This is a genomic window from Azospirillum lipoferum 4B, from assembly GCF_000283655.1.
GTDB classification, from domain to species: Bacteria; Pseudomonadota; Alphaproteobacteria; order Azospirillales; family Azospirillaceae; genus Azospirillum; species Azospirillum lipoferum_C.
In genome coordinates this window covers 1-54,736 of sequence record NC_016624.1, presented here as the reverse complement: position 1 = coordinate 54,736, position 54,736 = coordinate 1, and the positions used below count along the sequence as shown (strand labels likewise).

Genomic DNA, 54,736 nt, shown 5'->3' with positions numbered 1-54,736 from the left:
CGACGCCGCAGCCGAACTTGGTGCCGGTCATGTTCAACTCGTCCCGCAGGACCCACAGGAGGGGCATGTCCTCGGGCACGTCGACCTGACGGTTCTCGCCGTTGACGTTGATGCGAATCATGGCTCTTGCCTCTTTCTCCCTGAACGGAACTGCCGCCTTGTGGTGACGACGGCAGGTCCGCTGCCCGGTTGCGGGCCTTGGCTGCGAATGGCGGCTACGGATCAGGATTTTTGATTGTTTGGCTGCTGGAGCAGCTCTGTCTCGACAGAATACACCGTCTAGTGCACAATGAACTAGGAGGCTTTGGTTCATATCGTCATGAAAGCTATTCATAACCCTGCGCTCGATCTGAACCTGATCAAGGTGTTCGACGCGCTGCTCGAAACCCGCAACGTCTCCCGCGCGGCCGAGGCGCTGGGTGTCAGCCAGTCGGCGGTCAGCCATGCCCTGGCCCGGCTGCGCACGCTGGTCGGCGATCCCCTGTTCGTGCGCACCGGCAACCGGATGGAGCCGACGCCGCGCGCCCAGCGGCTGGCGGAACCTCTGCGCGACCTGCTGGTGGGTGCCGCCCGCGCCCTGTCGGCGGCGGAGGATTTCGACCCGCAGCGGGAGGAGCGGAGCTTCAGCATCTCCACCTCCGATTCCATGCAGGCGGTCCTGCTGACCGGCATCCTGCGCGACGCGGCGGAGGGCGACCTGCGCGTGTCTGTGGCTCTGCGCAGCCTCGATCCCGACGCCATGTTGGACGCGCTGGATGACGGCACGCTCGATCTGGCCATCGGCTATCTGCCGGAACTGCGGCGCTGGCACGACCGCCAGGTGCTGTACCGGGAGACCCATGTCTGTCTGTACAACCCGGCTCTCGTGCCGGTCACCCCGCCCATCGGGCTGGAGGATTACACCCGCTACCCGCACCTGATGCCGTCGCTGCGCGGCGGCATGACCAGCTTCATCGACGACGAACTGGCGGCGCTGGGCACCCGGCGGCGGGTCGCAGCCTCCACCACCCAGTTCCTGGCGATCCCGATGATCCTGACGCGGGCGCCGATGCTGACCTCGTTGCCCGCCCGGCTGGCCCGCCTGTGCGCCGACGCGCTGGGACTCGCCACCAGCCCCCTGCCCTTCGATGTCGGCGATTACGAGGTGTCGATGATCTGGCACCGCCGCAACACCGGCTCCCCCTCGCACAGCTGGCTGCGCCAGCGCATCGGCGAGGAGGCGGTGAAGCTCTGACGCGAATAGGACGGGGCGCCCTTCGAATTGCCTGGTCGAACCGGATCGGCGGCCAATCCGGCCTGGATGGCAAGTGCGGCCGCAAGCAGGCTTTTCCACAGCATGGGTTGTCTCCCCTGCGGCAGGACGCCGCGCCGGCGGGAAGGTCACCATGCCGCATACGACAAGTCATCGCAGCGCAACGAAAAACCGTGTAGAACTTGCTGCACCTGCGAACCAACGCAACCGCCAACCAATAGGGGCAAGGAACAATGGCCGAGAGCATGGGAATCGAGACCATCGGCGTCATCGGCGCCGGACAGATGGGCAACGGCATCGCCCAGGTCTGCGCCGTCGCCGGCCTGACGGTGGTGATGACCGACATCTCCGAGGAAGCGGTGCAGCGCGGCCTGTCGACCGTCGGCGGCAGCCTGGACCGTCTGGTCAAGAAGGAGAAGATGACGGCGGCCGACCGCGAGGCGGCCCTGGCGCGCATCACCGCCACCACCGACAAGTCGAAGCTGGCTGCTTGCGATCTGGTGATCGAGGCCGCGACCGAGAACGAGGATCTCAAGGTCAAGATCCTGAAGGATCTCTGCGCGACCCTGAAGCCGGAGGCGCTGGTCGCCACCAACACCTCGTCGATCTCCATCACCAAGCTGGCGACGGCCACCGACCGACCGGACCGCTTCATCGGCCTGCATTTCTTCAACCCGGTGCCGCTGATGGCGCTGCTGGAGATCATCCGCGGCATCCAGACCAGCGACGACACGCATGCCAAGGCGATGGCCTTCGCCAAGCGCGTCGGCAAGTCGCCGATCACCGCCAAGAACAGCCCCGGCTTCGCCGTCAACCGCATCCTCTGCCCGATGATCAACGAGGCGATCTTCGCGCTGCAGGAAGGCATCGCCACGGCCGAGGACATCGACGCCGGCATGAAGGCCGGCTGCAACCACCCGATCGGCCCGTTGGCGCTCGCCGACCTGATCGGTCTGGACACCATGCTGTCGGTGATGGAGGTCTTCTATGAAGGCTTCAACGACCCGAAGTACCGTCCGGCCCCGCTGCTGAAGGAAATGGTCGACGCCGGCTATCTCGGCCGCAAGACCGGCCGCGGGTTCTACGACTACAGCAAGTAATGTTTGGGGGGCGTTGCGGACACGCGATGCCCCCTCCCTCCCCCGCCCTCGGCCGACCGAAGGTCGGTCCGATCGCGGGAGAGGGCGTATTTGCATGTAAGCGGCAGTCCCCTCTCCCACCGAAGGTGGGGGAGGGTTAGGGAGGGTGCCGAGCACCCCCCGTTTACAAAAACTCCCGCACCGTGTGCAGGTGGTTGAGCGGCCCATGCCCGTGGCCCAGCCCCGGCGCGGTCAGGATCGCCGTTTCCACGTAACGCCGCGCCCGCGCCACCGCGTCGCGCGTGCCGAGCCCCTGCGCCAGCCCCGCGGCAATCGCCGAGGACAGGGTGCAGCCGGTGCCGTGGGTGTGCGGGGTGTGGACGCGCTTGCCCTGGAAGACCGTCTCGCCCTCCTCCGTCAGCAGCAGGTCGTAGAGGCTGTCGTCCTCCAGGTGTCCGCCCTTCAGCAGTACCGATTTCGGGCCGAAGCTCAGCATCAGTTCCGCCGCGCGGCGCATGTCGTCCAGGTCGCGGATCGGCAGGTCGGTCAGCGCCTCCGCCTCCGGCAAATTGGGCGTCACCACCTCGGCCAGCGGCAGCAGGCGCTTGCGCAGCGTCACCACGGCGTCGGGATCGAGCAGGTGATGGCCGCTCTTGGCGATCATCACCGGATCGAGCACCAGCGGCACATTGACCGCGCGCGCCTCATACTCCGCCGCCACCGCCTCGATCACGGGAGCGTTGGCGAGCATGCCGATCTTCACCGCGTCGGCGCCGATATCCTCCAAAACCACCTTCATCTGCAGGGCGACGAAGGCCGGGTCGACCGGCACCACGCCATAGACGCCGGTGGTGTTCTGCGCCGTCAGCGCGGCGATGGCGGTCGTGGCATAGGCGCCGAGCGCGCTGACCGCCTTGATATCGGCCTGGATGCCGGCACCGCCGCCGGAATCCGACCCGGCGACGATCAGGACGCGACCCTTCACCGAGCCGGTCATTTCCGGGCCGCCGCTCATTGCGCGGCCTCCAGGCTGCGGGTGGCGCTGGCGCGGATGGCATCGGCGATGTCGCCGACCACGCCATGGACCAGCGCCTCGTCGTCGCCCTCCGCCATCACGCGGATGACCGGCTCGGTGCCCGACTTGCGGATCAGGATGCGGCCGCTCGATGCCAGCCGCGCCTCGCCCTCCTTGATCGCCTGCTGGACGGCGGCATCCTCCAGCGGCTTGCTTCCGGCGGCGAAGCGGATGTTGGTCAGCTTCTGCGGCACCGGATCGAAGACGCGGCAGACCTCGCTGGCCGAGCGGCCCTCGGCCTGGATCAGCACCGCCAGCACCTGAAGCGCGGCGATCAGCCCGTCGCCGGTGGTGGAATAGTCGGACAGCACCACATGGCCCGACTGCTCGCCACCCACGTTGTAGCCGCGCTCGCGCATCATCTCGACGACATAGCGGTCGCCCACAGGCGTACGCGCCAGATGCAGGCCCAGCCCGCCGAGATGACGCTCCATGCCCAGATTGGACATCACGGTGGCGACCACGCCGCCGCCGCGCAAGGTCTGCGACCGCGCCCAGGAGGTGGCGATCAGGCTCATCAGCTGGTCGCCGTCGATGGGGCGCCCGGCCTCGTCCACCATGATCAGGCGGTCGGCGTCGCCGTCCAGCGCGACGCCCAGATGGGCGCCATGGGCGACCACCTGTTCCTGCAGGGTCTGGGTGGCGGTGGCGCCGCAGCCCTTGTTGATGTTGGTGCCGTCGGGGCTGACGCCGACCGGGATCACGTCGGCCCCCAGCTCGTACAGCACCTTGGGCGCGACCTTGTAGGCGGCGCCGTTGGCGCAATCGACGACGATCTTCAGCCCGTCCAGCCGAAGGCCGCGCGGGAAGGTGTTCTTCACATATTCGATGTAGCGGCCGGTGGCGTCGTCCAGCCGGCTGGCGCGGCCGAGATCGGCGGGGCCGGCGAGGTCGGGGGCGAAGGGCAGAGCCATTCGCCGCTCGATGGCCGCCTCGACCTCGTCCGACAGCTTGTAGCCGTCGGGGCCGAACAGTTTGATGCCGTTGTCCTGATAGGGGTTGTGCGACGCGGAGATCACCACGCCCATGTCAGCACGGAGCGAGCGGGTCAGCATCGCGACCGCCGGGGTCGGCAGCGGCCCGACCAGCACCACGTCCATCCCCATGGAGATGAAGCCGGCGGTCAGCGCCGGTTCCAGCAGATAGCCGGACAGGCGGGTGTCCTTGCCGATCACCACCCGGTGCCGATGGTCGCCGCGGCGGAACTGCAGCGCGGTCGCCATAGCCACGCGCAGGGCCGTTTCGGCGGTCATCGGGTCGATGTTGGCGGTGCCACGGATGCCGTCGGTGCCGAACAGGTGTCGCGTCATGAAAACCTCGTGCAGGAACCGTCTTCAGGCCCGGATGTCGGGGTTCGGGGCCGGAAGCGCAAGCGAAGGATGTTTCTTCGCGCGGCGGACCGGCCGGGTCAAGCTCCCTTCGGCGGCTGCGCGAAAGGGTTACTGGCGAGCTTACCGGGGATGCAGCCCTTCCCACAAGGCGCGGGCCTGCGCGGTTTCGGCCACGTCGTGGACACGCAGGATCTGCGCGCCCTGGTTCAGCGTCTCCAACCCGGCGGCGAGCGAGCCGGGCAGCCGCTCCTTCGGCGGCTCCTCACGCGACAGGCGGCCGATGAACCCCTTGCGCGACAGCCCGATCAGCACCGTGCAGCCCAGCGCATGGTACAGCGTGGTGTGGCGCAGGATTTCCATATTGTGCTCCGTCCTCTTGCCGAAGCCGATGCCGGGATCGATGGCGATGCGCTCCGCCGGCACGCCGGCCGCGGCGCAGCGGGCGATCCGCTCCTCCAGCCAGTCGAACACGTCCAGCGCGGCATCGCGGTAGGTCGGGTTGGCCTGCATGGTGCCGGGCTCGCCCTGCATGTGCATCACCACGACCGGGGTGCCGGTTCGCGCGACCACCGGCAGCGCGTCCGGATCGGACAGCCCGGCGATGTCGTTGACGATGCGGGCGCCGGCCGCAGCGGCGCTCTCCATCACGCTGGCGTGGCGGGTGTCGACCGAGACGGCGGCCCCCTTCGCGGCGAAATGGCGGATGACCGGCAGGACGCGGCGTTCCTCCTCCTCCGGCGCGACCGGGGCGGCACCGGGGCGGGTGGACTCGCCGCCGATGTCCAGGATGTCGGCGCCGGCGGCCAGCATCGCCTCGCCATGGGCGATGGCGGCGGAGGGGTCGAGGAAGTCGCCACCGTCGGAGAAGCTGTCCGGCGTGACGTTGACGATGGCCATGATGAGCGGCCGGTCGGTCGCCAGCCCGGCGAAGGGCGCGCGGGCGCGGGTCAGGGCGCCGAGTTGGCGGTCCAGCGCCTCCGCCACCGCGCGCGACCGCTCCCAGCCCCAGGCCATGATCTCCGACAGCGGCGCGAAGGCGCGGTCGATGCGGGAGGCCCCATCTTGCAGGCCGTCGCGCACGATCAGCTCGGCGGTGGAAAAGGCGAAGCGCCCACCGGCCAGCGGCACAGCGGCACCCTTGGCCCAGGCGGAGATGGGCATCAGCCCGACCGGACGAAGGTAGACCCGCACCCCCTCCTCCGCCGCCCAGGGACAGAAGCCGGCCAGCGACCCGGCGGCCGATTTGGGTGCGGCTTTGGCGGCGGGCTTGGCGGAAAGCGGCGGCATCGGGATGCTCCCATCATGTCACGAACTGTTGCCACCGTTCCTGGCACGCGCCCGGCGCGATGGCAAGGGGGGCTTACCCCCTTCCTCACCCCCGCCGCGCCAGACCACCCTTCAGCTTCAGCACATAGGTGATGACCTCCGCCACCGCCTGGTAATGCTGGAGCGGAATGGCGGCATCGACCTCCGCCGAGGCGTGGAGGGCGCGGGCGAGCGGCGGGTTCTCGACGATGGGGATGTCGTGCTCCTGGGCCAGGGCGCGGATGCGCAGCGCGATCAGGTCGGCGCCCTTGGCGAGGCAGATCGGGGCGGCGGTGCGGCCGCGCTCGTATTCCAAGGCAACGGCGAAGTGGGTGGGGTTGGTGATGACCACGGTCGCCCGCGGGACGTTCGCCATCATCCGCTTCTTGGAGCGCGAACGGCGGATGTCGCGCAGGCGGGCCTTGGCGTGGGGGTCGCCCTCGATCTGCTTGAATTCGTCCTTGATCTCCTGGTGGCTCATGCGCAGGCGGCGGCGCCATTCCAGGCGGTTCCACAGCACGTCCACCGCCGCCATCAGCACGGTCGCCAGCAGGACCGCCAGCAGCAGCCGCAAGGTCACGTCCCGCAGCAGGTTGGGCAATCCGGCGACGTCCATGCCCACAGTATCCTCCGTCCATGCGATGTAGGGCGCCAGCGCATGCCAGGCGGCAGCGCTGATGATGGCGAGCTTGACCAGGCTCTTGACGAATTCGACCAGCGCCGGCCGGCCGGCCATCCGCTTCCAGCCCGAGGCGGGCGACAGGTGCGACCATTTCGGCCGGATGCGGTCGGAGGCGACCAGAAAGGGCCCCTGCCCCAGCGCCGAAACCACCACCCCACCCAACAGGATGCCCAGCACCGGCAGCAGAGCCACCGCGGTGCCGACGATCAGCCAATGCAGGCTGTGGATGACGTCGATGGCGCTGCCGTCGATGCGGATGTCGTCGGGATTCTCGATCAGCGGCAGCAGCAGGCCCGACAACTGCGACGACACACCGGGCGCCGCCATCAGCACGATCATCCAGGCCGCCACCATGGCCGACAGCAGTCCGACGTCGCGGGCACGGGGGACATCGCCCTTCTCCGCCGCCTCGCGCAGGCGTTTCTCTGTCGGTTCCTCTGTTTTCTGCTCGTCGTCCTGCTCCGCCATCGGTCAGGATCCCGAGAGCCAGCCGCCGAGCGCGGCGACGAAGGCGGTCAGCATCGCCCCGGCGGTCGCCATGAACAGGCCCATGCCCACCATCAGCACGCCCGGCGTCGCGACGAAATAGACGGGCATCGCCGGCATGACCCGGTTGACCAGCCCCAGTGCCACATTCATCACCAGCCCGTAGAGGATGAAGGGCGCCGCCAGCCCCACCCCCAGCCGGAAGGTGGTCGCCAGCAGCTCGGCGAAGCGCTGGGCGACCATGCCGAGGTCCGGGAACACACCCGCCGGCCAGGAGCCGTAGGAACGGGCCAGCGCTCCGATCATCAGGTAATGCACGTCCGCTGCGAACAGCAGCGCCAGTCCGCCGATCAGCAGCACGCCCGACAGCACCGACCCGCCCTCGAACCCCGCCGCCTCCATCGAGAAGGGGTTGCTGAGGCCGACGACCTGCGCCACCAGCGCGCCGGTGGTCTGCAGCGCGGCCATGAACAGCCGGGCGCCGAGCCCCAGATAGGCGCCGACCAGCGATTCCCCCGCCAGCGCCCGCAGCATCTCCACCGGCTGGTCCGGCATGCGCTCCGGCAGTCCCTCCACCCCCGGCAGCAGCACCAGCGTCACGATGATCGCCAGCACCGCCCGGATGCGCATCGGCACCGCCGCCTCGCCAAAGCCCGGCAGCAGCCCGATGGCTGCCGCCACCCGCGCCAGCACCAGGAGCCCGCGGTAGATCTCCAGGGTCAGGAACTGGCTGAGCGCATCCATCGGCCTAGACCTGATCGATGGTCTTGAGCGACGCCTTGCGGTGCAGCTCGGCATGGCTCAGCACCGGGGTCATCGGGCTGACCCGCTCCAGCAGGGAGCGGACGAAGGGCCGCACCTCCGCCCCCACCAACAGGGCGGGCCAGACCTGCGAGGTGGCGTGCTTCTGGATCTTCAGGCGGACGGCGGTCAGGAACTCCTGCACCTGGCTGGGCGGCATCGCGAAGCGGCGGTCGTCGCCCTCCACCACGATATGGTCGAGCAGCGCCTGCTCCCAGCGCGGGCTGAGCACGATCACCGAGACGAAGCCGTCCGGACCGGCCAGCCCCTGGTGGATCTGCTGGCCCAGCCGCATGCGCACATGTTCGGTGATCAGCGTGATGTGGCGGGTCCAGCCGACCGCCTCAGCCACCGCCTCGACGATGGCCGGCAGGTTGCGGATCGACACCCGCTCCGACAACAGCTGCTGCAGCACGCGCTGGAGCACGACCAGCGAGATCTGGCTCGGCACCATGTCGTTGATCAGCTTCTGGTACTCGCGGCCCAGACCGTCGATCAGCTTCTGCAAGGCGGCGAAGGTCAGCAGGGTGGACAGGTTGTCCTTGATGACCTCGGTCAGGTGGGTGGTGATGACGCTTTCGGGGTCGACGACGGTATAGCCCTTGGCCACCGCCTCCTCATGGCGGAAGGGGTCGATCCATTTGGCCTGCAGGCCGAAGGTCGGTTCGCGCGTCGGGTCGCCGGCGATGTCGGGCACGGCGCCGCCGGTGGGGTCGATGGCGAGCAGATGCTTGGGCCGCACCTCCCCCTTCGCCGCCTCCACCCCCATGATGCTGATGACATAGCTCTTGGGGGCCAAGAAGCTGGAATCCTTGATGCGCACCGACGGAAGGACGAAGCCGAACTCGGTGGCGAAGCGCTTGCGCAGCGTCTTCACCTTGGTGGTCAGCGGGCCGTTCTTGTTCAGGATCAGCGGGACGAGGTGGTTGCCGACCTCCACCTTCACCTCGTCCACCTTCAGCATGTCCTCCACCGCCTCTTCCGGCGCGGCGGGCGGCGCCTTGCGGCTTTCCTCCAGCTTGGCGAGCGCCGCGGCGCGGGCCTTGCGGCGCGGCGCGTACCAGCCGAGCACCGCGAAGGCGACGCCGATGGCAAGGAAGGGCGCCATCGGCAGCCCCGGCGTGATCGCCAGCGCCACCAGCAGGCCGGAAGCCACCATCAACGCCTTCGGATAGGCGCCGAGCTGGTCGATCACCGCCTTTTCGGCGGAGCCGATGTTGCCGCCCTTGGTCACCAGCAGGCCGGCGGCCAGCGACACCACCAGCGCCGGGATCTGCGTCGCCAGCCCGTCGCCCACCGTCAGGGTGGTGTAGATGGAGGCGGCGTGCTCGAAGCTCATCCCCTTCTGGGCGATGCCGATGGCCATGCCGCCCAGCACGTTGATGACGGTGATGACCAGACCGGCCACCGCGTCGCCGCGCACGAATTTCGACGCACCGTCCATCGCACCGTAGAAGGTGCTTTCGTCCTCCAACTCCTTGCGGCGGCGGCGCGCCTCGGCCTCGTCGATCATGCCGGCGGAGAGATCCGCGTCGATGGCCATCTGCTTGCCGGGAATGGCGTCGAGCGTGAAGCGGGCACCGACCTCGGCGATGCGGGTGGCGCCCTTGGTGATGACCACGAAGTTGATGACGACCAGGATGCAGAAGATCACCACGCCGATGACGAAGTTGCCGCCCATCACGAACTGGCTGAAGCCCTGGATGACATGGCCGGCGGCGGCGTGGCCGTTATGCCCCTCGCTGAGGATCAGCCGGGTGGACGCGATGTTCAGCGCCAGCCGCAGCATCGTCACCACCAGCAGGACGGTGGGGAAGGAGGAGAAATCCAGCGGCCGCGGGATCCACAGCGACACCATCAGCACCAGCACGGCGACCGAGAAGGACAGCGCCAGCCCGAGATCGAGGAACCAGGACGGCACCGGCAGGAACAGCACCGCCAGCACCAGCAGGATGCCGACCGCGAACAGCACGTCGCGGTTCGCCAGCCCGATGTCGCCGATCAGGCCGAACCGGCTGCGGACGTGATCCGTGAAGGTCATGGGAGCCCGGAAGGGTTCGAGGGAGGGGACGGTCGTCCGGCAACGATAGGGGGGTGCGGTAAAACCGGGATTTAAGGCGGAGGGGAGCGGCGATGCCGTCATCTGGAACGTCGCCTAGGAAACGGAATACGGTTGGATTCCTGATCAACAAACAGGAATGCTGCCGGCGCCCAACCGGCTCGCCGCCCGTATGGGGATGACGCGCACATAGGAATGACGCGCAGCGCCATCAACAAGCTGCCCGACCGGCTGCTCGCCAAGGCGCCGGTCATCCGGCATGACGATCCCCAGGATGGGCACAGCAGAAGACAAACGTCGACGGCGGGCGCCGCCGTCTTCCAGGCGGACATCATTGAGGCGGCGGTATGCGAGGCACGGGCCGGTGCTGAGGGCTAGGGCGTGTCGTCAGTTATGGGATTCCCAGCGGTAGGAATGCGTGATTCATAGAGGGTCGGCTGACGGGAGGGCCGACGAATGCGACGCTATGCTTTGCGCGACGATCAGTGGGAGCGGGTCCAGGATTTTCTGCCGGGGCGGGTAGGCCATGTCGGGGGGACGGCGAAGGACAACCGCCTGTTCGTCGAGGCGGTGCTGTACCGTTACCGGGCTGGCATTCCCTGGCGCGACCTGCCCACCCGGTTCGGGGATTGGAAGAACACCCACCGCCGCTACCGCCGCTGGTGCGAGAGCGGGGTGTTCGAGCGCCTTTTCAAAGCCCTGGCCGAGGACAGCGACAACGAGTACATGATGCTCGACGCGACCATCGTCCGCGCCCACCAGCACAGCGCCGGGGCGCGAAAAAAGGGGGCGCCTGCCAAGCCATCGGCCGATCACGAGGGGGGCTGACGACGAAGATCCATGCCATCGTGGACGCCTTGGGCAACCCGGTGGCGATCTCCCTGACCCCCGGTCAGGCCTCTGACTTCAGCCAAGCCGCCCCTCTGCTCGACGCGGTCGAGCCGCAGGCCCTCATCGCCGACAAGGCCTATGATGGCGACGCCCTGATCGACGCATTGAAGGAGCGCGACATCGTCCCCGTCATCCCGTCCAAGGCTAATCGGCTGATCGCCCGCGATACCGATTTCGCCTTGTACCGCGAACGTAATCTCGTCGAGCGATTCTTCAACAAGCTGAAGGGCTTCCGAGCCATTGCAACTCGATACGACAAGCTTGCCAGCACTTTCTTGGCGGCTGTTTACCTCGTGTCGGCTGTCATCTGGCTCAACTGACGACACGCCCTAAAGCTATTGGTCCTTCTGAGAAATGGCGAAGGCGGTGGGTTGCGCCGGGTACAAGGTGTCCTTCCCCCAGCAGGCGCGTGGTCTATTGCGGCCAGACCGTCAGCGGATGGGCCGGACAGGAAGCCGAGCCAGCCGCGCTCGACCGCGATGAAGACGGGGCCATCATCGAACTTATGGTCGCCTGGATTTTTATAGTTAACCGGAAATTGTTTTCAAATCAGATAACCAGAACAGAACCATCTCGATTCTGAGTTCCGCTGAATTGTATGCGTTTAGCCATATGATGTTGTTTGTACGCATATGACTTCTGTTTTGTTGAAATTCTATAAGATTATTTCTATTCAGAGTGCGCTTTCGAACCCGATGGGTATTCGAAAAAGTTAATAACAATCAAGGTGAGATAATAAATGCATCTTCCATACAAATTTAGGAAACTTCAGGTTTCGATCGACTCGGAAAGAATATTAGAAGAAATAAATTCTTTGGGTGGAAGTGCCTGGAGACGACAGGAATTTCATAAAACCGGCCATGACGTCATTCCGCTCATAAGCACAAACGGAACATTGCTTAACGATAATGGAGACCATAATAACTCTCTTCTACCTCCGTTCATTCCAACAGAGCACCTGTTGAAACTGCCATACACCAGAGATGTTATTTATTCCTTCGGAGCGCCCCCTCACCGAACGCGCTTTGCATCTATTCCGCCGAACCACAAGATAACACCCCATCGTGATCTGCAACCGAATTGGCACAATAAAGTCAGGCTCCACATTCCAATTGTCACAGATCCAAATGTTCTGGTCCACATCTGGGAAACAAGCAATGTTCTCCGATCAGAGGATCGTACCGATGTCCATATGGAGGCAGGATATCCCTGGGTTTTCGACATCTGGCGCGTGCATGCCGTAACCAATTTCTCAAAAGTCAACCGCATACATCTTATCATTGACCTCGAGCCAAGAGGGAATTTATTCGACCTTATGTTTGGCGATATTGATCCAATGTTGGTAAAAGAAGTATTTTCATACAAATACCCTAGCGAATATCAAACCGACCTGGAAACACTCACTTGGCTCACAGGGGGAAAGATAGACACGGGAAAGGCGTTATGGAATGCAAATATCGTAGAAAAAACCCTCAAGTCGGTCAATATCATCACCCGGAGGAGTTCTGGCTTTCGTAAAGTTATATCGCGTGGAAAACAGTGCTTCAGGACAGCGCCACCAAAAATACTCCAATATCCCCAGGCTTGCGATTTTATTGCTCGCACATCCCATGAGGCTCTACTCCCAATGAAAGACAATACGCTGGCCGCAGCTGGGTGGATGCTTGGACATGTCTTGGCATTCGGCCTGTCTGCCGGTTTGATAAAGGGATTATCAGGTGCAATTCCGGTGTCCGAGCAGGTCTTTCTGCGCTCTGCCACCGCCGCAATCATCATGCTTTTCGCTGTCAGATTGGCTGGCTCCCCCTTGGTGCCACCGATTTGGCGTCTTCTGGTGTTCCGCGGCGTTGTCGGGTTCGCCGGTCTGGCGTTGATGTATTTGTCCTTGTCGATGTTGCCGCTGACCATCGCAATGCTGCTGACCTGGACCACTCCGGTTTTTGTCGCAATCATTTCGCGTGTTTTTTTGAAGGAACATCTGCCGTTCAAAGCGGTCATCTGTATGGTCGCGTGTTTCGCTGGCCTATCGCTGACTGTCACCGCACCCACCGACATGGGCACAATCACATTGGCCGGTGTTGTGGTGGGAGTTGCGGCTGCCCTTTGCGCCGGAACCGCCTTTGTCGCCGTTCGGGCCGCGACGATTTCCGTCGGGCCTGATTTGATCGTTCTCTACTTCGCCGGACTGTCGATGATCCTATCCGCGCCGATTGCAATGGGTGAACTCGTCATTCCCGACAGGGTTCATGCAATCGGATTGCTTGGCCTGTGTTTGCTGAGCGTGGTTTCCGACGCTTGCAAAACAAGAGCTTACAAGCACGCGGCGGCAGGGATCGTCAGCACCATGGCGCTTTTCAGCGTGGCGATATCGGCGGTGCTCGGTTGGCTGCTGTTTGACGAGAAACTGTCCGCCATGCAGTGGATGGGGGTGGCGATTCTGACCGGGGCCATCACCATTTTGTCCGCCTCAGGAAAAAAGCCGGCGTCGCTACCGTCACCCTCCGCACAACGGGCAAGCTGACATCGGCAAAATGCCGGCGGGCGCCCTCAAGTCGTCATTGGTTCGGCAGCAACGGGCGGGCCGGGCCGTCGGCGAACAGGCCGGACAGGAAGCTCAGCCGGCCGCGCTCGGCCGCGGTCCAGACCAGGGCGGAGCCGGAGGGTCCCGCCGCCAGCGTTTCCAGATAACCGAGAGCCCCGGCCACCCAGCGCAGATTGCCGGTCACCCGCTGGCGATAGGCCTCGCCGCGTTCGGACTGGGACGAGTGGTAGCGGGCGATGGCCGTTTCCAGTGAACCATGGTCGCGCCGCAAGGACGACAGGAAGGACGCGGCATAGCGGGCGTTGGCGACCGGATCGAAGGCGGTGACCAGATCGGGAAAGGCGTCGGGGTGCCAGCGCAGATTGACTTGCAGGCAGCCGACGTCGATGGACTGCACGCCGCGCGCCTGGGTCTCGCGCACGAAGGCGATGGCATCGTCGCGCGTCGGGAAATAGTGGGACCGCCCCTCGGTGTTGACCGTCCAGGGCCAGGCGGTGAACAGCCGGTCCTCCGTCCGCCGGCCGGATTCGGTGAAGCCCATCGCCAGCAGCAGATGGTCGTCGATGCCGGCCGCCTTCTCCGCATCGAGGATGGCGGCGATGCACTGCGCTTCCGGCGGCAGGGCCTTGCGCGACGCCGGGGGGACCGGTGCCTTCGGCGCGGCGTAGAGCGCCGTGCTCCACACCCCGATCTGCGAGAGGTTGGCTGGCGGCGCCGCCGCACCGCCGGCCGGACTTACGAGCAGTCCGAGAAGGGGAACGACCGCTCGCAACAGGGGGCGCCGCATCGCCATGGGCGTCACTGCGGGCGTCAGTCGATGGCGACGATCAGGTCGCTCAGCCGGTCGGCATAGGTGGCGAGCGCGCCATACATGAAGGGCAGCGCCAGCACCGTCACCACCAGGATCGCGACGATCTTCGGCACGAAGGTCAGCGTCATCTCCTGCACCTGGGTCAGCGCCTGCACCAGCGAGATCGTCACGCCCACCACCACCGCGACGATCAGCGGCGGGGCGGCGACCAGCAGGGTCGTCCAGATGCCGCTGCGCAGCACCTCCAGCACGTCGGCCTGGTTCATGGGGGGTCCTTGGTTGTGGATCCCCCCTCTCCCCCCCCGGGGAGAGGGCCGGGGTGAGGGGGATGCGAGGGGAGGATTCTCGGCAAGCCACGCTGTGCGTCCCCCTCACCCTAACCCTCTCCCCGGGGGGGAGAGGGGATTCTTCCCGGAGGGCAAGCGCGCCACGCGTTCAAACCGCAATCCGCATGATCTCCTGGTACGCCTGCACCATCTTGTCGCGGATGGCGACGACGCTCTGCACCGTCATCTCCGCCGCCAACACCGAGCGCACGACGTCCTGCGCGCTGGCCTTGCCCGACACCGCGGCCAGCGACACGCGCTCGCTTTCCTTCAGCGTGTCGACCGCCTGCGAGATAGACTTGTCGAGGAAACCGCCGAAATCGCTTTCGGCGCTGGCCGCCACCGCGTCGGTCTGGCCGGCGGTGGAGAGCGGCGAAGTCGCCGTCTGGGTCTCGGCAAGGCCCGCGACGAAGGGGCTGCGGTTGGCGGCGTAGGCGGCGGCGACGCGGCCGACGGACATCTCGATCATGGAACGGTTCCTCAGCTGCGCAGCAGGTCGACGACGCGGTTCATCATCGCGCGCGACTGTTCGATGACGTTCATGCTGGCCTCGAAGGCGCGGCCCGCCTCGCGCATGTCCATCATCTCGATCAGCGGCTGGACATTGGGTTTCTTGACATAGCCCTTGTCGTCGGCCGCCGGATGCGAGGGCTCGTAGGCGAGCTGGAAGTCGCTGCGGTCGCGGCCGATCTGCTTGACCTGCACCAGCTCGGCACCGACGCCGCGGTCCATCACGCTGTCGAAGGACACCGTCTTGCGGCGGTAGGGGTCGCCGCCCTTGGCGGTGGCGGTGCTGTCGGCGTTGGCGAGGTTTTCCGCCACCACGCGCAGCCGGGTCGATTGCGCCTGAAGTCCGGCGCCGGCGATCTTCAGCGTGGCGCCGAGGACATCGTTCATCATGGCTCGTCTCCGTCCAATATCCGTCAGCCGTTCCGCCAGGCCATGCGCAGCATCTGCACATTGCGCTGGATCAGGCTGGTGGTCAGCGCGAAGGCGTCGCGGGTCTCGCTGCCCTTGATCATCTCCTGCTCCAGCGACACCGCGTTGCCCGACGGCGTCGTTTCCCACAGGCCGGCCTTGCCCGCCTCGCGGAAGCCGGCGGTCGAGCGGGTGCTCGCCAGATGCAGACCGGAGGTGCGGGCGGTCTCCACCGGCCGGATGCCCTCCATCACGCTGTCGAAGGATTTCAGGTCGCGCGCCTGGTAGTCGGGCGTGTTGGCATTCACGACATTCTCGGCGACCAGCTTCTGCCGCTGCGCCAGATAGTCCAGGCGCGTGCCGGCAAGCTGAAAGAAACCGATTTTACCTAAATCCATTGCGACCTCGTTCCATTACATCTGGCCGGAACACGAGGGGACGATGAACCCGCCCGTTTAAAACCGGATTTAAATTCCTTCCTCTAGGCTGACCCCATCGACGGACATGATGGAGACAGCGCCGATGCCGGCACTCGCCACCCTGGCGGCGGAACTCGAACGGCTGCCGACGCGCCATTGGCGCGGGGAAATCCGCTCGGCCGCCGGCATGACGCTGGAGGTCGACGGGCTGCAGCGCGTGCTGTCGGTCGGCGACAAATGCCATGCGGAAACCCTGCGCGGCGGCCGGGTGCTGTGCGAGACCATCGGCTTCCGCAACGGACGCTCGCTGCTGATGGCCTTCGACAACCTCGACGGCGTGGCGGAGGGCTGCGCCGCCGTCACCGACGACACCGCCTTCACGCTCCGCCCCGGTCCCGGCTGGCTCGGCCGGGTGGTCAATGCGCTGGGCGAGCCCATCGACGGCAAGGGTCCCCTGGTGAATGGCGAGCATCCGCGGGCCTTGCGCCAGCCGCCGCCGGCCGCCTGCGCCCGGCGCCGGGTGGGGAAGCGGCTGGACAGCGGCATCCGGGTGATCGACAGCTTCGTGCCGCTGTGCCGCGGCCAACGTCTGGGTGTGTTCGCCGGATCGGGCGTCGGCAAATCGACCCTGCTGGCGATGGTCGCCCGCCATGCCGAGGCCGATGCCATCGTCATCGGCCTGATCGGCGAGCGCGGCCGCGAGGTGCGCGAATTCATTCAGGACGATCTGGGACCGGAAGGGCTGGCCCGCTCCGTCGTCATCGTCGCCACGTCGGACGAGCCGCCGCTGATGCGCCGGCAGGCCGCCCTTCTCTGCATGACGGTGGCCGAAGAAATGCGGGATCAGGGAAAACACGTCCTCTGCCTGATGGACAGCGTCACCCGCTTCGCCATGGCCCAGCGCGAGATCGGGTTGGCAGCGGGCGAGCCGCCGACCGCCAAGAGCTATCCGCCCAGCGTCTTCGCCGAACTGCCCCGCCTGCTGGAACGCGCCGGTCCCGGCCCGGAAGGCAGTGGAGACGGCGACATCACCGCCATCTTCACCGTCCTGGTCGACGGCGACGACCATGACGAACCCATCGCCGACGCGGTGCGCGGCATCCTCGACGGGCATCTGGTGCTCGACCGCAAGATCGCCGAGCAGGGGCGCTATCCCGCCGTCAACCTGCTGCGCAGCGTGTCGCGCACCCTGCCCGGCTGCCACGACGCGCGGGAGAACCGCATCGTCGGCCGTGCCCGCGCGCTGGCCGCCACCTATGACGGCATGAAGGAGATGATCCGGCTCGGCGCCTACAAGCGCGGCACCGACCCGGAGACCGACGCCGCCATCGACCTGCACCCGCGGCTGGAAGAGTTCCTGCGCCAGGGCAAGGACGATCCCTCCCCATCCGCCGACAGTTTCGCGCGACTGGACGCGCTGCTCGCCGCCATCGGAGACCGATCATGAGCATCAACACCAGATTGGCGGCCCAGGCCGTCACCCCGCCCTCCCCCCAACCTGCCCGCAAGGAAAAAGCGGAAAGCCTGGACGACAGGATGAGCCTCGGCTTCGACGATCTGGTCGACGCGGTCAACCCGCTGCAGCAGTTGCCGGTGGTGTCGTCGGTCTACCGCGAAGCGACGGGGGAGAGCATCTCGATCCCCGCCCGGCTGGCCGGCGGCTTCCTGTTCGGCGGCCTGCCCGGCCTGATCGGCAGCGCCGCCATGGTGGCGTTCGAGGAGGTCACGGGCGATACGGTTCTGGGCCACATCGGCAGCCTGCTGGAGGATGAGGCCGGCACCGCCGTGGCGGACGGCAAGGCGGCGGGGCCGCTGCCCTGGATGAACGCCGGCACCGGCGGCGCGGACGGGAGTGGTGCGGATCCGGCCCTGCCCTCCCCCCAGGCGCTGGCTGAGGCCCTGCGGCGCAAGTCTCCCGCCACCGAAACCGCGGCGGCGGCGCTCGCCGTCCCGGCCGGCGACCGCCCGGCGCCGCAGCTGCTGGCGAAGCTCTACAGCCTGGAAGCAACCGCCAATGCCGGCGCGCCGGGCGTGGTCCGCAAGGCGGGGTAAGCCCCTATCTCGATACCCTGGAGCGCTGATGCACGGCCATGCTACGATTCCCGCCAGTTTCCAATCACGGGTGGTCAGGTGGCGGACGACGGCGAGGATCGTGGTGAGAGCAAGGGCGTCGCATTTGGCGATAAACACCCTCTCCCGCCCCGGGAGAGGGAGGGGACCCACGCCGAAGGCGTGGGGAGGGTGAGGGGTAGCCCAAGCATCCCGAACCGCATGGTTCCTTGCAATACCCCTCACCCTTCCCATGCTCCGCATGGGCCCCTTCCCTCTCCCGGGGCGGGAGAGGGAGACAAGGGCGCGGCTCCGCCCGGCAGGCGATGGCTCTGGCTGCTGATCGGCCATTCCGCGGTCGGTCTCGCCACGGCCGGCGCGATCCTGCCGGTGCTGCCCACAGTCCCCTTCCTGCTGGTCGCCGGCTGGGCCTATGCCCGCAGCAACCCGGCCCTGCGCGAGCGGCTGCGCAACGATCCGCGCTTCGGCCCCGCCGTGCGCGAGTGGCAGGACCGCGGCGCCGTCCCGGTCAAGGCGAAGGTCTTCGCCGTCGCCGGCATGTCGTCCGGCTTCACCGTGCTCGCCCTGTCCTCGCCGGGCTATCTGGTGCTCGGCAGCGTCGGAATGGTCATGGTGGCGGCGGGCACCTATGTGGTCTCGCGGCCGGCCCCCGCCGCCGCACCCTCCGCCGACGACAAGGCCTGAGCCCACTCCTCACCCGCCGAGATTGTTGCGCGACGCCTGTTCGATGGTCTTGATGTGGGCCAGACCGGGCAGGATTTCCGACCGGATGAACTCCAGCCGGCGCACCGGGCCGCCGCCGCGGGCGAAGCGGTGCTTCCACAGATTCATCTTCACCGCCAGCCCGCACAGCACCCCGCCGATGGTCAGGTGATGGGTGACGATCAGGTCACGGATGCTGCGGAAGCTCTGCGGGTTGATGTCGCGCCAGAAATCGCGGGAGCGGTTGTCGAAGCTCTCGAACCGTCCGGTGATGGAGGTGGCGATGTCGGTCAGGTCATGGCCGATCTCGTCCAGCATCCGGCCCTGGCGGGTGTCACGGCGCACCTCGCTGACCTGATAGAGCTCCGCCATCCAGCCGAGGAAGCCCTGCACGTCGGGCACGATGTCGTCCAGGCAGCGCTTGAAATAGGCCAGCGACAGGAAGATGTCGGCATATTCCTCCAGGAAGGCCGGAATCTCCTGAAGCGGGATGTCGAGCCGGTCGGCCGTCATCTGCAACCGGCGCCGCGCCTCCTCCACGTCGGGCTGGGCGAACAGGCGGATCAGCTCGTCCATGCTGGCGATTTCGGAGCATTGGATGCCGTAGACATGCTCGATCAGCGGCCGGGTGAAGACGCGCATATAGCTGGTCAGCTCCGACCGCTTGGCCTGCGACAGCCTCAGGGCGTCGGAATCGTCGACGGCTATGTTCAGCCGGCGCAGCTCCAGCCGCAGGCTGTAGACATCGAAACTGGCGGCTTCGGCGATCTGCGCGATCTTGCGCAGGTCGCGGCGGATTTGCGGATCGTCGAGGCCGAAACATTTGGGCAGCTGGTTGATGCCGATCTGGCCGCTGCCGGTCTGGGCGTCGTTGAACAGCTCCGCCACCGTCTCCAGCCGGACATTCTTGATCAGCCGCGCCCGGCGCAGGCCCGGCGTTTCCAGCGGCAGGATCGACAGCGGCAGGATGTGCAGCGCATCGCGCGCCTCATCCTCCTCAGATGTGGCCGGCGGCTTGAGCAGCACCGCCGCCGCTCCGCTGGTGGCCGGCGGCCGGATGCGGTCCCGCCGCGGTCTGTCCTGTGGGGTGCCGGCTGGAGGCAAGGCTGGGATCTCCCGTCTGCCGAGCCCCGCGGGCTTGTCAGAAGCGCGGGAATCTCATCAGCGTCATGGTGATGGACGGATCGATGGAGATGACCGACGCGCGCCCGCTGCGGGAAATCGGCCCGATCGACGGCATGGCCGCGGTCGCGGCGGCGCCACCGTTCTGCATGTCGTACATCGCGGCGAAGCGGTCGAGGAACTTGGCGACCTTCTCCGGATTCTTCAGGTCCGCGATGTCCATCCGCTTTTCCAGCAGCGCCTTCTGCTTGTCCACGTTCAGCAGCGCCGTCTGCTCCGGCAGGCCGAGCGCGGTGTAGACCACTTTGCGCAGGGCATTGTCGGCCATCACCTGATACCAGTTGGTGATGTTGCCTGAGCGCCGCTGGAAATAGAGGCCGAGGCGGACCGCCGGGTTGGTGGCCTCGGAATCGACCTCCAGCGTCACGTCGACGTAGCGGTCGACGATGGCCTGGACGACGGCCGGCTGCTTCAGGTTGGCGCCGCCGGTTTCGGCGAAGCCGAGGATGGTCGCCATCTCGCGGAACTTGGTGTCGCTCATCCGGTTGGCGGTGGAGTACTGGTCGCTCACCCCCTCCTCCAGGACCTTGCGGATCAGGCCGCGCGACTTGGCCTGGCTGCCCAGGTCGAATGCCTCCAGGACGAAGCGATAGAGCTTGTCGTCCTTCATGAACTCTTCGGTGCTGGAGACCTTGCCGATATTCTCCTGGAAATAGGAGATGGCCCGCTGCACCGCCGGGCGGCTGCGCACCGCCTGTTCGTAACGGTCATGGTTGCGGCTGATGACGCGCAGATCGACGAGTGTGGTCATGCCTTCACCTCGCCGATTCCGTTGTCGGCGCCCTCGCGCGGAACGGCCGGGTCCTCGTCGGCGGCGTCGGTTTCCGCGCCGTAGCTGGCGGGGATGCGCATGATCACGTCCCCCGTCGCGGTGTCGAGCACCTCGGTATAGAGCCGACTGGTGCCGGGGTCGAGGTTGACCCGGTAGGGCCGGACCGCATGCTTGGGCTCCGCCTCCGCGGCGTCGGTCTTTGCGCTGCGCTCCACCACCTCCGCTGGCTTGGTCGTCTCGGCCTGGGCGGCGCGGAGACGGTCGGCCTGCCGCTGGCGGGCCTCGGCGATGATGTCGGCGCTGGCGGGGGACCGTTCGCCGCTCGGGCCGGCCACGCCGGCGACGGGGGTGGTCATGGCCTCATCCTCCCGCGTGGCGGTCGATCCGAACCGCCGGGGACGCCTGGAGCGGCACCGGCGGGGCCGGATTGGCCGCCGACAGCAGCGTGCCCTCATACTCCATCACCGGACGCAGGGCGGAGAGCGCCTTGTAATAGTCGCGCTCGCCGACATGGCCCATGGCGCCGGCGATGCGGTCCTGGATGTCGGGGCGGGTGAAGGTGGTGTAGAGCTGCGCCATCATCTCCGCCACCGTACCGCTGCCGACGGCGGCGGTCGCCGGGTCCAGCAGCATGCTCTGGATCAGGAAATAGGCGCGGCGCACCGGGGTCACCGCATCCTCTTCCTGCAGGATGTCGCTGCCGCGGATGATCTGCGCGAAGTTGGAGATGGTCAGGGTGTAGCGGCGGTTCTCGTTCTGCACGACGCAGCCGTTGATGACCACCCGCTCGCACGGCTTGAGGCGGAGCTTAAGTGCCATAGGACAGGTCCTCCGTCGCCAGCTCCCGCGCCGGCTGCCGGGCGGCGCCCTGCAGGCCCTGCATGACCGAGCGGTTGAAGTGGATCAGCAGGTCGATACCGCCCTCGCCGCGCAGGACGCGCTGGGTGTTGCGGTTCACCGCGAAGGACAGGGAGACCAGCCCGGCGCGCAACGCTTCCGGCAGGGCGTTGCCGTCCTCCAGCAGGTCGGCGCGCAACGCGTTCCACAGCTCCAGGTTCCGCCACAACGCGTCCTTCAGCTCGGCGCAGCGCCAGTCGGCATGGCGGTTGTTTTCCAACGCCAGGGTGATGCGCAGGAACACCCGGTACTCGATCTTTCGCGGATCGTCGCACTCGGCGATGGTCTGGTGGTAGGCGGCGATGCTCATGGGTGCACCCCTGCGGTGGGGTCCTTGGCGGCGGGAAGCCGGACCGGTTGCGGTGGGTCTTGGAAGATGGGCTTTGGGTGACGGGCGGGGAGCCGTCGGCGATGCCCGCTCCGCCCCCCTCCGGAGGCGTGCGGCGTGAACGGGCATGGCCGACGGGGCGGCGCCATCGTCCAGGGGTTTGGACGACGGCACCGCCCGCGAAGGGACTTAGCGGAACAGCGACAGGATGTTCTGCGGGCCCTGGTTGGCGATCGACAGAGCCTGGATGGCGAGCTGCTGCTGGACCTGGAGGGCCTGCAGGCGGCTCGATTCCTCGTTCATGTCGGCGTCGACCAGCGCGCCGATGCCCTTGTTCATCGAATCGGTCAGCTTCGACACGAAGTCGTTCTGCACCGACACGCGGTTCTCGATCGAGCCGATCACCGCCGCCTTGCCGATGGCGCTGTCGAGCAGCGAGTTGATGACTTCCAGCGACTTCTTGGAGTTGTTGACCACGTCGATCTGGGTCAGATCGGCAAGGCCGCCGAAGGCGTCGCTTTCCTTCGAGCCGACCCACAGACCGGAGATCTGGGCGGTGAAGTTGCCGTCGGTGTTCACGTCCTGGTCGGTGAAGGTCAGCGTGTCACCGGTGAAGGCGACCTGGAAATCGGCACCGGCCGCGGTCAGGGCGGTGTTCACCGCGGTTGCGATGTTGCCCTGGGTGGTCGCCAGGTTGGTGTCATAGGTCTGGGCCGACAGGTCGACCGAAACGTCGGCCTTGGTGCCGTTTTCCTTTGTCACCGTCAGCGTCAGCTTGCCGAGGCCCAGGTTCTGGCCGTTGATGAAGGTGTCGCCGGGGGCGCCGAACTTGATGTCGACCTTGGCCTTGGTGGCGTTGGTCGAATCGACCTGCTGCTCGATGGTGGCCTTGCCGACGATCGATTCCACGCGCATGTCCTGGCGCTGGAATTCGATGTAGCTCGGGTCGACCGTGCTGTCGCTGCGGCTCAGCGAGGCCAGGATCGAGACGTTCTTGTCCTTGGCCGTGCCGTCGTTGGAATAGGTGACGCGCAGCAGGTTGTCGCCGTTGAAGGAGGCATCGGCGGCGGCGCCCTTGATCAGCTTCACCAGCTGGTCGACGTCGTTCTGGATCAGGGTCTTGTCGACGCCGTTGGTCTGGCCGGCGATGACGCGGGCCTTCAGCGTCTGCAGGTTCTCGACGATGTTCTTGGAGGCCACCGACGCGGTGTTGGTGGTGCCGGAGCCCAGCTCCAGCGATTCCTTGACCGCCTTGAAGCCGGCGACGTCGGCCTTCATGGTCGTGGCGATCGACCAGTAGGCGGCGTTGTCCTTGGCGTTGTTGACCTTCAGGCCGGTCGAGATGCGGTCCTGCGTGGTCTCCAGATCCCCCGTCACGCGACGCAGGGTCTGCAGCGCGGTCATGGCGGAGGTGTTCGTCATAATCGAGGCCATGGGTATCTCCATTCGCGAGATGCATGGCGCCTTTCTGACGCCGGGGCCATTCGCGCCGGCCTTCCCGGTCATTGTGCGGGGGCGCGAGCGGCAAAATCAGGATGACGGAGCCGGTTTAAGCCGGGGTAAAAAATCGGACACTTGGGAACGGACGGAAAGCCGGAACGAGAGAATCGATGTCGACGCCCAAATCACCGACCCGAATCACCGCCCGACCGCGCGGGCGGCGTCGCGCGGCGTCACCGGCGGGATGAAGGGCACACGGGGGCCGGCGGCCAGCCCGCCGGCACTCGACCAGCGGTCCAGCATCAGCTTGGCCCGGTCGGGAGCCACATGGTCGGGCGGCGCCTCGAACTTGTAGCCGCGGCCATAGACCGTCTCGATGTAGCGGCCACCGCCGGTCGCCATGTCGATCTTCTTGCGCAGCTTGCAGATGTAGACGTCGATCACCTTGTCGAGCGGGTCGGAGCCGGACAGGCCGTAGACCTCCTCGTAGATATGCTCCTTCGACACCACGCGGCGGTGGTTGAGGGCGAGCACCGACAGGATCGCATGTTCCCGCTGGCTCAGGCGCAGACGTTCGCCGTCGACCTCCGGGTCGCGCCCGTCGAGGAAGACGGTCAGGCGGCCGACCGACACCGCGTTGCTGGTCAGCCCGTAGGAGCGGCGGCGGATCGCCTCCAGCCGGGCGCGGATCTCGGTGCTGATCACCGGCTTGACCAGCACGTCGTCCGCCCCGGCCCGCAGGATGCCGGCGGTGGTGTTGGCGCAGCGGCGTTCGATCAGGCAGATGATCGCGGCGGTGACGTTGCGGGCCCGGAGCATCGCCACGCAGGCTTCGGTGTCGCCGACATCGCCGATGATGATGGCGTCATGTCCGATCTCGATGGAGCCATGCCCGCCCACCAACTCGCGCAGGCCATTCAGGTCCACGCGGTCATGGTTAACCTTGCACAGGGCAAGTTGTTTACCGATTGCGTCGGCAATCAGATCGGCTGGCTCAATCAGCAAAGCCTGCATTGGATTCTCCATGGTCGAGCAAGCGCAGATAAAGCATTGATTTTTACGCAATTGCGCTCATGTCACATGCTTATCACAGCCCCAAAAGAACCCATCGAAAGGCGACGTGTCAACAGAATGAGGTACCCGGATAGACATAGCCAAGGACGCCATTTTACGCCGTTTTAAGGGTTTCATACGACTAAATACCGGATAAATTTTTATTCATCTACGGTTTTACTTAGAAAACCGACCGGACTCCGCAGTGATCACCACAAGCAATCATTAATTCGTTCGACATCTATGGTTAACGACAGTGAAGAGGGTGAAAACCAACGCTTACAAACATGAACGCTGGTTTAACCCTGTTGCCCTACGGTCGCCGGGCATCCGTGTTTGAGGAGGTTCCATGTCCGGAACGAAGGCGTCCGTCATTCCGGCGACCGCAGCCGCTGCTTGTCTGCTCGCCCTTGGCGGTTGTGCGCAAGTGCCGCAGAGCCCCGACAGCGCTTACCGGCAAGCCCTTGAAAAAGCGATCACCGCCGGCAGCTGCGACGGCGATTCCGTGCGTGATTTGTGGTCGGCTTACGACCGGTGGTATGGGGTGGCATCCTCCATCGCCGGCCATCCGAAAACCGACGAGGCCGTGGCGCTGCTGCGCCAGGGCGACCAGTTCCGCATCCTGGGCTGTCCGGAGGTGGCGCGTGCGTCCTACCGGACGCTGATTCGCCGATTCCCGGAAGACGGCTTCGTCCCGCTGCGCGAGGCCGCCCGCGCATCGCTGCAAGCCCTGCCGCCGCCGCCCGCGCCGGGGACGACTCAGGCGCCGGCAGTCCCGTCCGGCCCGACTCTGGTCAGGCCGCCGGCCGAAATCTGAGAGCAGGGAGAGGGGATTCGATCAAAGGGCGATGTCGGACGACAGCGGCCGGTCCAGCCCCAGCCAGGCGTCGGCCAGCGGGCCGACGGTCAGCGTGCCGTCGATCCGGCAATCGGCCAGGGCGGCGCTGAAGGTCTCATGCAGGTCGGCCAGCGCCGACGACGGCAGGCCGGTGGCCAGCCGCAAGGTCACATCCAGCCGGCGCCCGCCCAGCGTCGCCATCAGCTGCACCGGCCCCAGCCGCTGCGGCCGGGCCTGAAGCACCAGGGTGACGCGGTCCGACGGCCCGTCCTCGATCCCGACCGCGCACAGCAGCCCGTCGTCGCCGTCCAGCAGCGGCACGCGCGACAGCCGCCAGACCCGCCCCTCGACGGTTTGGAAGCGGGGGGCCAGCGCCCGCTCGCAACCGTCGATCAGCAGCCCGCCGTCGAGGCCGGACAGTTCCGCCGCGGCGTCCGCGCCGATCCAACCGCTGCAGCCGCCGGCCGTCGCCGCCAGGAACAGGGCGAGCCCGGCGCCGAAGGTCGAATCGCAGCGCGGCAGGCATCCCCGCGCCAATGCCGCGTCGGCCGGTGCCAGCGTGTCGAGCAGGTCGAGCAGACGCCGCACCAGAGGCCCGGCCTCGGAGCCGTCGCCGGCATCCGCCGACTCAGCCGGCATGGGCGCCGGCCTTATACCAAAGCGCGCCGCCAGCAGGTCGGGCGGCGGCACCTGCCGGGGGACGAGGTCGCGCCCGGCCATTCAGGAGCCTCCCATCCGGCGCGCTCCGCTCAATAGACGACCGTGTCGACGTCGTCGGATTGCGGGATGATGATGGTGCCGTCGTCGGCCATCGCCTTGGCTGTGCGGACGATCTCGGCCTGGGCGTCGTTGACGTCGCGCATGCGCAAGGGACCCATGTTCTCGATCTCGTCTACAAGGATCATGCGCGCGCGTTCCGACAGCACCGACAGGAAATGGTCGCGCTGCGCCACGGGCGCGCCCTTCAGCGCGATGGCGAGCTGTCCGGTGTCGCAGCGGCGGATCACCGCCTGCAGCGAGACGCGGTCCAGCCGCATCAGATCCTCGAAGGTGAACATCAGCTGCTTGATGCGCTGGGTCGGCTCCGGCATCACCGTTTCGAGGTCGTCGAAGATCTCGGTCAGCGTCTCGCGGTCGATGCGGTTGAAGATGTCGGCCATCCGCTCCAGCGAATCGTTGCCGTGGGTGCGGGCGTAATTCGCCATGAACTCGTTGTGCAGGATCGATTCGATGTCCAGCAGCACCTCGCGCTGCACCGATTCGATCTGGATCATGCGCTCGATCACCTCGGTGCGGATGGCCGGCGGCAGCAGGACCAGCACCTTGGCGGCATGGTCGGGCCGCATCTTGGACAGGATGACCGCCGCCGTCTGGGGATATTCGCCGGCCAGATAGCTGGCGAGCACCCCCTCGTTCACGTTGGACATCTTCTCCCACATGGTGCGGCCGGCTGGGCCGCGGATTTCGCCCATGATCTCCGTCACGCGGTCGGCCGGCAGGAAGCGGTTCAGCATCCGCTCCGTGCTGTCGAAGGAGCCGACGACCGATCCGGCATTGGCGAAGCGCTCGGTGAAGATGCGCATCAGCGTCTCCACCAGATTGGAGGTGACGTTGCCCAGCGTCGCCATCGCCCGGCTGACGAGGCGGATCTCGTCCTCGTCCAGCCGTTCCATCAGCCGCGAACCGCGCTCCTCGCCCAAAGCCAGGAAGATGACGGCGCTCTTCTCGACGCCGCTCAGGCTCTTGTAATTCTCACGGATCTTGATCGGCGTTCCCATGGCGGCACCTCAGAAGGAGTAATCGGCGGACGGTGCGGATGGCCGCGGTGAGTCTGGTTCGTCGGCCGGCGGCAGGGCCAGCGCGCGGTCGCGGCGGAAGGCGACCGCCATCACGGCCCCCGCCACCAGCAGCAGCGGATGCGGGATCAGCGGGGTGGGCTCGATGGCGGCGAGCAGCCCGGCGATGGAGCCGTCCTCCGGCACCGTGGCGCCACGGCGCCGGGCCAGCACCAGAAGGCTGTCGGCGAGGCTGGCCGGCGGCGCGGCGGGCATGGCGGCGGACTCGTCCATCCTCACACCCCGTAGGAGCGGATCAGGCTGCCGGCGATCAGGAACCAGCCGTCGGTCAGCACGAAGAAGATGATCTTGAAGGGCAGCGCGATCATCACCGGCGGCAGCATCATCATGCCCATCGCCATCAGGATCGCCGCCACCACCATGTCGATCACCAGGAAGGGCAGGAACAGCAGGAAGCCGATCTCGAAGGCGCGCCGCAGCTCCGACAGCAGGAAGGCCGGCATCAGCAGCCTGAGATCGACGCTCTCCGCCGTCACCGGCCGGTCGTCCTTTGCAGCACCGTCCTCGCCCGCCGGCTTCGGCTTGGCGGTGAAGGCGGCGAAGGCGGCAAGGTCGCGCTCGCGGACATGGGAGGCCATGAAGCCGCGGAACGGCTCGATCATCCGCTCCAGCCCCTGCTCCTGCGTCACCTGCTCGTTCAGCAGCGGGCGCAGCCCCTCCTGCCAGGCGCTGTCCATCGTCGGACCCATGATGTGGAAGGTCAGGAACATGGCGAGGCTGACCAGCACCATGTTCGGCGGCGACTGCTGCAGGCCGAGCGCCGAGCGCAGCAGCGACAGCACCACGATGATCCGGGTGAAGCAGGTCACCATGATCAGCAGCCCCGGCGCCACGCTGAGCACCGTCAACAGCACGATGCCCTGGACGATCCGCCCCGACAGGCTCGCCCCATCCGCCATCGACCCCAGCGCACCGAGATCGAGGTCGAGCGGCGTCGCCGCGGCGGGGCCGGCGGCGAGGGTCAGGGCGAGGAGGAGGGTGAGGGTGCGCATGCGGGGGCTTTCCGGGCGGGTGTAGAGGAATCGGCTTCGCATGCCCCCACCCCAACCCTCCCCCGCTCTCAGCGGACCTACGGTCCGCCTGTCGCGTCAGCACAAAGCGAAGCTTTGTGCGAGAGCTGGGCGGGGGAGGGAGCAAGTGCTTGTGCGGGAGAGCGGCGGCAGTCCCTCCCCCGCCCAGCGGGGGAGGATAGGTGGGGGTCTAACTCCCCCTCAGTCGATTTCCAGCTCCGTCCGCACGATCTCGGTCAGGGTGACGCCCAGCCGGTGGTCCTCGACGATCACCACTTCGCCGCGCGCGACGAGGCGGTGGTTCACCAGCACTTCCACCGGCTCGTCCACCTTTCGCTCCAGCTCCAGCACCGCGCCGCGGCCGAGCTTCAGCAGTTGCGCCACCAGCATGCTGGTGCGGCCGAGCACGACCTGCACGTCGACCGGCACGTTGTAGATGGCGTTCATCGGGCCGTCGTAAGGCTTCTCGCCGAACTTCTCGGCGGCCTTCTCGGCCTGCTTGGGATCGTCGTCGAGCATGTCGAGATTCAAAGGGGGCATGAGGGTTCTCGCTTCGGATCGTTCAGGTCATGTCGGGGGACAGCGCCGACATCAGGGCGGCGACGGCACGGTCGGCAAGTGCGGCGACGGCGGCCTCGAAGGCGGCGGGATCGCGGCGGACGGAGCCGGCACCCCAATTCGCCTCCAGCGCGCCGACGGCGAGCGACGGGTCGCCCTGGATGTCGATGCGGCCGCGGAACACGGTCTGCCCGGCCAGCCGTTCTTCCAGTGGAGGGCAGAGCGACGGGTGCAGGCGCAGGGTGAGAACCGGGGACTGGCCGGCGGCGCGCAGGGCCTCGGCGGCAAGCCGCTCCACCTCCTCCCTCGCCACCTGATCGAGCAGCTGCGGCACCATGCGGCGAACCAGCGCCACCAGCACGAAGGCGCCCTGGGCCTCCAGCCTTTCCATCAGGGCTGCATGGTCGGCGTCGAGCGCCGCCATTTGCTGCGCCAGCCGGTCGAGGGTGACGGCAAGCTCCGCCTCGATCCGCCCGCAGGCGGCGCGTTCGCCCTCGGCCCGGCCCTGGGCGAGACCCTCGGCCAGCGCGCTTGCGCGGGCCTCGGCCAGGGCGGTCCAATGCTCGCGCTCCGACAGGGTGGGACGGTCGAGCGGATCGGCCGCCTCCATCACCTCCGGCTCCGCCGCCGGGACGGGCGCGCCGAAGCCGTGGTCGAAGCGGTAGCGCGGGTAGGCAGCCATCACGCCACCTCCTCATAGAGCCAGGAGCGCAGGATATCGATGGCTTCGTCGGGATACTGGTCGACCAGCTCGCCCAACCGCCGGATGGAGGAGGCGCGGACGCGGCCCTCCACCGTGCGCAGTTCGATCAACTGGTCCATGGTCTCCTCGATGCCCAGCTGCGGCGCCATCGATGCGGCGGCAAGGGCGGCGGAATCGCCTTCCCCGCCGTCGGCCAGCGCCGAACCGCCGCCGGCCGCGGCGGCCGAGGCCATGGCCGGGCCGGTCAGCTGCGGCATGGCAGCGGCTGCGGGCGCGGCCAAGGCCGGGGGTTCCGCCACCGCCGGTTCCGGCGCCGGGAAGACGCGGCGGATCAGCGGACGCAGGCCGACCAGGATGACCAGGGCGGAGAGCACCAGCAGGATCACCCACTGGATCAGCGTCATGACGTTGCGGCTCAGCGTCTCGGCGATCTCGTCGCTCAGTGGGCGCGGCGTCAGGTCGGGCGCCAGATCGACGAATTCCAGATTGTCCACCGTCACCCGGTCGCCGCGCGCCTCGCTGAAGCCCATGGCGGAGCGGACCAGCTCGGTCAGGCGCTGCAGTTCTTCCGCGCTGCGCGGCTCGTACTGGCGGGTGCCGTCGGCGGCGGTCTTCCAGGTGCCGTTGACCAGCACGGCGACGCTGAGGCGGCGGACGTCGCCCGGCTCGATCACCGTTTCGCGGCTGACGTTGGAGATCTCGTAATTGACGGTCTCCTCCTGCCGCTTGCTGTCGTTGGAGGATTGCGGCCCCTGCGGCTGGGCGCGCACGTCGCGCTGCGGCAGGTTCTGTTCGGCGGTGACCGGCGGCTCGCCGTTGCTGTCCTGGGCGCGCTCCTGTTCCTGCACCGTCTGGGTGGAGCGGACGACCTGGCTGTTGGGGTCGAAGGTCTGGCTGCGCACCACCTCGCGCTTGGTCTCCACCTCGGCGGCGACCTGGACGCGGACGTTGCCGGCGCCGAGCCGGGCGACCAGCATCTGCTCCACCGCTCGGGCGACGCGGGTTTCGGCCGCCACGCGCATGCCGTCGGTGCGCGCCGAGGCCAACCCCGGCCCGTCATCCTCGGTCAGCAGAAGCTCGCCGGAAGAATCCATCACCGTCACCGCGCTGGGCTTCAGGTTCGGCACCGCGGCGGAGACGAGATGGCGGATCGAAAGCGCCTGCTTGCGGTCCATCGCCGCCCGGCCGCGCATGCGCACCACCACCGACGCGGTCGGCTTCGGCGCGCTGCGCGAGAACTCCTCGCGCTCCGGCAGGACGATGTGGACGCGCGCGGCCTCGACCCCGGCCAGCGTCTCGATGGTGCGGCCAAGCTCGCCTTCCATGGCGCGCAGGCGGTTGATGCGCTGCATGAAGCTGGTGATGCCGAGCGGCTTGTCGGTGTCGAACAGCTCGTAGCCGACGCCGCCCTGGGCGGGCAGGCCCTTTTCCGCCAGCGCCATGCGGACGCGGGAGACTTCGGACTGCGGCACGCTGATCGTCGTTCCGTCGAAGCCGGCAGTCACCGGCACGCCCATCTCCTGCACCGCCTTGGCGATGCGGCCGGCTTCCACCGGTTCCAGGCCGCTGTAGAGCGGCGTCATGTGCGGCTGCGACAGCAGAAGCGCCATGCCGGCGACGGCCAGGACGATGCCGAGCCCGGTCCCCGCCAGCACGAGCAGCCGACCGCGCCCCAACGACCGCAAGGTGTCGATCAGACTGTCCACGGTTCCCCGCACCTTTAAAGTTTCTGAAAATCGGCGGGCCTAGTCTTCGCCCTGCGCACCCCCTCACGCTAACGGGGCGACTTTTAAGCGGAGTAAAAAACGGCGCGCACTCCGAAGACAAAGCGCCTCAAATCTTACCGAATACCAGCTTTACTAAAATTTTCGGCAATCGCCGGCGGGATGGAGCGATGATTACACGATTTGGCATGGCGGGGACGGCTGCGGTCCGGGATGAAGTCCTGAACCGCCTGCGCGGATCGGGACGCATCCTGGTGATCGCCCTGCCGCTCGCCCGCCTTGCCGCGGGCCTGATGGCGGTGGGGGCCGTTCTGGCCGCCGGGATCGCCGGATACTGGATGGCCGCCGGCCCGCAGGCGCTGGACCGGCTGTGGCCCGCGGCGACGGAGGCATTGCCGGCCGACGGCGTGGTCGACATGCCGGAACTGGTGGTCAATCTGCGGCGCGACACGCCCTCCCGCTTCCTGAAGATCGGCCTGTCCCTGACCGCGGCCCACCGCGACCGCGAGAGGCTGGAGCGCGCGATGCCGCAGCTCACCGACAGCCTGCAGGAGTTCCTGCGCAACCTGGACCAGGACGACCTGGAGGGATCGGCCGGGCTGCACCGGCTGCGCAGCGAGATCAAGCGCCGCTTCAACCTGATCCTGTCCGATCCCGCCGGCCGGCAGGAGGTCGTCACCGACGTCCTGCTGCGCAGCCTGCTCACGCAATAGCGACCTCCAGAGGCACCGGATGACCGACACCCCTGCCCCGACCGCCCCATCCATGGCCGCTCCCCAGCCGATCCCCGACGAGGCCGCGGACTGGTCCGACGCCGCATGGGAACTGGCCGCCGCACAGCAGACCGATCCGCCCGCCCCGCCCGCCGCTCCCATGGCCGCCCCGGCAGCCGGAGCGATGGGCGAGGCGATGGCCAACCTGTCCGGCGAGACCAAGACGCTGAGCCAGGAGGAGATCGACCGGCTGCTGAATTTCGGCGCGCCTGAAGGCGGCGGGCCGGAGATGAGCGCCATCCAGCGGCTGGTCAGCTCGACCACGGTCAACAAGGACCGGCTGCCGATGCTGGACGTGGTGTTCGACCGCATGGTGCGGATGCTGAACACCTCGCTGCGCCAGTTCGCGTCGACCAACGTCGAGGCGTCACTGTCGAAGATCGAATGGCTGCGCTACACCGATTTCCAGGACACCATCGAACTGCCGGCCCTGATCGGCGTCGCCCGCGCCGAACCGTGGGACAACCAGATGCTGGTGTCCATCGACAGCGCGCTGATCTATTGCATGATGGACGTGCTGCTGGGCGGACGGCGGTCGCGGCCGGGGCGGATCGACGGGCGCGCCTACACCTCCATCGAACGCAAGATGACCGAGCGGATGATGAAGGTGGTGCTCCAGGATTTGGGGCAGTCCTTCGATCCGCTGGCCCAGGTCGATTTCGTCTTCGACCGGCTGGAGGTGAACCCGCAATTCGCCACCATCACCCGCGCCACCAACGCCATCATCCGCGTGCGCATTGCCGTGGAGGTGGAGCGCCGGACCGGCCATATCGACATCGTCATCCCCTATGCCACGCTGGAGCCGGTCCGCGGCAAGCTGGTGCAGATGTTCATGGGCGAGAAGTTCGGCCATGACACGGTGTGGGAAAGCCACCTGAAGAACGAGCTGATGCGCTCCAAGCTGGAGCTGGTCGCCGTGCTGGCGGAGACCAAGGTGCCGCTGGGCGAGGTGCTGGCCTGGCAGAAGGGCCAGTCGCTGAAGCTGCGAATCAGCCCGGATCAGACCGTCCTGGTCTTCAGCAAGACCATCCCGCTGTTCGCCGGGCACATGGGACAGCGCAACGACAACATCGCGGTGAAGATCGACACCGATCTCGACACCAAGCAGGAGCTGATCGATGGTCTCCTTTCTCATTGACGCGGCCCTGGCGGTGATGCTGGTCACGGCGACCGCCTATCTGGTCATCGTCAACAAGCGGCTGAAGCTGCTGCGAACCGGCCAATCCGAGATCAACGCCCTGGTGTCGACCTTCTCCAAGTCGATCGACGACACCGACGCCTCGATGAAGCGCATGGTGGCCTCGGCGACGGAGATCGCCGCGCGGCTGTCCGACGACCTGGACCGCGCGAAGGGCATGAAGGAGGACATGGCGCTGATCCTCGGTTCCTGCGAGCGCACCACCGCCCGCATGGAGGAATCGGTCCAGCATGCCCGCGCCCTGCTGCGCCGCCTGGATGAGGGCGCCATGGGGAGCGCCGCGCGCGCCGGCCGGAGCCGGGCGCGACCGGAAGATACCGCCCCTGATGCCGGGGTCGACGCAGGCGGCATGGCCAAACGGGCCGATGCCGAGGCCGCACCGGCTTCTCCGATGCTGTCGGCGTTGAAAGCGGCAGAGGTCGACAAGGGCGAGTTCCAGGCGCTCGAAACGGCTCTGCGCGCCGTCGCCGGCCAGACTGACGACGCTGCCGCTCCCGCCACTACCGGCACGGCCCCCACCGGCACGGCCCCATCCGCCCCGGCGAAGGCCGCGGCCAATGCCTTCTACGCGCGGCTGCGCACCGTGGGATCGGAGGCGTCGGCATGATTCCGCGCATCCTCCCCATCACTCTGGTCGCCGTCCTGATGGTCCTGCCGCTGAAACTCGGCGCCCTGGTCGACGGCTTCCCGGTGATCGCCCAGCAGTTCGACCGCGAATTCGGCGCCCATGAACGCCCGTGGGCGACCGACCTGAAAGCCACCGATCCCAAGGCCACCGACGCCCAGGCCGCCGAGGCGGCGGCTGCACAGGCACCGGTCCCCGCTCCCCTGCCGGTCTCGACACCGGTCGCAGAGGCGCCGCCGCCGGTGGCGCTGGCTCCGCCCAGCTGCACCGACCCGCTTCTGCGCGCCGCCATCGACGAGCAGAAGGCCGACAGTGCCGGCCGGCAGAACCGCCTGCGCGAGGCCGAAGCGGTGCTCGCCGCCACCGAGGCGCGCGTCGGCACCCAGATCCAGCGGCTGAACGGCGTGAAGCGTGAGGTCGAGGCGCTGATGACCCAGCGCTCCACCCTGCAGCAGGAAGACCTGAAGCGCATGGTGGCGATCTACGAGGCAATGAAGCCGCGCGACGCCGCGCGCATCCTGACGGACATGGAAACCGACATGGTCGTCGACGTGCTGGACCGCATCACCGAACGGCGCGCCGCCCCGATCCTGGCCGAGATGGCCGACGCCAAGGCCCGCGAGGTGACACGGCTGATCCTGCAGCGCCGCGCCCTGCCCGGCGACCGCAAGGCGGCTCCGGCTGCGGTCGGGGCCACGATCCCCGTCACCGCCGCCACCGCCGTGCCGCGCCCCACCCTGACCAATTGAGCGCCATGACCAGCATGCCCGATGCCGTCGCGGCACCGCCCCGCCCTGCCCCGTCTCAGCGCGGCGGATCCGCCGGCGACGATGCCCGCGACGGCGACTTCTCCAGCCTGGTGGACGACACCGCGGAGGGGGACCCCGACGAGGCCGCGACGCGCCCCGACCGTCTGCGCAGACGCAAGGAGCCGACGCCCGACAGCCCCGCCGCCGCCCAGTCCGCGATTATCCAGGCGGTCGTCCAGCCGGCGGTCCAGCCCGGCGGCAGCACCGACGCCCCGCTGATGCCCTGGATGGTCGCCGCCATCCCGGCTGCGCCGCCCGCGGCGGCGTCGCAGACCGTGCCCACCACGCCGGAACCCAATCAGGGCAAGGCCGTACCGCCGGCAGGGCAGCAGGCTCTTTCCGCAACAGGAAACGGCAACCGGACCACGGGGAACGCTGCCGCTCCGCAGCAGCCGGTAGAACCGTCCGCAACCGGTGCCCCCACGCCTGAGGGCACGACACAGAGCGCAAGCGCCGAAGGAGCCCCTCAGTGCGCCACGGGCCAGAGCGCGGCAGACCCCGCTTTCCCGCAGTCCACGCCCGTTCCCACAGAGGCGACCGCCTCGACCGCAGCCATTCCAGCCCCCACCGTCGCCGCCGACGCGGACCCGGACGGGCGCGCCAACCGCCGCGACGAGAGCAGCGATCCTCGGACCGCGATCCGCTCCGCCCGCGGAACCGGCCGGCCGGCCGCCGCCGACAAGGCGGACCAGCCCGTCAGCGCCGCGGCGTCTCCCCGGACGGCCCAGCCCGCCGCCGATGCAATCGCCACCCCCATCGCTCCTGAACCGGCCCCCGCCTTCGGCGCACAGTCCACCGCCAGCGCCGGCAGCGGCACCGCCGCGACCGGCTTCGAAGCCCTGCCCACCCTGCCCGCCCAGGCCGCCACGCAATATGCCGCCGCCGCCGCATCGGGCCGGGCCGCCACGGCGCACAGTCCGGCGATGGCGCAGCTGGCCGCTCCGCTGGTCCGCGTGCTCGAATCCGGCGGCGGCGAGTTCCACATCGACCTCGCCCCGGCGGAGCTCGGCCGCATCCGCGTCGTCGCCGACGTCAGCGACGGCAAGGTTTCGCTGACCGTCCAGGCCGAACAGGCCGACACGCTGGCCCTGCTGCGGCGCGACCTGCAACAGCTCGAACGCGCGCTCGGCGATGCCGGTCTGTCGCTCGACAATGCCAGCCTGCAATTCTCGCTGCAGGACGATGGGCAGTCGCGCGGCTTCGCCGCTCCCGACCAGGGCCGCGCCACCGCCGGCTGGCGCGCTCAGGCCCAATCCGAAGCCAGTCCCGAACCCGTCGCGGACAGACCGATGCGCCCGATCGACGGGCTGGTCGACGTTACCGTCTGAACAGGAAAGCCCCTCCCGCCATGACCACCACCCCCGGCACCGGCGTCACCGCCGCCACCGCAAAGACCGCCGCGGCGTCCGCCGACGAGTCCAAGAAGCCCACGGTCGATTACGAATCCTTCCTGAAGCTGCTGACCGCCCAGCTGCGCAACCAGGACCCGCTGGCGCCGATGGATGCCTCGCAGTTCATGACCCAGCTGGCGCAGCTGTCCACGGTGGAGCAGTCGATGCGCTCCAACGACACGCTCGGCAAGGTGCTCGACACGCTGAAGAGCAGCGGCATGCGCATGGACATGGCCCTGCTCGGCCGCAAGGTGGAGGTGGAATCGAACCAGCTGTCGCTGACCGGCGGCAAGGCGGAGGCCGCCTATACGGTGGACGGCCAGCCGGCTTCCGTGAAGCTGGACGTGCTGAACGCCGCCGGCAACGTGGTCTACAGCACGCCCGGCGCCCTGCAGACCGGCCGCCAGGTCTTCAGCTGGACCGGCAAGACACCCAGCGGCGGCACCGCCCCCGACGGCCTCTACACCCTGCGGGTGACGGCCAAGGACAAGGACGGCAAGACGCTGAACACCGCCACCGTCGTCACCGACACGGTGGCCGAGGTGCGCAGCGTCGACGGCGCCACCAAGTTCGTGCTGAAGAACGGCGCCACGGTGGATTCCGGAGCGGTGCTGTCGGCGTCGTGAGGTGTGGCACGCCCTCTCCCGGGGCGGGAGAGGGTGTCTCTCCGGTCATCACGACCGCGTATTGTCCTGGCGCAGCAGCCGGTCGATCAGCACCGCGCGGACCGGCTGGGCGCTTTCATGGCTGGTCAGGGTGCCGTTGGCGCCGGCCAGCAGAGCGGTCGCAACGCCTTGCGGATCGACCGACGGGCCGTTGAAGCGGCCATGGCCGGCGAGGTCGAACAGGGCCTCCAGCATGGCGCTGCGCGCGTGAGGCAGGCGGCGGCGCACCAGCAGCGCGTCGTCGGCGCTGGACGCCTCCAGCGTCACCTGGGTCAGGATGAAGGCGACGGTGCGGCCGCGCTCCAGCATCGGCACGACCAGCTGCCCGGCCTCCACATAGTACGGGCCGCCGGCGATGGACGCCCCGGCATCGGGCTGGCCGGTGGCCGCGGTGTCTTGCGGGGCCTCGAAACGCCCGAAGCCGTAGCCGCCGGCAAAGGCGAGCGCGGCGGCCACGGCGAACAGCAGGACGGCTTTCATGGTGCGGATTCCCCAGTAAAGCCGGATGTCAGAAAGGCAGGATCACGTCCAGCACCTGCTGGCCGTAGCGCGGCTGCTGCACGTCGGTGATCTGGCCGCGGCCGCCATAGGTGATGCGCGCCTCGGCGATCTTGTCGTATTCGATGGTGTTGGCGTTGCTGATGTCCTCGGGACGGATGACGCCGGCGATGCGCATCTCGCGCAGCTCGTAGTTCACCCGCACCTCCTGCCGGCCGGCGATCACGAAGTTGCCGTTCGGCAGCACCTGGGTCACCACCGCGGCGACACGCATGGCGATCCGCTCGTTGCGCTGGATGGTGCCGTTGCCGCTCGACGTGCTGGAGCTGTCGAGATCGACAAGGTTGGACGGATCGACCGCATCGGGCAGCACGGCGGGCAGGCGGCTTTCCAGCCCGAAGAAGTTGGGCAGCCCGGCCTTCTCGTTGTTGGTGCGGCCGCGCTGGGTGCTGTTGCGCAGCTGCGCCTGATCGGAGATGTCGATGACCACCGTCAGCAGGTCGCCCACCGACTTGGCGCGCGGGTCGCGGAAGAAGTCGCGCGACCCGGTGCGCCACAGGGAACTGGGGATCTGCTCGGCCATGGACGGCTGCGGCATCGGCAGCGAGATCACGCGCGCCTCCGGCTGCATCGCCGGATTGGAGATCTCCGACAGGGTGGGAGCGCTGCCGATATCGGACAGCCGCGCGCAGCCTCCGGTCGCAACCGAGAGCAGCAGGATGGGGACGAGCGCGGTGCGCATGACGGAAGCTCCCTTTTATGGGTCGATCAGGGCCGCGCGGCCACTATTCACGGTCGTTGCGGAATGCGCGGGCCATTCACGGAAACGGTTTCCGCGCCGGTGACGGTCCCGGTGACGATGGTGCTGCTGGCGATGTTCATGACGCGGACGACGTCGCCGACGCCGCCCTCCTGCAGGGCACGTCCGCGCGCCGCCAGAACCAGGGCGCCATCCTCGTAAACCAACGTCACCGGCCGGTTGCGCTGGACGACGATGGGCGCGCCCACCGATCCGACCTGAATCAGCCGGCCGGCCGGCATCTGGCGGCGCGGCGACAGGCCGATCAGCGCGTCGGCCGACGAGATGAACCCCGATCCGGCGCGGTCCAGCGACAGGCGCACGGTGGTCAGGTCCGCCGCCTCGATGATCTCGCCCGGCCGGATGCGGCGGACCGGCACAGGCATCGCCACCTCGACCTCGGCCCTGCCGTTCAGCTCCACGATCCGGCCGTCGCTGAGGATGCGAGCCTGGAAGGTCCCGGTGCGGGGATCGAGGTTGATGTCGCGCACGGCGTCCAGCCTGCCGTCGAAGGGCCGGCCGAGGGTGACCGCCACCTGGGCGTCGGCCGGCACCGACGGGCCGAGCGAGGCCAGAAGCTCCTCCGCCAGCCGGGATTCGACCGGACCTGCGGCGGCTTGCAGCGGCAGGGCCAGGACGGTCCCAAGCAGCAGAACGGCAAGGGGCCGGCGGATGGATCGCATCACCGTCGTCACCGCATGTTGGTCATGGTGGAGGCCATCTGGTCGCCGGCCTCGATCACCTTGGCGTTCATCTCGTAGGCGCGCTGGGCAGAGATCAGCTCGGTGATCTCCTGCACCACGTTGACGTTGGAGGATTCCAGGTACTTCTGGCGGATGGTGCCGAAGCCGGCCTGACCCGCCAGCCCGTCCTGCGGCTCGCCCGACGCCGGGGTGGCGCGGAACAGGTTGTCGCCCAGCGCTTCCAGGCCGGAATCGTTGACGAACACCGTCATCGCCAGCTGGCCCTGGTTGACCGGCTGGTTCTGGCCGTCGACATATGCCAGCACCTCGCCCGAGCGGTTGATCACCACCTCGCGCGTGCCCTGCGGCACGGTGATGCCGGGAGCGACGGTGAAGCCGTCGGCGGTGACGATGGTGCCCTCCGGCGACAGCTTGAAGCTGCCGGCGCGGGTATAGACCGTATCGCCGCCCGGCTGGGTCACGTTGAAATAGCCGCGCCCCTCGATCGCCAGATCCAGCTCGTTGCCGGTGGAGGTCAGGTTGCCGGTGGTGTTGATGCGGTTGACCGAGGTCGGCCGCACGCCCAGCCCCACCTCGACGCCGGTCGGCACGATGGTGCCCGAATCGGTGGACTGGCTGCCCTGCCGCCGCTCCGCCTGATACATCAGATCCTGGAATTCGGCGCGCGAGCGCTTGAAGGCCGTGGTGTTGATGTTGGCGATGTTGTTGGAGATGACCTCGACGTTCATCTGCTGGGCCATCATGCCGGTGGACGCGATGCTGAGCACGCGCATGGACGGACTCTCCTTCGGAGCTTCAAGAGGATTTGCCGAGGCGGTTGATGGCGGAGCGCAGCAGGTCCTGCCCGTCGTCCACCATCCTGGTCACCGCCTGATAATCGCGGGTCAGGTCCATCATGCGGCCGATCTCGACGATGCCCTGCACGTTGGACCGTTCGACCTTGCCCTCCACCAGACGGGTATCGGGGGCCGGACGCGCCTCCATGCCCTCGCCCGGCTCGAACAGCAGGTCGCCGGTCTGCTTCAGCATCTGCGGATTGTCGAAGCGCGACACGGCGATGCGGGCGATCACGTTTCCGTCGGCCGACAGCAGCCCGTCCGACCCGATGCTGATGACGCTGCTGTCCGACGGGATGACGATGGGCCGGCGGCCGTCGTCCAGCACGGGATAGCCGTTGGTGCCGACCAGCGTGCCGTCGGCATCGCGGCGCAGCCGGCCGTCGCGGGTGTAGCGCACGCCGTCCGGCGTCTGCACCGACAGAAAACCGTCGCCGTCCAGCGCCACGTCATAGGGGTTGCCGGTCTCCGTGAAGGCACCGGCGCGCAGGTCGGTGTAGGTGGAGCGGTCGATGGTGAAGGCGATGCGGTCGGTCGGCTTGCGCCCGCCGGCCTCCAGCGCCGCCTCGAACAGGGTGCGTTCGCCGCGGAAGCCGGCGGTATTCATGTTGGCGACGTTGTTCGCCACGACGTCCAGCTGCCGCCGCAAAGCCATCTGGCGCGACAGTCCGATGTAAAGCTGGTTCTCCATCGCCGAACACTCCGGTTTTGAACTCCACCTTAATCTGGACGATGCAGTTTAAAGCCGGGTTTCAACCTGGACCGACCCCACCGGTGCCTTTCCGGTCTTGGGTGAGGTTTGGCGATCATTTCGATAAAATGCGAGACGACTGTGATGAAACGGCGCCCGGATACCGCATCGCTTCTCGGTTCGACCCTGGTCCTCGCCCTGCTGGCGGTGCCCGGTCCGGCACAGGCGGCCTCGGTCCGCGCGCAGCTGGGCGACCATGGCGACTATTCGCGGCTGGTGCTGACCGTGCCGAAGGGGCTGGAGCCGGTGGCGGTCGTCGACGGCTGCGTCCTGCGCATCGGCACGCCCGATCCGGTGCGCTGGCCGCTCGCCAGCCTGCGCGACAGCTTCTCCCGCCGCTTGTCAGATTTCGTGACAGCGGATGACGGTCGCAGCCTGACCGCGGCGATCCCCTGCGGCGCGCGGGTCGCCAGCTTCATCGAACGCCGGATGCTGATCGTCGATGTCGGCGGCCCGCCGGTGCCAGGAGTCAAGCCGAGGGCGCCGTTTGAGGTGCAGCCGGAGGCGGTGGTTGCCGCGGGGCCGGAACCCACCCCGGCACCGCTTGCTCCGCCCAGTGTGGCAACGATTGCCGAAGCTCTGAATCCCATCGGCACCGCCAACGCGGCGCCCGCCAATTTCCCTCTCCCGGTGGAATCCCCTCTCCCCCCCGGGGAGAGGGTTAGGGTGAGGGGGGAGCGCGGCGAGGATTCTCGGGATGGCCACGCAATGCATCCCCCTCACCCCGACCCTCTCCCCGGGGGGGAGAGGGGGATCCTGCCCGGTTCCGAAAAGCCCAGCCCAGCCCTCCCCCTCGTCGCCAGCCTGGAAGGCGAAGTCCGCTCCAGCATCGAGGACACGCTGCGCCGGCTCGAACGCATGCCGGACCGCACAGCGAAACCCGCGCCACAGGCGGCCGAACCGCCCAAGCCCCCGGCCCCGCCGCCCATCGCGGCGATGGACCTCGCCGCCTGGGCCGGCGACGATTTCAACCGCACGCGCGAGGCGCTGCAGCGCGCTGTCGGCGCGGCGCAGGGCCGTGCACGGGTCGATGCGCAGATCGCGCTGATCCGCTTCCTGCTGGCCCGCGCCATGGACGAGGAAGGACGCGCGGCGCTGGAGATGGCGGCCAGCCTGTCGCCGGCACCCGACCAGCGCTATACCCTGCGCATTCTCGGCGACGCCTTCCGCGCGCTCGACCGCGAGGACGCGCCGGACGACAACCTGTTCGTCCAGCTGCCGGCCGGCGTCATGCCCGACCACACCGTCTGGCGCAGCGTCGCTCTCGCCCCCACCAGCTGGGCGGCGGCGAAGGAGGGGTTGCCCATCGCCCTGCGCCGCCTGCTCGACTATCCGCCCGACCTGCGCAGCCGCCTGCTGACCACGCTGGCCGCCGCGTCGGACGAGGCCGGGGACAGCGCCGCCCTGAACCTGATCGTGCTGGGAATGATCACCGTCGATTCCAAGGGCATGGCCGACGGGCGGCTCGATTACTTCCGCGGCCGGCTGGCCGAGCTGAAGGCGACTCCCGACGCGGCGCTGGAGCGGTACGACGCCGCCGCCGGTCAGCGCCGCGGCCCCTTCGCCCGCCGGGCGGAGGTGCGCGCCATCGAGTTGCGCCGCAGCCTGGGCCGGCTGGACGAGGACGGCGCCATCGCCGCGCTGGAGGCCCTGCGCTTCGCCTGGCGCGGTGACGAGATCGAAACCGACGCGCTGGCCGCCCTCGGCAGCGCCTATGCCCGCAGCGGCAAGACCGACGCGGCGCTCGACATCTTCGGCCTGCTCGGCCGCCGCTTCGGCGCCACGGCGCGCGGGCGCGACGCCCTGGCGGCCGGGCGCGACCTGCTGGCCGCCGTGCTCGACCACCTCGACCGCTCGCCGCCGGGCGGGCTCTATGCGCTGGCGCTGCAGGCCCGGCACGGCCGGCTGGTCGCGCTCGCCGACAGCCCGGACGGCAAGCTGCGCCAGCGCCTCGCCGCCCTGCTGCTGCGCGACGGCTATGCGCTGGAGGCCACCCGCATCCTGCATGCCCTGACCGAAAGCGCGACCGGATCCCAGCGGGCGGAGCTGGGCGCCACCCTGGCCCGCGCCCTGATCGACAGCGGGCGCGAGGCCGAGGCGCTGGACGTGCTGACCGGCACCGGCAGCCCGACGCTGGAGCCCGCCCTGGCCGAACGCCGCGCCCTGCTGCGTGCCGACGCGCTGCTCGGCGACGGCGACACCGTGCGGGCGCTCGATGCACTGCGTGGCCTGACCGGGGCGGAGGCGGCGCGGCTCCGTGCCCAGGGCCTGTTCGCCGCCGGCGAGTGGCCCGCCGCCCGCAAGGCCTTCGCCGAGCTGGCCGCGACCGGGGCCGAGCCGACGGCGGAGGATATCGCCCTGCAGGGCCTGTCCGCCTATCTGGCCGGCGACGGCGAAGCGCTGCGCGGCCTGGGCGAAACGCAACGGACCCGGCTGGCGGGCACCCGCTGGGCCGGGCTGCTCGACGCGCTGGCCCCGCCGCCGGCCGCCGGCCCGCTGCGCGCGGAGTCGGTGGAGCGCGACCTCGCTGCCGCCGCCGCGCTCGACCGGCTGGCGCGCGACTGGCGCGGTAAGCCCTGACCTGCGGGCAGCGATCCGTAAAGCCGCTTTAAACGGCGGCCTGTAGCGTCGTCGGCGCGTTGCCACCCGTCGCGACGGCTTGTGCACTTCCGGAGAAGAGAACCATGCGCTTGATGTTCGGGTTGATCGCGGTATTCGCCAGCGTGCTGGGCGGATTCTATGCGATGGGCGGGCGGATGGCCGTGCTGTGGCAGCCGGTCGAGATCCTCATCATCATCGGTGCCGGCATCGGCGGCTTCGCCATCGCCAACAGCCCGTCGGTCCTGCGCGACACGCTGCGCGCCGTCGGCGCCATCGCCCGCGGGCGGAGCACGCCCAAGAACGACTATCTCGACATGATAGCGCTGGTCTACGGCCTGCTGCGCGTCGCCAAGTCCAAGGGCATGTCGCAGATCGAAGCCGACATCGACAAGCCGTCCGAAAGCCCGCTGTTCACCCAGTATCCCAATGTCCTGCGCTATGAGCGCTGCATGACCTTCCTCTGCGACTATCTGCGCCTGATCGCGCTGGGGCAGGACAACCCGCACGACCTGGAATCGCTGATGACGGAGGAGCTGGACACGCTGGGCCGCGAACTGAACCAGGTGCCGAAGGCGCTGCAGAACCTTGCCGACGCCCTGCCGGCCCTGGGAATCGTCGCCGCGGTGCTGGGCGTCATCAACGCCATGGGCGCCATCAGCGAGGCGCCGGAGGTGCTGGGCCGCATGATCGGCGGCGCGCTGACCGGCACCTTCCTCGGCGTGCTGCTGTCCTACGGCATGGTCGGTCCCATCGCCAGCGCCGCCCGCCAGCGGCGGGAATCGGAACTGAACATGTATTTCTGCATCAAGGCGGCGCTCTGCGCCTATCTGCGCGGCAGCCCGCCGCAGGTCTGCGCCGAATACGCCCGCAAGGTGCTGTACACCGACATCCAGCCCAGCCTAGCCGAGGTCGAGGTCGCCACCACACTGTCGTCGCAGGCCAAGGCCCGCGACGCCCGCCAGCCGGCGTGACCGGCCATGCCGCGCAAGACCGCCCTCCCCCCGATCATCGTCAAGCGCCATCTCGGCGGCCATGAGGAAGAGGAGCACAACGGAACCTGGAAGCTGGCCTATGCCGACTTCGTGACGGCAATGATGACCTTCTTCCTGGTGATGTGGCTGATGAACATCACCACCACCGAGCAGCGCAAGGGCATCGCCGATTACTTCAACCCGGTCGCGGTGTCGCAGAGCAACTCCGGCGCCGACGGCATGCTGGCCGGCCGCTCGGTCGACAGGACCGGCTCGCTGACCACCCCCAACGCCGCCGGCGATCAGGCAAGCCCCGTCGCCTCGCCGCCGGTCGTGGCGTCGGTCGGCGACAGCGACCGCCAGCCGGCCGGCCGCAAGGATCCGATGCCGCATCCGGCCGGCAGCCCGGTGCCGCCGGTCGACCTGCTGCGCCCCGCCGCCGAACCGGCACAGGCCGCCGCCGCACCGGCAGCAGCCCAACCTCCGCCCACCGGCGCCACCGCGACGCGGGCGGAGCTGGAGGCGCTGCTCGACCGCCAATCCGCCGAACTGACCGAACGGGTGGCGCTGGAAACGCTGGAGCGCGACCTGCGCCAGCGCATCGCCGCCGCGCCTGATCTCAACGCCCTGCAGGGCAGTCTGGTGATCCAGCAGGTGCCGGAAGGCTTGCGCGTCCAGCTGACCGATCAGGCCCGCTTCTCGATGTTCAAGGTCGGCTCGGCCCAGATGAACGAGCAGGGCCGCCGGCTGATGCGGATGGTGGCCTCGGCGCTGGCCTCCGTCCCCAATCCCATCGGCATCACCGGCCACACCGACGCTCTCGGCTATGCCCCCGATGCCAGATACGGCAACTGGGAACTGTCCAGCGACCGCGCCAACGCCGCCCGCCGCGAACTGCTGGCCAGCGGCATCCCCGGCAGCCGCATCGTCCGCGTCGAGGGACGCGCCGACCTCGACCATTTCGGCAGCAGCGACCCGCTCGACCCCAGCAACCGGCGGATCAGCATCACCCTGCTGCGGCGGCCGGGGTGAGGAGGCGTGGTGCTTGCCCCCTCCCTACCCCCCCGCTCTCGGCCGGCCAAAGGCCGGTCCGATCGCGGGAGGGGGAACTCCGCCACTCCTTTGCCACGCTCCCGCAAAGCTCCTGCCCCCTCTCCCGCGGAACGCGGGGGAGGGATGGGGAGGGGGCAACACAAAATAACTTCCAAATAAAAACCCCAAGCATTTTAACAAAAGCGCTCGCTTTTTCTTTTAAAGCGCCTTTAAAACCCCTTCGATACCGTTAACCCCGTCAGTCCTTCGTGGAGAATCCCGGGACGCGCCACTCCCCTACCGTTCGCCCATTCCGTTCGTCGTCACAGCGACGGCCCGTTCGACGGCCTGTTCAACGGTTGACCAGAGGATCCCAAGGATGAGCCTGTACAGCGCTATGCGTTCCGGTGTCAGCGGCATGGCGGCGCAAAGCTCGCGCCTCGCCGCCATCTCGGACAACATCAGCAACTCCCAGACGGTCGGCTACAAGCGCGCCGCCGTGGATTTCTCCACCCTGGTCACCTCGCCCGGCGCCCGCAGCACCTACACGGCCAGCGGCGTGCAGTCGACCACGCATTATAAGGTGCAGCAGGACGGCACCATCCTCGGAACCGGCTCGACCACCGACATGGCGATCAGCGGCGACGGCTTCTTCGTCGTCGGCAACAAGTCCTCCGGCACGCCGGAATATTCGCTGACCCGCGCCGGCAGCTTCCTGCCCGACGAAAGCGGCTTCCTGCGCAACAACGCCGGCCAGTATCTGGAAGCCTGGAAGCTGAACCCCGACGGCACGCTGCCCAACGTCAGCACCGCCCGCTTCGACGACCTGCAGTCGGTCAACATCGGCAATCTCGTCTATGGCGGATCCAAGACGACGACGATGAACTTCTCGGGCAACCTGCCGGCCCAGGCGGCGGCGGGCGACAGCTTCACCACCAGCCCGACCTTCTACGACCCGCTCGGCAACGCGCTGGATCTGTCGCTGACCTGGACCAAGGGCGCCACGCCCAACGAATGGACGCTGACCGCCACCGGACCGGCCGGCTACACGGTGGGCGGCGCGCCGCTGACGCTGACCTTCGCCGCCACCGGTCCCAATGCCGGAAAGCCGGTGGATGGCGCCGGCCTGCCGCTCGACCCGATGCCGGGGATCACCGTCACCTCGCCGGCCACCCCGACCGCCGACAGCTTCACCATGTCCCTCGGCAACCTCACCCAGCTGAACGGCGACTATGTGCCGACGGTGACGCGCGACGGCGCCAAGGTCGGTCAGGTCACCTCGGTCGACATCGACGACGGCGGCAAGCTGTGGGTGCTGTACGACAACGGCGCCCGCCAGGCGCTCTACCAGATTCCGGTCGCCACCGTGACCAACCCCGACGGTCTGGTCGCCCAGGACGGCAACACCTTCGTGCTGGGGTCCGACACCGGCACGCTGACGCTGGGCCCCGGCAAGCAGGGCGGCGCCGGCACCGTGGTCGGCGGGGCCCTGGAGCAGTCGAACGTCGACATCGCCACCGAACTGGTGTCGCTGATCGAAACCCAGCGCGCCTATTCGTCGAACGCCACCCTGGTGCGGACCACCGACGAGCTGGTGGAAGAAACCACCCGCCTGAAGCGTTGAGCCCAGTCCCGACGGAGCCCCGGCCATGAGCGTCCAACTCGCCCTCACCGCCGCCCTGTCCGGCCTGCGCACGACGCAGCAGCAGGCGGCGATGACCTCCCACAACCTCGCCAACGCCACCACCGCCGGCTATGTGCGCCGCGACCTCGCCCTGTCGTCGGTCAACACCGCCGGCCGCGGCTCCGGGGTGCAGGTGGACGCCGTCGCCCGCAAGGTGGACGAGCTGCTGATCCGCGATGCCCGGTTCGAGACCAGCCGCTACACCGGGCAGGAGGCGCGGGCGTCGGCGCTTGCCGATTACGCCCTGGTGCTGGGCCAGCCGCAGGACGAGAAATCGGTCTCCACCCAGCTGTCGAAGCTGCAGCAGGCCTTCTCCCGCCTGCACGGCATGCCGCAGGACGATGCCGCCCAGAATGCCGTGGTGTCGCAGGCGATCACGCTGACCGATTCGCTGAAGCGGGCGGCGGAGGCGGCGCAGACCGTGCGGTCCGACACCCGCGACCGCCTGCAGGTTTCCGTCGACACGGTGAACACCGCACTGCAGCGGGTCAGCGAGCTGAACGGCCGGATCGCCGATCTGGATGCGCGCGGCGGCGACGCCGGCGACCTGCGCGACGAGCGCGACCGCCTGCTCGACCGGGTGTCGCAGGAGATCGGCATCCGCACCTACAGCCGCGAGGGCGGCCTGATGGTGGTGATGACCCGCAACGGCCAGACCCTGCTCGACCACCCGCTGGCGCCCGGCGAACAGCCGCTGACGCTGCTGGGGGACGAGGTGATGGCCAACGGCGTCGCCCTGTCCGCCAAGCCGGACAGCGAGATCCAGAGCGGCCGGATCATGGGCTATGTCCAGACCATCAAGCAGGACATGCCCCGCGCGCTGGCCCAGCTCGACGAGATGGCCGCCGGCCTCGTCCAGGCCTTCCAGGGGGCCGAGGCCGATCCGACCCAGCCGGGCCTGTTCACCGATGCCGGTGCGGCCTACGGCACCACCGCCGGTCTTGCCTCGCGCATCGCCGTCAACGACGCGGTGCGGACGGAAAGCTGGCGGGTGCGCAGCGGCGTCCAGGCGGCGGCCCCGCTCCAGCCCGGCGACCAGACGCAGATCGACAAGTTCCTGACCGTCTTCACCACCGCGCGCAGCTTCGCCGCCACCGACATGCCGGCCTCCGCGACGCTCGGCAGCTACGCCACCGCCATGGTGTCGGCCCAGCAGGGCTACCGCACCGGTGCGGAAGCGGAGATGAACGCGCGCAAGATCAGCGCCGACACGCTGGAGTCAGCCCGGATCAACCGCGACGGCGTCAACATCGACGACGAGATGCAGAAGCTGCTGCTGATCGAGCAGAGCTATGGCGCCAGTGCCCAGGTGGTGCAGGTCGCCGGCCGCATGATCGACATCCTGCTGCAGATCAAGGGGTAAGATCCGATGCTGTACAATGCCCTGTCCACGCTGGGGATGAGCCGGAAGCTGCAAAGCACCATGACCCGGCAGCAGATGGAGCTGGTCCGCGCCAACGAGGAGGTGGCGACCGGCATCCATGCCGACGTCGCGGCGACCATCGGCGCCAGCACTGGCCGCGACATCGCGCTGCGCAACCTGTTCGACCGCACCGACGAGTATGTGAAGACCACCGACCTGCTCGACGGCCGGATGAAGACGATGGACAGCGCGATGACCAGCATCATCGCGTCAGGCACCGACCTGCTGGCCGCCGCCTCCACCGGGCTGGGGCAGCAGTCGCCGACCGGCAGTTCGCTGCAGGTGCGGGCGCGCGGCGTGCTGGATCAGGTGGTCGGGCTGCTGAACGCGTCGGCCGGCAACGCCTATCTCTTCGCCGGGACGGCGCTCGACCGGCCGCCGATGCGCAATGTCGACGGCGACAAGTCGGGCCTGCGCGCACCGATGCAGATCGTCCGCGACGCCATCCAGTCCGCCACCGGCGGCAGCGAGATGCCGAAGACGGCGGCGGAGACCGCCGCGGTCATCGCCCGGCTGAACGATCTGTTCGCCGTGCGCGACCCGGCCACGCCGGCCCCCGCCCCGCTGACCGACACCTTCGAAGGCGGGCTTTACACCGGCACCACCTCGGTCCAGCCCGGCGGCGCCGCCTCCCCCCGCGTCGCCGGCCGTCCGGCCGATTCCAGCACCATCGCCTACGGCGTGCAGGCCAACGACCCGATGATGCGGGAGCTGCTGGAAGGCATCTACATGCTGGCGGCGGTCGATACCTCCAAAATGGATGTCGACGCCTATCCCGACTATATCAGGACGGCGGTCGACAAGCTGTCCGGCGGCCTCGGCAAGCTGCGGGAGGCGACGGCGCAGCTCGGCGTCCAGCGCGCCCAGGTCGCCACCCTGGCCGAACAGCACAAGACGCAGAAGTCGATCCTCAGCCTGCAGATCGACAATCTGGAAGGCGTCGATCCCTATGAGGCGAGCACGCGGATCAGCCAGCTGGAGGCGCAGATCGACGCCACCTCCAACGCCACCGCGCGCATCGCCAAGCTCCGCCTGACCAACTACCTCTAGGTCCCATCGCCATGAGCCCCGGCATCCAGGCCCCCGTTCCGCGCCGGCTCCGGCCCGCCCTCAACCGTGCCGCGGCTCTGGCCGCCGGGCTGATGCTGGCTCTCGCCACCCTGTCGGCCCTGCCCGCCCCGGCGGCGGCGCAGACACGGGTCAAGGATCTGGTCACCTTCGACGGGGTCCGCCGCAACCAGCTGGTCGGCTACGGCCTGGTGGTGGGACTGAACGGCACCGGCGACCGCCTCATCAACACCCCCTTCACCGAGCAGAGCCTGAAGGGGATGATGGAGCGGCTGGGCATCAACACCCGCGGCGAGACCCTGCGCACCCGCAACGCCGCGGCGGTGATGGTGACGGCCAGCCTGCCACCCTTCCCACGCCAGGGCACCACGGTCGATGTCACCGTCTCCGCGCTGGGCGACGCCACCAGCCTGCTGGGCGGCACGCTGGTGGTGACGCCGCTGCTGGGTGCCGATGGCGAGGCCTATGCCGTGGCCCAGGGGCCGCTGTCGGTCGGCGGTTTCAGCGCCGGCGGCGCGGCGGCGACGGTGACCAAGGGCGTTCCCACCACCGCCCGCATCGCCAACGGCGCCACGGTGGAGCGCGAGCTGAAATTCGCCCTGAACGATGTCGGCGCGGTGCGCATGGCCCTGCGCAACCCCGACTTCACCACGGCGATCCGCATCGCCGACGCGGTGAACGGCCGGCTCGGCGCCGGCAACGCCCGGGTGGTGGACCTTAGTACGGTCGATGTCCGCATCGCCGGCGGCTATGTCGGCAATGTTTCGCGCCTGATCGGCGAGATCGAACAGCTGCCGGTCCGTCCTGACGCCATCGCCCGCGTGGTGGTGGACGAGCGCAGCGGCACCATCGTCATCGGCGACGATGTGCGGGTCAGCCGCGTCGCCATCACCCAGGGCAACCTGACCGTCCGCGTGGTGGAAACCCCGCAGGTGTCGCAACCGCAGCCCTTCAGCAACGGCTCGACCGTCGTCGTGCCGCGCACCGACGTGCAGGTGCAGGAAGGCAACGGCCGCCAGTTCGTCACCGTCGGCGGCAATGTCAGCCTGCAACAGCTGGTCAACGGCCTGAACGCTCTGGGCGTGGGGCCGCGCGACATGGTGGCCATCCTCCAGGCGATCAAGGCCGCCGGCGCCCTGCACGCCGATCTGGAAATCATCTGACCGCGAGAAACGACGATGGACATCGCCGCAGCCACCTTCCGCGCCACAGCCGCGACTGCCCCCGCGGCCTCGACACCGGCCGTTCCCAACCCGGCGGCAGCCGAAAAGGTCGCCAAGGAGTTCGAGGCGATGCTGGTCAGCCAGCTGATGGAGAGCATGTTCGCGGGCATGCGCGAAAGCCCGCTGTTCGGCGGCGGCGGCCCGGCGGAAAAGCCGTGGCGCAGCATGCTGCTGCAGGAATACGGCAAGGCCATCGCCGAGTCCGGCACGCTCGGCATCGGCAAGATGACGCATGACGAGATAGCCCGCCTCTACGCCGCCCAGGGGGCCGCCCAGGGGGCCGCCCAGGGACTCACCCAGCCGGAGCAGCCGTCATGAGCGTCACCCTCAAGGACCTGATCCACGAATTCGCCCCCGACCGCAGCGCCGAACAGGCGCCGGCCGAGGGGCCGTCCGCTCCCGATCCCGGCTATGACGGCGCCACCGCGCTGCTGGTGCGCGACTTCCTCGACGCTGTGGAGGCTCTCTCCGCCGTCCTGGAAGAGGAATCCGCCTGCATCGCCGCCGGCATGCTCGACCGGCTGGAAGCCTTCGCCCACCGCAAGGCGGCGATGGCCGAACAGCTGGAGGGCGCCGTCCTGCGGGCGCGCGACGAAGGCATCCGGCTGCCCGACGACCTGCGCGCCATGACGCTGGAACGCATCGACCGGCTGGAACGGGCGGTGTCCACCAACGCCTCCGGCCTTGTCGCCCTGCGCAAGGCGGTGCTGACCATCAACCGCAACCTGCTGGTCGCGCTGGAAAGGGCGGCCAGCGACGGCACCTATGCCCGCGACGGACAGGCGCGCCGGCCGGTGGAACTCTCGGCCTCCGGCCTGAACGCCAGCCTTTGAGACTCAGCCGCGGCTGTTCACGCTCGCCAGTTCGCCGGCCTGCTCCAGCTTGATGATGCAGGCGACCAGGGCGCGCTGAAAGCCGCGGGCGTCCGACGGCAGCGCCACCCCGGCGCCCGTCGGCCAGAACTCGACGAAGGCGAGGCTGCCCTCCCCTTCCGCGCTTTGGACCGGCCATTCGAAGGCGATGCCCAGCCCGATCTCCTTCGTCGTCCGCCGATGGTCGGTGACGAGGATCTGCGCCTCCCAATGCATGCCGCCGCTGCCGCGCTCGGCCCGCTGCTGGCTCCAGCCCCGCAGATAGTCGCGGAAACTCTCCGACTGGCGGTCGAGTCGCACATAGCTCGACCGGTCGGTCACCGTCTGGCCCAGCTTCGTCGTGTAGCGGGCCTGGGCGAGCGCGCGGCTCACCTCGGCGCACAGCTCCTCGATCTGCGCGAGGCTGCGCCGCACCGTGTCGGCCAGGGCGGTGGCGAGCGCCGGACCGGCCAGAGCCGCCTTGCCGTGGTCCTTGCGATAGATGTCGAAAAGATCGTCCGAGTCGCCCATCGCCGTCCCCACGCCGCCGCCATCCCCATCGCATGGGCGGACCACTATGACCGAATTCAGCAAAAACAAGTTAATAGCCGATGAAGCGGCGGCGGGGGAAGCTCTGGCCGGGACGCCGCTCCAGCCGCCCGGCGGCGTCATCGATTTTTCATCGAAGCGGCATAAGACCGTGCCCGGACATCGTGCAGATGTGGGATCCCAAACTCCGCAAGGACACGCGCAATGCCCAGGTTGTTCGCACCGGTTTCCCTCATGGTCGCCACGCTGATCGGCGGAGCCGCTTCGGCGGCACCGGTGGAGGTCGGCCCCCGCCCCTATTTCCTGATCGACCAGCTGCGCAATCCCGAGCTGAAGGCGAAGCTGGAGGCCTGTGCCGATAAGCCGCTGGAGAAAAAGCTCTTCTCCATCGCCCACCGCGGCGCGCCCCTGCAGTTCCCCGAGCACACGCTTCAGTCCTATCGGGCGGCCGCCCGGATGGGCGCCGGCATCCAGGAATGCGACGTCGCCTTCACCGCCGACAAGCAGCTCGTCTGCCGTCATGCCCAGAACGACCTGCACACCACCACCAACATCCTGGCGACCGACCTCGCCAGGAAATGCACCAAGCCTTTCACCCCCGCCGACGGCGACAAGCCGGCCTCGGCCGAATGCCGGACCAGCGACATCACCCTGGCCGAGTTCAAGAGCCTGACCGGCAAGATGGATGCCGCCAACAGCAAGGCGACCAGCGTCGACGCCTATATGAAGGGCACCGCTGCCTGGCGCACCGACCTGTATGCGGCCGCTGGCGGCACGCTGATGACCCATGCCGAGTATATTCAACTGGTCAAGTCGCAGGGCCTGAAATTCACGCCCGAACTGAAGTCCCCGGCGGTGGCGATGCCCTATGAGGGATGGACCCAGGAAAACTATGCCCAGGCGATGATCGACGAATACAAGGCCGCGGGCATCCCGCCGGAGGACGTCTTCCCCCAGTCCTTCAACCTGTCCGACGTCCTCTACTGGATCAAGGCAGAGCCGGCCTTCGGCCGGCAGGCCATCCTGCTCGACGAGCGGGACGAGACCGACAAGACTTTCAACCCCATGGATCCGGCCACCTTCAAGCCCTCGATGAAGGAATTGAAGGAGATGGGCGTCAACTACATCGCCCCGTCGCTGCCGCTGCTGGTGACGGTGGAGAATGGCAGGATCGCCCCGTCCGCCTATGCCCGGGAAGCGAAGGCCGCCGGACTGAAGATCATCACCTGGTCGCTGGAACGCTCGGGTCCGCTGCAGAAGGGCGGCGGATATTATTACAAGACGATCAACGGGATCGTGAACAACGACGGCATGATCTATGAGCTGGTCGATGTCCTGGCCCAACAGGTCGGCGTCGAGGGCATCTTCTCCGACTGGCCGGCGACCGTCACCTATTATGCGAACTGTATGAACCTGAAGTAAGCGCGGCTTCTGGGAACACGAAAAACGCCCCGGCTCTCACGAGCCGGGGCGTTTCGGATATGTGCGAAGATGCCAGCGTATATGCTTCGTGTTTGGCGTCTCTTGAGCCTGAGTGACCTGGCGGCGACCTACTCTCCCACGTCTTAAGACGCAGTACCATTGGCGCGGAGGCTTTTCACGGCCGAGTTCGGGATGGGATCGGGTGTTTGACACCTCGCCATGACCACCAGGTCACCAAGGCTCAAGACCGACGCTTTCCGAAGCGCATTCGCTGTCGTGCAAGTGATGTGAGGATGTATCGAACTGCGGTTCTTGCGTCAAGCAGGGCCTTAGCAGGCTTGCTGCTGCGCATGGCGCGGTAATGTGGTGTCGAGATCAAGCCGATCGAGCGATTAGTAAGGCTTAGCTTCAGGCGTTGCCGCCCTTCCACATGCCTCCTATCGACGTGATGGTCTGTCACGGCTCTCAAGGGAGCTCTGGTTTAGAGGTGGGTTTCCCGCTTAGATGCTTTCAGCGGTTATCCCGTCCATACTTAGCTACCCGGCCATGCCACTGGCGTGACAACCGGTGCACCAGAGGTATGTCCATCCCGGTCCTCTCGTACTAGGGACAGATCCTCGCAAAACTCCGACACCCACGGCAGATAGGGACCGAACTGTCTCACGACGTTCTAAACCCAGCTCACGTACCACTTTAATCGGCGAACAGCCGAACCCTTGGGACCTGCTCCAGCCCCAGGATGTGATGAGCCGACATCGAGGTGCCAAACGACTCCGTCGATATGGACTCTTGGGAGTCATCAGCCTGTTATCCCCGGCGTACCTTTTATCCGTTGAGCGATGGCCCGTCCACGTGGAGCCACCGGATCACTATGGCCGACTTTCGTCTCTGCTCGACTTGTCAGTCTTGCAGTCAGGCGGGCTTATGCCATTGCACTCGACGAGCGATTTCCGACCGCTCTGAGCCCACCATCGCGCGCCTCCGTTACACTTTGGGAGGCGACCGCCCCAGTCAAACTACCCGCCATGCAGGGTCCCGGACCCGGATCACGGGCCACGGTTAGATGCCAGAGACTTCAAGGGTGGTATTTCAAGGTTGGCTCCACCCGGGCTGGCGCCCAGGCTTCCAAGCCTCCCACCTATCCTACACATGAAGTCCCTAGCACCACTGCAAAGCTGTAGTAAAGGTGCACGGGGTCTTTCCGTCTGACCGCGGGAACTCCGCATCTTCACGGAGAGTTCAATTTCGCTGAGTTGGTGTTGGAGACAGCGGGGAAGTCGTTACGCCATTCGTGCAGGTCGGAACTTACCCGACAAGGAATTTCGCTACCTTAGGACCGTTATAGTTACGGCCGCCGTTTACCGGGGCTTCAATTCAAGGCTTGCACCTCTCCTCTTAACCTTCCGGCACCGGGCAGGCGTCAGACCCTATACGTCGCCTTGTGTGGCTTCGCAGAGCCCTGTGTTTTTAGTAAACAGTCGCTACCCCCTGGTCTGTGCCCCCCGCCATGGCTTGCGCCACAACGGGGCCCTCTTCTTCCGAAGTTACGAGGGCAATTTGCCGAGTTCCTTCAACACCATTCTCTCAAGCGCCTGGGTATACTCTACCAGTCCACCTGTGTCGGTTTGGGGTACGGTCTATACGGCGGGGCTATTTCCTGGAACAGGTCCACAGCATGTCCAATCCGATAAGGACATACACGCTTTCCCATCCGTCACCTCCGCCAGGCCCAGGACTATTAACCTGGTTCCCA

Annotated in this window: 57 protein-coding genes, 1 rRNA gene, 1 pseudogene and 1 other annotated feature (1 of these 60 cut by a window edge); of the genes and pseudogenes, 26 read left to right on the top strand and 33 right to left on the bottom strand. The window is 67.8% G+C overall.

Annotation, left to right across the window (positions count from 1 at the left end):
- Positions 1-121, bottom strand: the 5' end (the start) of a protein-coding gene (locus AZOLI_RS27395) for a (2Fe-2S)-binding protein (protein WP_014249905.1). The gene continues 341 nt to the left of window position 1, outside the view; 121 of the gene's 462 nt are visible here — the first part of the coding sequence; its start codon is at positions 119-121; its stop codon lies beyond the left edge, outside the window.
- Between the two features lie 198 nt (positions 122-319).
- Between AZOLI_RS27395 and AZOLI_RS27390 the strand changes: the two genes are divergently transcribed.
- The gene (locus tag AZOLI_RS27390; protein WP_044553481.1) at positions 320-1,234 is read left to right on the top strand and encodes a LysR family transcriptional regulator; all 915 of its coding nucleotides are present in this window, start codon (positions 320-322) and stop codon (positions 1,232-1,234) included.
- A 251-nt stretch (positions 1,235-1,485) separates the two neighbouring features.
- Entirely contained in the window at positions 1,486-2,352 is an 867-nt protein-coding gene (locus tag AZOLI_RS27385) for a 3-hydroxybutyryl-CoA dehydrogenase (RefSeq protein ID WP_014249902.1), read from the top strand.
- A gap of 163 nt (positions 2,353-2,515) precedes the next feature.
- Here the strand turns inward: AZOLI_RS27385 and thiD are convergent, their stop codons facing one another.
- The 6 genes from thiD to flhA form a co-directional block, all read right to left on the bottom strand.
- Positions 2,516-3,346, bottom strand: coding sequence for a bifunctional hydroxymethylpyrimidine kinase/phosphomethylpyrimidine kinase (thiD, locus tag AZOLI_RS27380; protein WP_014249901.1), 831 nt, complete (start codon positions 3,344-3,346; stop codon positions 2,516-2,518).
- On the bottom strand, positions 3,343-4,716 hold the full coding sequence (glmM, locus tag AZOLI_RS27375) for a phosphoglucosamine mutase (protein WP_014249900.1): 1,374 nt from the start codon (positions 4,714-4,716) through the stop codon (positions 3,343-3,345). The genes thiD and glmM overlap by 4 nt, the downstream gene beginning before the upstream one ends.
- Before the next feature lie 141 nt (positions 4,717-4,857).
- A complete protein-coding gene (gene folP, locus AZOLI_RS27370) occupies positions 4,858-6,024 on the bottom strand; it encodes a dihydropteroate synthase (protein ID WP_014249899.1) in 1,167 nt (388 codons plus the stop codon).
- An 85-nt stretch (positions 6,025-6,109) separates the two neighbouring features.
- Positions 6,110-7,192: a flagellar biosynthesis protein FlhB gene (gene flhB / locus AZOLI_RS27365; RefSeq protein WP_014249898.1), complete on the bottom strand. Its 1,083-nt coding sequence runs from the start codon at positions 7,190-7,192 to the stop codon at positions 6,110-6,112.
- A 3-nt stretch (positions 7,193-7,195) separates the two neighbouring features.
- On the bottom strand, positions 7,196-7,954 hold the full coding sequence (locus AZOLI_RS27360; protein WP_014249897.1) for a flagellar biosynthetic protein FliR: 759 nt from the start codon (positions 7,952-7,954) through the stop codon (positions 7,196-7,198).
- A 4-nt stretch (positions 7,955-7,958) separates the two neighbouring features.
- A complete protein-coding gene (flhA, locus tag AZOLI_RS27355) occupies positions 7,959-10,052 on the bottom strand; it encodes a flagellar biosynthesis protein FlhA (RefSeq protein ID WP_014249896.1) in 2,094 nt (697 codons plus the stop codon).
- A 213-nt stretch (positions 10,053-10,265) separates the two neighbouring features.
- On the opposite strand from flhA, the gene AZOLI_RS27350 reads away from it, so the two are divergent.
- The 4 genes and pseudogenes from AZOLI_RS27350 to AZOLI_RS31900 all read left to right on the top strand — a co-directional run bounded on the left by AZOLI_RS27350 (position 10,266) and on the right by AZOLI_RS31900 (position 13,482).
- A complete protein-coding gene (locus AZOLI_RS27350; protein ID WP_014249895.1) occupies positions 10,266-10,448 on the top strand; it encodes a hypothetical protein in 183 nt (60 codons plus the stop codon).
- 78 nt (positions 10,449-10,526) lie between these two features.
- Positions 10,527-10,805 (top strand): annotated as a pseudogene (locus AZOLI_RS33495) (transposase); the annotation flags it as partial.
- Positions 10,733-11,281, top strand: a complete 549-nt coding sequence (locus tag AZOLI_RS31905) for an IS5 family transposase (protein ID WP_244442499.1) — start codon at positions 10,733-10,735, stop codon at positions 11,279-11,281. The pseudogene AZOLI_RS33495 and the gene AZOLI_RS31905, both read left to right, overlap by 73 nt.
- Positions 11,282-11,700: 419 nt before the next feature.
- A complete protein-coding gene (locus AZOLI_RS31900) occupies positions 11,701-13,482 on the top strand; it encodes an EamA family transporter (protein WP_081506027.1) in 1,782 nt (593 codons plus the stop codon).
- A 34-nt stretch (positions 13,483-13,516) separates the two neighbouring features.
- Here the strand turns inward: AZOLI_RS31900 and AZOLI_RS27330 are convergent, their stop codons facing one another.
- From AZOLI_RS27330 to AZOLI_RS27310, 5 genes are all read right to left on the bottom strand, one after another.
- Positions 13,517-14,296, bottom strand: coding sequence for a transglycosylase (locus AZOLI_RS27330; protein ID WP_014249893.1), 780 nt, complete (start codon positions 14,294-14,296; stop codon positions 13,517-13,519).
- A gap of 17 nt (positions 14,297-14,313) precedes the next feature.
- On the bottom strand, positions 14,314-14,580 hold the full coding sequence (gene fliQ, locus AZOLI_RS27325; RefSeq protein WP_014249892.1) for a flagellar biosynthesis protein FliQ: 267 nt from the start codon (positions 14,578-14,580) through the stop codon (positions 14,314-14,316).
- A 169-nt stretch (positions 14,581-14,749) separates the two neighbouring features.
- Positions 14,750-15,109 carry a flagellar hook-basal body complex protein FliE gene (locus AZOLI_RS27320; protein ID WP_014249891.1) on the bottom strand — a complete coding sequence of 120 codons (360 nt, stop codon included), beginning with the start codon at positions 15,107-15,109 and terminating at the stop codon, positions 14,750-14,752.
- An 11-nt stretch (positions 15,110-15,120) separates the two neighbouring features.
- Positions 15,121-15,540, bottom strand: coding sequence for a flagellar basal body rod protein FlgC (flgC, locus tag AZOLI_RS27315; protein ID WP_014249890.1), 420 nt, complete (start codon positions 15,538-15,540; stop codon positions 15,121-15,123).
- A gap of 23 nt (positions 15,541-15,563) precedes the next feature.
- Positions 15,564-15,956 carry a flagellar basal body rod protein FlgG gene (locus tag AZOLI_RS27310; protein WP_014249889.1) on the bottom strand — a complete coding sequence of 131 codons (393 nt, stop codon included), beginning with the start codon at positions 15,954-15,956 and terminating at the stop codon, positions 15,564-15,566.
- 124 nt (positions 15,957-16,080) lie between these two features.
- Here AZOLI_RS27310 and fliI point away from each other — a divergent pair, with 124 nt between their 5' ends.
- From fliI to AZOLI_RS27295, 3 genes are all read left to right on the top strand, one after another.
- A complete protein-coding gene (fliI, locus tag AZOLI_RS27305; RefSeq protein WP_014249888.1) occupies positions 16,081-17,424 on the top strand; it encodes a flagellar protein export ATPase FliI in 1,344 nt (447 codons plus the stop codon).
- Entirely contained in the window at positions 17,421-18,029 is a 609-nt protein-coding gene (locus AZOLI_RS27300; protein ID WP_014249887.1) for a hypothetical protein, read from the top strand. The genes fliI and AZOLI_RS27300 overlap by 4 nt, the downstream gene beginning before the upstream one ends.
- Before the next feature lie 219 nt (positions 18,030-18,248).
- On the top strand, positions 18,249-18,731 hold the full coding sequence (locus AZOLI_RS27295; protein ID WP_014249886.1) for a YbaN family protein: 483 nt from the start codon (positions 18,249-18,251) through the stop codon (positions 18,729-18,731).
- A gap of 9 nt (positions 18,732-18,740) precedes the next feature.
- On the opposite strand, the gene AZOLI_RS27290 is transcribed toward AZOLI_RS27295, so the two are convergent.
- The 7 genes from AZOLI_RS27290 to AZOLI_RS27260 form a co-directional block, all read right to left on the bottom strand.
- Complete coding sequence (locus AZOLI_RS27290; RefSeq protein ID WP_014249885.1) at positions 18,741-19,853, bottom strand: hypothetical protein; 1,113 nt, start codon at positions 19,851-19,853, stop codon at positions 18,741-18,743.
- A gap of 37 nt (positions 19,854-19,890) precedes the next feature.
- Positions 19,891-20,682 (bottom strand): DUF1217 domain-containing protein, encoded by a 792-nt coding sequence (locus tag AZOLI_RS27285; protein ID WP_014249884.1) that lies wholly within the window; start codon positions 20,680-20,682, stop codon positions 19,891-19,893.
- Complete coding sequence (locus AZOLI_RS27280; RefSeq protein ID WP_014249883.1) at positions 20,679-21,059, bottom strand: hypothetical protein; 381 nt, start codon at positions 21,057-21,059, stop codon at positions 20,679-20,681. Before AZOLI_RS27280 ends, AZOLI_RS27285 begins: the two co-directional genes overlap by 4 nt.
- 4 nt (positions 21,060-21,063) lie before the next feature.
- The gene (locus tag AZOLI_RS27275; RefSeq protein WP_014249882.1) at positions 21,064-21,522 is read right to left on the bottom strand and encodes a flagellar biosynthesis repressor FlbT; all 459 of its coding nucleotides are present in this window, start codon (positions 21,520-21,522) and stop codon (positions 21,064-21,066) included.
- Entirely contained in the window at positions 21,512-21,910 is a 399-nt protein-coding gene (locus AZOLI_RS27270; protein WP_014249881.1) for a flagellar biosynthesis regulator FlaF, read from the bottom strand. The genes AZOLI_RS27275 and AZOLI_RS27270 overlap by 11 nt, the downstream gene beginning before the upstream one ends.
- Before the next feature lie 207 nt (positions 21,911-22,117).
- Entirely contained in the window at positions 22,118-23,362 is a 1,245-nt protein-coding gene (locus tag AZOLI_RS33725; protein ID WP_044553475.1) for a flagellin, read from the bottom strand.
- A gap of 204 nt (positions 23,363-23,566) precedes the next feature.
- Positions 23,567-24,295, bottom strand: coding sequence for a winged helix-turn-helix domain-containing protein (locus tag AZOLI_RS27260; RefSeq protein ID WP_014249879.1), 729 nt, complete (start codon positions 24,293-24,295; stop codon positions 23,567-23,569).
- A gap of 475 nt (positions 24,296-24,770) precedes the next feature.
- On the opposite strand from AZOLI_RS27260, the gene AZOLI_RS27255 reads away from it, so the two are divergent.
- Complete coding sequence (locus tag AZOLI_RS27255) at positions 24,771-25,238, top strand: hypothetical protein (protein WP_014249878.1); 468 nt, start codon at positions 24,771-24,773, stop codon at positions 25,236-25,238.
- 21 nt (positions 25,239-25,259) lie between these two features.
- On the opposite strand, the gene AZOLI_RS27250 is transcribed toward AZOLI_RS27255, so the two are convergent.
- From AZOLI_RS27250 to fliF, 7 genes are all read right to left on the bottom strand, one after another.
- Positions 25,260-25,979, bottom strand: coding sequence for a hypothetical protein (locus tag AZOLI_RS27250; RefSeq protein WP_014249877.1), 720 nt, complete (start codon positions 25,977-25,979; stop codon positions 25,260-25,262).
- 29 nt (positions 25,980-26,008) lie between these two features.
- On the bottom strand, positions 26,009-27,037 hold the full coding sequence (locus AZOLI_RS27245) for a flagellar motor switch protein FliG (protein ID WP_014249876.1): 1,029 nt from the start codon (positions 27,035-27,037) through the stop codon (positions 26,009-26,011).
- A 9-nt stretch (positions 27,038-27,046) separates the two neighbouring features.
- Positions 27,047-27,328, bottom strand: coding sequence for a hypothetical protein (locus tag AZOLI_RS27240; protein ID WP_014249875.1), 282 nt, complete (start codon positions 27,326-27,328; stop codon positions 27,047-27,049).
- 2 nt (positions 27,329-27,330) lie between these two features.
- Positions 27,331-28,107, bottom strand: coding sequence for a flagellar type III secretion system pore protein FliP (fliP, locus tag AZOLI_RS27235; protein ID WP_014249874.1), 777 nt, complete (start codon positions 28,105-28,107; stop codon positions 27,331-27,333).
- A gap of 219 nt (positions 28,108-28,326) precedes the next feature.
- The gene (gene fliN / locus AZOLI_RS27230) at positions 28,327-28,665 is read right to left on the bottom strand and encodes a flagellar motor switch protein FliN (protein WP_014249873.1); all 339 of its coding nucleotides are present in this window, start codon (positions 28,663-28,665) and stop codon (positions 28,327-28,329) included.
- Between the two features lie 22 nt (positions 28,666-28,687).
- Positions 28,688-29,365, bottom strand: coding sequence for a FliH/SctL family protein (locus tag AZOLI_RS27225; RefSeq protein WP_014249872.1), 678 nt, complete (start codon positions 29,363-29,365; stop codon positions 28,688-28,690).
- Positions 29,365-31,092, bottom strand: coding sequence for a flagellar basal-body MS-ring/collar protein FliF (gene fliF, locus AZOLI_RS27220; protein ID WP_014249871.1), 1,728 nt, complete (start codon positions 31,090-31,092; stop codon positions 29,365-29,367). The genes AZOLI_RS27225 and fliF overlap by 1 nt, the downstream gene beginning before the upstream one ends.
- Positions 31,093-31,280: 188 nt before the next feature.
- Here fliF and AZOLI_RS27215 point away from each other — a divergent pair, with 188 nt between their 5' ends.
- Genes AZOLI_RS27215 through AZOLI_RS33720 form a run of 6 tightly spaced genes read left to right on the top strand, consistent with a single transcriptional unit; the run spans position 31,281 to position 36,532 of the window.
- The gene (locus AZOLI_RS27215; RefSeq protein WP_244442691.1) at positions 31,281-31,823 is read left to right on the top strand and encodes a flagellar basal body-associated FliL family protein; all 543 of its coding nucleotides are present in this window, start codon (positions 31,281-31,283) and stop codon (positions 31,821-31,823) included.
- A gap of 19 nt (positions 31,824-31,842) precedes the next feature.
- The gene (fliM, locus tag AZOLI_RS27210) at positions 31,843-33,021 is read left to right on the top strand and encodes a flagellar motor switch protein FliM (protein ID WP_014249869.1); all 1,179 of its coding nucleotides are present in this window, start codon (positions 31,843-31,845) and stop codon (positions 33,019-33,021) included.
- Positions 33,002-33,688, top strand: coding sequence for a DUF6468 domain-containing protein (locus tag AZOLI_RS27205; protein WP_014249868.1), 687 nt, complete (start codon positions 33,002-33,004; stop codon positions 33,686-33,688). The genes fliM and AZOLI_RS27205 overlap by 20 nt, the downstream gene beginning before the upstream one ends.
- Positions 33,685-34,455: a MotE family protein gene (locus tag AZOLI_RS27200; RefSeq protein ID WP_014249867.1), complete on the top strand. Its 771-nt coding sequence runs from the start codon at positions 33,685-33,687 to the stop codon at positions 34,453-34,455. The genes AZOLI_RS27205 and AZOLI_RS27200 overlap by 4 nt, the downstream gene beginning before the upstream one ends.
- Positions 34,456-34,460: 5 nt before the next feature.
- The gene (locus tag AZOLI_RS30585; protein ID WP_014249866.1) at positions 34,461-35,843 is read left to right on the top strand and encodes a flagellar hook-length control protein FliK; all 1,383 of its coding nucleotides are present in this window, start codon (positions 34,461-34,463) and stop codon (positions 35,841-35,843) included.
- 20 nt (positions 35,844-35,863) lie between these two features.
- Positions 35,864-36,532: a flagellar hook assembly protein FlgD gene (locus AZOLI_RS33720; RefSeq protein ID WP_014249865.1), complete on the top strand. Its 669-nt coding sequence runs from the start codon at positions 35,864-35,866 to the stop codon at positions 36,530-36,532.
- Between the two features lie 48 nt (positions 36,533-36,580).
- On the opposite strand, the gene AZOLI_RS27185 is transcribed toward AZOLI_RS33720, so the two are convergent.
- From AZOLI_RS27185 to flgF, 5 genes are read right to left on the bottom strand one after another with little or no spacing between them, the layout of a single operon-like run.
- Positions 36,581-37,051, bottom strand: a complete 471-nt coding sequence (locus AZOLI_RS27185) for a hypothetical protein (RefSeq protein ID WP_014249864.1) — start codon at positions 37,049-37,051, stop codon at positions 36,581-36,583.
- 28 nt (positions 37,052-37,079) lie between these two features.
- On the bottom strand, positions 37,080-37,811 hold the full coding sequence (gene flgH / locus AZOLI_RS27180) for a flagellar basal body L-ring protein FlgH (RefSeq protein WP_014249863.1): 732 nt from the start codon (positions 37,809-37,811) through the stop codon (positions 37,080-37,082).
- 47 nt (positions 37,812-37,858) lie between these two features.
- Positions 37,859-38,551, bottom strand: a complete 693-nt coding sequence (gene flgA, locus AZOLI_RS27175) for a flagellar basal body P-ring formation chaperone FlgA (protein WP_162488475.1) — start codon at positions 38,549-38,551, stop codon at positions 37,859-37,861.
- Positions 38,552-38,559: 8 nt separating this feature from the next.
- On the bottom strand, positions 38,560-39,345 hold the full coding sequence (gene flgG, locus AZOLI_RS27170; protein WP_014249861.1) for a flagellar basal-body rod protein FlgG: 786 nt from the start codon (positions 39,343-39,345) through the stop codon (positions 38,560-38,562).
- Between the two features lie 22 nt (positions 39,346-39,367).
- A complete protein-coding gene (gene flgF / locus AZOLI_RS27165) occupies positions 39,368-40,099 on the bottom strand; it encodes a flagellar basal-body rod protein FlgF (protein ID WP_014249860.1) in 732 nt (243 codons plus the stop codon).
- Between the two features lie 144 nt (positions 40,100-40,243).
- Between flgF and AZOLI_RS27160 the strand changes: the two genes are divergently transcribed.
- The 9 genes from AZOLI_RS27160 (at position 40,244) to AZOLI_RS27120 (ending at position 50,994) form a co-directional block, all read left to right on the top strand.
- A complete protein-coding gene (locus tag AZOLI_RS27160) occupies positions 40,244-42,739 on the top strand; it encodes a hypothetical protein (protein ID WP_014249859.1) in 2,496 nt (831 codons plus the stop codon).
- Between the two features lie 104 nt (positions 42,740-42,843).
- The gene (gene motA / locus AZOLI_RS27155; protein WP_014249858.1) at positions 42,844-43,731 is read left to right on the top strand and encodes a flagellar motor stator protein MotA; all 888 of its coding nucleotides are present in this window, start codon (positions 42,844-42,846) and stop codon (positions 43,729-43,731) included.
- 6 nt (positions 43,732-43,737) lie between these two features.
- Positions 43,738-44,763: a flagellar motor protein MotB gene (locus AZOLI_RS27150; protein WP_014249857.1), complete on the top strand. Its 1,026-nt coding sequence runs from the start codon at positions 43,738-43,740 to the stop codon at positions 44,761-44,763.
- Between the two features lie 379 nt (positions 44,764-45,142).
- Complete coding sequence (locus AZOLI_RS27145; RefSeq protein WP_014249856.1) at positions 45,143-46,387, top strand: flagellar hook protein FlgE; 1,245 nt, start codon at positions 45,143-45,145, stop codon at positions 46,385-46,387.
- Positions 46,388-46,412: 25 nt separating this feature from the next.
- Positions 46,413-47,810: a flagellar hook-associated protein FlgK gene (gene flgK / locus AZOLI_RS27140; RefSeq protein ID WP_014249855.1), complete on the top strand. Its 1,398-nt coding sequence runs from the start codon at positions 46,413-46,415 to the stop codon at positions 47,808-47,810.
- 6 nt (positions 47,811-47,816) lie between these two features.
- Positions 47,817-48,920: a flagellin gene (locus AZOLI_RS33715; RefSeq protein WP_014249854.1), complete on the top strand. Its 1,104-nt coding sequence runs from the start codon at positions 47,817-47,819 to the stop codon at positions 48,918-48,920.
- An 11-nt stretch (positions 48,921-48,931) separates the two neighbouring features.
- The gene (locus tag AZOLI_RS27130) at positions 48,932-50,101 is read left to right on the top strand and encodes a flagellar basal body P-ring protein FlgI (protein ID WP_014249853.1); all 1,170 of its coding nucleotides are present in this window, start codon (positions 48,932-48,934) and stop codon (positions 50,099-50,101) included.
- 15 nt (positions 50,102-50,116) lie between these two features.
- A complete protein-coding gene (locus AZOLI_RS27125; RefSeq protein ID WP_014249852.1) occupies positions 50,117-50,479 on the top strand; it encodes a rod-binding protein in 363 nt (120 codons plus the stop codon).
- Positions 50,476-50,994 carry a hypothetical protein gene (locus AZOLI_RS27120; protein ID WP_014249851.1) on the top strand — a complete coding sequence of 173 codons (519 nt, stop codon included), beginning with the start codon at positions 50,476-50,478 and terminating at the stop codon, positions 50,992-50,994. The genes AZOLI_RS27125 and AZOLI_RS27120 overlap by 4 nt, the downstream gene beginning before the upstream one ends.
- 3 nt (positions 50,995-50,997) lie before the next feature.
- On the opposite strand, the gene AZOLI_RS27115 is transcribed toward AZOLI_RS27120, so the two are convergent.
- The gene (locus AZOLI_RS27115; RefSeq protein WP_014249850.1) at positions 50,998-51,543 is read right to left on the bottom strand and encodes a hypothetical protein; all 546 of its coding nucleotides are present in this window, start codon (positions 51,541-51,543) and stop codon (positions 50,998-51,000) included.
- Positions 51,544-51,765: 222 nt separating this feature from the next.
- Between AZOLI_RS27115 and AZOLI_RS27110 the strand changes: the two genes are divergently transcribed.
- Positions 51,766-52,983 (top strand): glycerophosphodiester phosphodiesterase family protein, encoded by a 1,218-nt coding sequence (locus tag AZOLI_RS27110; protein WP_014249849.1) that lies wholly within the window; start codon positions 51,766-51,768, stop codon positions 52,981-52,983.
- Between the two features lie 115 nt (positions 52,984-53,098).
- Here the strand turns inward: AZOLI_RS27110 and rrf are convergent.
- Positions 53,099-53,214: ribosomal RNA gene (gene rrf, locus AZOLI_RS27105) — 5S ribosomal RNA — on the bottom strand.
- A 140-nt stretch (positions 53,215-53,354) separates the two neighbouring features.
- Positions 53,355-54,736: a sequence feature (23S ribosomal RNA rRNA prediction is too short), on the bottom strand.

What these genes read in the sequence shown, in the direction of transcription:
- flhB (WP_014249898.1), bottom strand. Translation starts at nt 7,192, where the DNA reads ATGGCGGAGCAGGACGACGAGCAGAAAACAGAGGAACCGACAGAGAAA.
- fliI (WP_014249888.1), top strand. Translation starts at nt 16,081, where the DNA reads ATGCCGGCACTCGCCACCCTGGCGGCGGAACTCGAACGGCTGCCGACG.
- AZOLI_RS27200 (WP_014249867.1), top strand. Translation starts at nt 33,685, where the DNA reads ATGATTCCGCGCATCCTCCCCATCACTCTGGTCGCCGTCCTGATGGTC.
- AZOLI_RS27115 (WP_014249850.1), bottom strand. Translation starts at nt 51,543, where the DNA reads ATGGGCGACTCGGACGATCTTTTCGACATCTATCGCAAGGACCACGGC.
- AZOLI_RS27225 (WP_014249872.1), bottom strand. Translation starts at nt 29,365, where the DNA reads ATGGCTGCCTACCCGCGCTACCGCTTCGACCACGGCTTCGGCGCGCCC.
- AZOLI_RS27270 (WP_014249881.1), bottom strand. Translation starts at nt 21,910, where the DNA reads ATGAGCATCGCCGCCTACCACCAGACCATCGCCGAGTGCGACGATCCG.
- AZOLI_RS33725 (WP_044553475.1), bottom strand. Translation starts at nt 23,362, where the DNA reads ATGGCCTCGATTATGACGAACACCTCCGCCATGACCGCGCTGCAGACC.
- AZOLI_RS27110 (WP_014249849.1), top strand. Translation starts at nt 51,766, where the DNA reads ATGCCCAGGTTGTTCGCACCGGTTTCCCTCATGGTCGCCACGCTGATC.
- AZOLI_RS27320 (WP_014249891.1), bottom strand. Translation starts at nt 15,109, where the DNA reads ATGATCGAGATGTCCGTCGGCCGCGTCGCCGCCGCCTACGCCGCCAAC.
- AZOLI_RS27280 (WP_014249883.1), bottom strand. Translation starts at nt 21,059, where the DNA reads ATGACCACCCCCGTCGCCGGCGTGGCCGGCCCGAGCGGCGAACGGTCC.
- AZOLI_RS27240 (WP_014249875.1), bottom strand. Translation starts at nt 27,328, where the DNA reads ATGGACGAGTCCGCCGCCATGCCCGCCGCGCCGCCGGCCAGCCTCGCC.
- AZOLI_RS27245 (WP_014249876.1), bottom strand. Translation starts at nt 27,037, where the DNA reads ATGGGAACGCCGATCAAGATCCGTGAGAATTACAAGAGCCTGAGCGGC.
- AZOLI_RS27330 (WP_014249893.1), bottom strand. Translation starts at nt 14,296, where the DNA reads ATGGCGATGCGGCGCCCCCTGTTGCGAGCGGTCGTTCCCCTTCTCGGA.
- AZOLI_RS27255 (WP_014249878.1), top strand. Translation starts at nt 24,771, where the DNA reads ATGTCCGGAACGAAGGCGTCCGTCATTCCGGCGACCGCAGCCGCTGCT.
- AZOLI_RS27300 (WP_014249887.1), top strand. Translation starts at nt 17,421, where the DNA reads ATGAGCATCAACACCAGATTGGCGGCCCAGGCCGTCACCCCGCCCTCC.
- AZOLI_RS31900 (WP_081506027.1), top strand. Translation starts at nt 11,701, where the DNA reads ATGCATCTTCCATACAAATTTAGGAAACTTCAGGTTTCGATCGACTCG.
- AZOLI_RS27275 (WP_014249882.1), bottom strand. Translation starts at nt 21,522, where the DNA reads ATGGCACTTAAGCTCCGCCTCAAGCCGTGCGAGCGGGTGGTCATCAAC.
- AZOLI_RS33715 (WP_014249854.1), top strand. Translation starts at nt 47,817, where the DNA reads ATGCTGTACAATGCCCTGTCCACGCTGGGGATGAGCCGGAAGCTGCAA.
- AZOLI_RS27350 (WP_014249895.1), top strand. Translation starts at nt 10,266, where the DNA reads ATGACGCGCAGCGCCATCAACAAGCTGCCCGACCGGCTGCTCGCCAAG.
- flhA (WP_014249896.1), bottom strand. Translation starts at nt 10,052, where the DNA reads ATGACCTTCACGGATCACGTCCGCAGCCGGTTCGGCCTGATCGGCGAC.
- AZOLI_RS33720 (WP_014249865.1), top strand. Translation starts at nt 35,864, where the DNA reads ATGACCACCACCCCCGGCACCGGCGTCACCGCCGCCACCGCAAAGACC.
- glmM (WP_014249900.1), bottom strand. Translation starts at nt 4,716, where the DNA reads ATGACGCGACACCTGTTCGGCACCGACGGCATCCGTGGCACCGCCAAC.
- AZOLI_RS27250 (WP_014249877.1), bottom strand. Translation starts at nt 25,979, where the DNA reads ATGGCCGGGCGCGACCTCGTCCCCCGGCAGGTGCCGCCGCCCGACCTG.
- AZOLI_RS27390 (WP_044553481.1), top strand. Translation starts at nt 320, where the DNA reads ATGAAAGCTATTCATAACCCTGCGCTCGATCTGAACCTGATCAAGGTG.
- AZOLI_RS30585 (WP_014249866.1), top strand. Translation starts at nt 34,461, where the DNA reads ATGACCAGCATGCCCGATGCCGTCGCGGCACCGCCCCGCCCTGCCCCG.
- AZOLI_RS27205 (WP_014249868.1), top strand. Translation starts at nt 33,002, where the DNA reads ATGGTCTCCTTTCTCATTGACGCGGCCCTGGCGGTGATGCTGGTCACG.
- flgK (WP_014249855.1), top strand. Translation starts at nt 46,413, where the DNA reads ATGAGCGTCCAACTCGCCCTCACCGCCGCCCTGTCCGGCCTGCGCACG.
- AZOLI_RS27145 (WP_014249856.1), top strand. Translation starts at nt 45,143, where the DNA reads ATGAGCCTGTACAGCGCTATGCGTTCCGGTGTCAGCGGCATGGCGGCG.
- AZOLI_RS27215 (WP_244442691.1), top strand. Translation starts at nt 31,281, where the DNA reads ATGATTACACGATTTGGCATGGCGGGGACGGCTGCGGTCCGGGATGAA.
- folP (WP_014249899.1), bottom strand. Translation starts at nt 6,024, where the DNA reads ATGCCGCCGCTTTCCGCCAAGCCCGCCGCCAAAGCCGCACCCAAATCG.
- AZOLI_RS27385 (WP_014249902.1), top strand. Translation starts at nt 1,486, where the DNA reads ATGGCCGAGAGCATGGGAATCGAGACCATCGGCGTCATCGGCGCCGGA.
- AZOLI_RS27185 (WP_014249864.1), bottom strand. Translation starts at nt 37,051, where the DNA reads ATGAAAGCCGTCCTGCTGTTCGCCGTGGCCGCCGCGCTCGCCTTTGCC.
- flgH (WP_014249863.1), bottom strand. Translation starts at nt 37,811, where the DNA reads ATGCGCACCGCGCTCGTCCCCATCCTGCTGCTCTCGGTTGCGACCGGA.
- flgC (WP_014249890.1), bottom strand. Translation starts at nt 15,540, where the DNA reads ATGATGAACGATGTCCTCGGCGCCACGCTGAAGATCGCCGGCGCCGGA.
- AZOLI_RS27360 (WP_014249897.1), bottom strand. Translation starts at nt 7,954, where the DNA reads ATGGATGCGCTCAGCCAGTTCCTGACCCTGGAGATCTACCGCGGGCTC.
- flgG (WP_014249861.1), bottom strand. Translation starts at nt 39,345, where the DNA reads ATGCGCGTGCTCAGCATCGCGTCCACCGGCATGATGGCCCAGCAGATG.
- AZOLI_RS27295 (WP_014249886.1), top strand. Translation starts at nt 18,249, where the DNA reads ATGGTTCCTTGCAATACCCCTCACCCTTCCCATGCTCCGCATGGGCCC.
- fliQ (WP_014249892.1), bottom strand. Translation starts at nt 14,580, where the DNA reads ATGAACCAGGCCGACGTGCTGGAGGTGCTGCGCAGCGGCATCTGGACG.
- flgF (WP_014249860.1), bottom strand. Translation starts at nt 40,099, where the DNA reads ATGGAGAACCAGCTTTACATCGGACTGTCGCGCCAGATGGCTTTGCGG.
- thiD (WP_014249901.1), bottom strand. Translation starts at nt 3,346, where the DNA reads ATGAGCGGCGGCCCGGAAATGACCGGCTCGGTGAAGGGTCGCGTCCTG.
- AZOLI_RS27150 (WP_014249857.1), top strand. Translation starts at nt 43,738, where the DNA reads ATGCCGCGCAAGACCGCCCTCCCCCCGATCATCGTCAAGCGCCATCTC.
- fliP (WP_014249874.1), bottom strand. Translation starts at nt 28,107, where the DNA reads ATGCGCACCCTCACCCTCCTCCTCGCCCTGACCCTCGCCGCCGGCCCC.
- AZOLI_RS27160 (WP_014249859.1), top strand. Translation starts at nt 40,244, where the DNA reads ATGAAACGGCGCCCGGATACCGCATCGCTTCTCGGTTCGACCCTGGTC.
- motA (WP_014249858.1), top strand. Translation starts at nt 42,844, where the DNA reads ATGCGCTTGATGTTCGGGTTGATCGCGGTATTCGCCAGCGTGCTGGGC.
- AZOLI_RS27120 (WP_014249851.1), top strand. Translation starts at nt 50,476, where the DNA reads ATGAGCGTCACCCTCAAGGACCTGATCCACGAATTCGCCCCCGACCGC.
- fliM (WP_014249869.1), top strand. Translation starts at nt 31,843, where the DNA reads ATGACCGACACCCCTGCCCCGACCGCCCCATCCATGGCCGCTCCCCAG.
- flgA (WP_162488475.1), bottom strand. Translation starts at nt 38,551, where the DNA reads ATGCGATCCATCCGCCGGCCCCTTGCCGTTCTGCTGCTTGGGACCGTC.
- fliN (WP_014249873.1), bottom strand. Translation starts at nt 28,665, where the DNA reads ATGCCCCCTTTGAATCTCGACATGCTCGACGACGATCCCAAGCAGGCC.
- AZOLI_RS27310 (WP_014249889.1), bottom strand. Translation starts at nt 15,956, where the DNA reads ATGGATTTAGGTAAAATCGGTTTCTTTCAGCTTGCCGGCACGCGCCTG.
- AZOLI_RS27285 (WP_014249884.1), bottom strand. Translation starts at nt 20,682, where the DNA reads ATGACCACACTCGTCGATCTGCGCGTCATCAGCCGCAACCATGACCGT.
- AZOLI_RS27125 (WP_014249852.1), top strand. Translation starts at nt 50,117, where the DNA reads ATGGACATCGCCGCAGCCACCTTCCGCGCCACAGCCGCGACTGCCCCC.
- AZOLI_RS27130 (WP_014249853.1), top strand. Translation starts at nt 48,932, where the DNA reads ATGAGCCCCGGCATCCAGGCCCCCGTTCCGCGCCGGCTCCGGCCCGCC.